Source organism: Mitsuokella sp. oral taxon 131 str. W9106 (assembly GCF_000469545.1).
Taxonomy (GTDB): domain Bacteria; phylum Bacillota; class Negativicutes; order Selenomonadales; family Selenomonadaceae; genus AWVT01.
Genome location: NZ_KI273058.1, coordinates 1 through 57,671 on the forward strand (window position 1 = coordinate 1; position 57,671 = coordinate 57,671).

The 57,671-nt window shown below is 59.9% G+C and carries 51 protein-coding genes and 1 riboswitch (1 of these 52 running past the window's edge); of the genes, 42 read left to right on the plus strand and 9 right to left on the minus strand.

Features of this window, described 5'->3' with window-relative positions; genetic code table 11:
- Window positions 1-274 precede the first annotated feature (274 nt).
- The 23 genes from HMPREF1985_RS04350 (at window position 275) to HMPREF1985_RS04450 (ending at window position 24,923) form a co-directional block, all read left to right on the plus strand.
- Window positions 275-1,630: a phosphomannomutase/phosphoglucomutase gene (locus tag HMPREF1985_RS04350; protein WP_021771267.1), complete on the plus strand. Its 1,356-nt coding sequence runs from the start codon at window positions 275-277 to the stop codon at window positions 1,628-1,630.
- Between the two features lie 248 nt (window positions 1,631-1,878).
- Entirely contained in the window at window positions 1,879-3,339 is a 1,461-nt protein-coding gene (locus HMPREF1985_RS04355) for a glucose-6-phosphate isomerase (RefSeq protein WP_021771269.1), read from the plus strand.
- Between the two features lie 104 nt (window positions 3,340-3,443).
- A complete protein-coding gene (locus HMPREF1985_RS04360) occupies window positions 3,444-4,001 on the plus strand; it encodes a hypothetical protein (protein WP_021771270.1) in 558 nt (185 codons plus the stop codon).
- The gene (locus tag HMPREF1985_RS04365; protein WP_081695803.1) at window positions 3,919-5,235 is read left to right on the plus strand and encodes a secretin N-terminal domain-containing protein; all 1,317 of its coding nucleotides are present in this window, start codon (window positions 3,919-3,921) and stop codon (window positions 5,233-5,235) included. The genes HMPREF1985_RS04360 and HMPREF1985_RS04365 overlap by 83 nt, the downstream gene beginning before the upstream one ends.
- A gap of 16 nt (window positions 5,236-5,251) precedes the next feature.
- Window positions 5,252-5,923 (plus strand): response regulator, encoded by a 672-nt coding sequence (locus HMPREF1985_RS04370; protein ID WP_021771272.1) that lies wholly within the window; start codon window positions 5,252-5,254, stop codon window positions 5,921-5,923.
- Window positions 5,924-6,161: 238 nt separating this feature from the next.
- Window positions 6,162-6,809: a precorrin-2 dehydrogenase/sirohydrochlorin ferrochelatase family protein gene (locus HMPREF1985_RS04375; RefSeq protein WP_021771274.1), complete on the plus strand. Its 648-nt coding sequence runs from the start codon at window positions 6,162-6,164 to the stop codon at window positions 6,807-6,809.
- Window positions 6,778-8,097 (plus strand): glutamyl-tRNA reductase, encoded by a 1,320-nt coding sequence (hemA, locus tag HMPREF1985_RS04380; RefSeq protein WP_040637085.1) that lies wholly within the window; start codon window positions 6,778-6,780, stop codon window positions 8,095-8,097. Before HMPREF1985_RS04375 ends, hemA begins: the two co-directional genes overlap by 32 nt.
- Window positions 8,057-8,998, plus strand: coding sequence for a hydroxymethylbilane synthase (hemC, locus tag HMPREF1985_RS04385; protein WP_021771276.1), 942 nt, complete (start codon window positions 8,057-8,059; stop codon window positions 8,996-8,998). The genes hemA and hemC overlap by 41 nt, the downstream gene beginning before the upstream one ends.
- 97 nt (window positions 8,999-9,095) lie before the next feature.
- Window positions 9,096-10,643, plus strand: coding sequence for a uroporphyrinogen-III C-methyltransferase (gene cobA, locus HMPREF1985_RS04390; RefSeq protein ID WP_021771277.1), 1,548 nt, complete (start codon window positions 9,096-9,098; stop codon window positions 10,641-10,643).
- Between the two features lie 77 nt (window positions 10,644-10,720).
- A complete protein-coding gene (gene hemB / locus HMPREF1985_RS04395) occupies window positions 10,721-11,695 on the plus strand; it encodes a porphobilinogen synthase (protein ID WP_040637087.1) in 975 nt (324 codons plus the stop codon).
- Between the two features lie 23 nt (window positions 11,696-11,718).
- A complete protein-coding gene (locus HMPREF1985_RS11300) occupies window positions 11,719-11,808 on the plus strand; it encodes a DNA cytosine methyltransferase (RefSeq protein WP_196805323.1) in 90 nt (29 codons plus the stop codon).
- Between the two features lie 122 nt (window positions 11,809-11,930).
- Window positions 11,931-13,256, plus strand: coding sequence for a glutamate-1-semialdehyde 2,1-aminomutase (gene hemL, locus HMPREF1985_RS04400; RefSeq protein ID WP_021771279.1), 1,326 nt, complete (start codon window positions 11,931-11,933; stop codon window positions 13,254-13,256).
- 137 nt (window positions 13,257-13,393) lie between these two features.
- A complete protein-coding gene (gene pyk, locus HMPREF1985_RS04405; RefSeq protein WP_021771280.1) occupies window positions 13,394-14,806 on the plus strand; it encodes a pyruvate kinase in 1,413 nt (470 codons plus the stop codon).
- A 248-nt stretch (window positions 14,807-15,054) separates the two neighbouring features.
- Entirely contained in the window at window positions 15,055-15,195 is a 141-nt protein-coding gene (gene scfA / locus HMPREF1985_RS10990; protein ID WP_071782669.1) for a six-cysteine ranthipeptide SCIFF, read from the plus strand.
- 83 nt (window positions 15,196-15,278) lie between these two features.
- Window positions 15,279-16,667 carry a thioether cross-link-forming SCIFF peptide maturase gene (gene scfB, locus HMPREF1985_RS04410; RefSeq protein ID WP_040637089.1) on the plus strand — a complete coding sequence of 463 codons (1,389 nt, stop codon included), beginning with the start codon at window positions 15,279-15,281 and terminating at the stop codon, window positions 16,665-16,667.
- Between the two features lie 195 nt (window positions 16,668-16,862).
- A complete protein-coding gene (gene gap, locus HMPREF1985_RS04415; protein ID WP_040637090.1) occupies window positions 16,863-17,876 on the plus strand; it encodes a type I glyceraldehyde-3-phosphate dehydrogenase in 1,014 nt (337 codons plus the stop codon).
- A gap of 85 nt (window positions 17,877-17,961) precedes the next feature.
- Window positions 17,962-19,179, plus strand: a complete 1,218-nt coding sequence (gene pgk / locus HMPREF1985_RS04420) for a phosphoglycerate kinase (protein WP_040637091.1) — start codon at window positions 17,962-17,964, stop codon at window positions 19,177-19,179.
- A gap of 107 nt (window positions 19,180-19,286) precedes the next feature.
- Window positions 19,287-20,036 (plus strand): triose-phosphate isomerase, encoded by a 750-nt coding sequence (gene tpiA / locus HMPREF1985_RS04425; RefSeq protein ID WP_021771285.1) that lies wholly within the window; start codon window positions 19,287-19,289, stop codon window positions 20,034-20,036.
- 12 nt (window positions 20,037-20,048) lie between these two features.
- Window positions 20,049-21,578 carry a 2,3-bisphosphoglycerate-independent phosphoglycerate mutase gene (gpmI, locus tag HMPREF1985_RS04430; protein ID WP_021771286.1) on the plus strand — a complete coding sequence of 510 codons (1,530 nt, stop codon included), beginning with the start codon at window positions 20,049-20,051 and terminating at the stop codon, window positions 21,576-21,578.
- Window positions 21,579-21,689: 111 nt separating this feature from the next.
- On the plus strand, window positions 21,690-22,382 hold the full coding sequence (locus HMPREF1985_RS04435) for an iron-sulfur cluster assembly scaffold protein (protein ID WP_040637240.1): 693 nt from the start codon (window positions 21,690-21,692) through the stop codon (window positions 22,380-22,382).
- 51 nt (window positions 22,383-22,433) lie between these two features.
- On the plus strand, window positions 22,434-23,435 hold the full coding sequence (locus tag HMPREF1985_RS04440; protein WP_040637241.1) for a GGGtGRT protein: 1,002 nt from the start codon (window positions 22,434-22,436) through the stop codon (window positions 23,433-23,435).
- 173 nt (window positions 23,436-23,608) lie between these two features.
- A complete protein-coding gene (locus tag HMPREF1985_RS04445; protein WP_040637242.1) occupies window positions 23,609-24,307 on the plus strand; it encodes a trimeric intracellular cation channel family protein in 699 nt (232 codons plus the stop codon).
- A gap of 37 nt (window positions 24,308-24,344) precedes the next feature.
- A complete protein-coding gene (locus HMPREF1985_RS04450) occupies window positions 24,345-24,923 on the plus strand; it encodes a DNA-3-methyladenine glycosylase I (RefSeq protein WP_021771290.1) in 579 nt (192 codons plus the stop codon).
- A 170-nt stretch (window positions 24,924-25,093) separates the two neighbouring features.
- Here the strand turns inward: HMPREF1985_RS04450 and HMPREF1985_RS04455 are convergent, their stop codons facing one another.
- On the minus strand, window positions 25,094-25,855 hold the full coding sequence (locus HMPREF1985_RS04455) for a DeoR/GlpR family DNA-binding transcription regulator (RefSeq protein ID WP_040637092.1): 762 nt from the start codon (window positions 25,853-25,855) through the stop codon (window positions 25,094-25,096).
- A gap of 247 nt (window positions 25,856-26,102) precedes the next feature.
- On the opposite strand from HMPREF1985_RS04455, the gene HMPREF1985_RS04460 reads away from it, so the two are divergent.
- The 10 genes from HMPREF1985_RS04460 (at window position 26,103) to HMPREF1985_RS04505 (ending at window position 39,724) form a co-directional block, all read left to right on the plus strand.
- Window positions 26,103-27,254 carry an iron-containing alcohol dehydrogenase gene (locus tag HMPREF1985_RS04460; RefSeq protein WP_040637093.1) on the plus strand — a complete coding sequence of 384 codons (1,152 nt, stop codon included), beginning with the start codon at window positions 26,103-26,105 and terminating at the stop codon, window positions 27,252-27,254.
- A gap of 27 nt (window positions 27,255-27,281) precedes the next feature.
- Window positions 27,282-28,124 (plus strand): ketose-bisphosphate aldolase, encoded by an 843-nt coding sequence (locus tag HMPREF1985_RS04465; protein ID WP_021771295.1) that lies wholly within the window; start codon window positions 27,282-27,284, stop codon window positions 28,122-28,124.
- A gap of 12 nt (window positions 28,125-28,136) precedes the next feature.
- Entirely contained in the window at window positions 28,137-29,171 is a 1,035-nt protein-coding gene (iolC, locus tag HMPREF1985_RS04470; protein ID WP_021771296.1) for a 5-dehydro-2-deoxygluconokinase, read from the plus strand.
- Complete coding sequence (locus HMPREF1985_RS04475) at window positions 29,168-29,965, plus strand: 5-deoxy-glucuronate isomerase (protein ID WP_040637094.1); 798 nt, start codon at window positions 29,168-29,170, stop codon at window positions 29,963-29,965. The genes iolC and HMPREF1985_RS04475 overlap by 4 nt, the downstream gene beginning before the upstream one ends.
- Before the next feature lie 36 nt (window positions 29,966-30,001).
- On the plus strand, window positions 30,002-31,954 hold the full coding sequence (gene iolD / locus HMPREF1985_RS04480; RefSeq protein ID WP_040637096.1) for a 3D-(3,5/4)-trihydroxycyclohexane-1,2-dione acylhydrolase (decyclizing): 1,953 nt from the start codon (window positions 30,002-30,004) through the stop codon (window positions 31,952-31,954).
- Window positions 31,955-31,988: 34 nt separating this feature from the next.
- A complete protein-coding gene (gene iolE, locus HMPREF1985_RS04485; RefSeq protein WP_040637097.1) occupies window positions 31,989-32,876 on the plus strand; it encodes a myo-inosose-2 dehydratase in 888 nt (295 codons plus the stop codon).
- 260 nt (window positions 32,877-33,136) lie between these two features.
- Window positions 33,137-34,489: an MFS transporter gene (locus HMPREF1985_RS04490; RefSeq protein ID WP_040637099.1), complete on the plus strand. Its 1,353-nt coding sequence runs from the start codon at window positions 33,137-33,139 to the stop codon at window positions 34,487-34,489.
- Window positions 34,486-37,410: a metallophosphoesterase family protein gene (locus HMPREF1985_RS04495; RefSeq protein WP_021771302.1), complete on the plus strand. Its 2,925-nt coding sequence runs from the start codon at window positions 34,486-34,488 to the stop codon at window positions 37,408-37,410. The genes HMPREF1985_RS04490 and HMPREF1985_RS04495 overlap by 4 nt, the downstream gene beginning before the upstream one ends.
- A 322-nt stretch (window positions 37,411-37,732) precedes the next feature.
- The gene (locus HMPREF1985_RS04500; RefSeq protein ID WP_021771304.1) at window positions 37,733-39,118 is read left to right on the plus strand and encodes an MFS transporter; all 1,386 of its coding nucleotides are present in this window, start codon (window positions 37,733-37,735) and stop codon (window positions 39,116-39,118) included.
- Between the two features lie 12 nt (window positions 39,119-39,130).
- Entirely contained in the window at window positions 39,131-39,724 is a 594-nt protein-coding gene (locus HMPREF1985_RS04505; protein ID WP_021771305.1) for a cytidylate kinase-like family protein, read from the plus strand.
- Window positions 39,725-39,791: 67 nt separating this feature from the next.
- On the opposite strand, the gene HMPREF1985_RS04510 is transcribed toward HMPREF1985_RS04505, so the two are convergent.
- Window positions 39,792-40,631 carry a helix-turn-helix transcriptional regulator gene (locus tag HMPREF1985_RS04510; protein WP_040637100.1) on the minus strand — a complete coding sequence of 280 codons (840 nt, stop codon included), beginning with the start codon at window positions 40,629-40,631 and terminating at the stop codon, window positions 39,792-39,794.
- A 25-nt stretch (window positions 40,632-40,656) separates the two neighbouring features.
- Window positions 40,657-41,520 carry a helix-turn-helix transcriptional regulator gene (locus HMPREF1985_RS10785; RefSeq protein ID WP_021771307.1) on the minus strand — a complete coding sequence of 288 codons (864 nt, stop codon included), beginning with the start codon at window positions 41,518-41,520 and terminating at the stop codon, window positions 40,657-40,659.
- Between the two features lie 250 nt (window positions 41,521-41,770).
- Between HMPREF1985_RS10785 and HMPREF1985_RS04520 the strand changes: the two genes are divergently transcribed.
- Genes HMPREF1985_RS04520 through HMPREF1985_RS04530 form a run of 3 tightly spaced genes read left to right on the plus strand, consistent with a single transcriptional unit; the run spans window position 41,771 to window position 46,956 of the window.
- On the plus strand, window positions 41,771-43,180 hold the full coding sequence (locus HMPREF1985_RS04520) for an MFS transporter (RefSeq protein WP_051349061.1): 1,410 nt from the start codon (window positions 41,771-41,773) through the stop codon (window positions 43,178-43,180).
- Complete coding sequence (locus tag HMPREF1985_RS04525; protein WP_040637245.1) at window positions 43,173-43,991, plus strand: hypothetical protein; 819 nt, start codon at window positions 43,173-43,175, stop codon at window positions 43,989-43,991. The genes HMPREF1985_RS04520 and HMPREF1985_RS04525 overlap by 8 nt, the downstream gene beginning before the upstream one ends.
- A gap of 49 nt (window positions 43,992-44,040) precedes the next feature.
- On the plus strand, window positions 44,041-46,956 hold the full coding sequence (locus tag HMPREF1985_RS04530) for a metallophosphoesterase (RefSeq protein ID WP_021771311.1): 2,916 nt from the start codon (window positions 44,041-44,043) through the stop codon (window positions 46,954-46,956).
- A gap of 74 nt (window positions 46,957-47,030) precedes the next feature.
- Here HMPREF1985_RS04530 and HMPREF1985_RS04535 read toward each other — a convergent pair whose 3' ends face one another.
- The 3 genes from HMPREF1985_RS04535 to ilvA form a co-directional block, all read right to left on the minus strand.
- Window positions 47,031-47,795 (minus strand): C40 family peptidase, encoded by a 765-nt coding sequence (locus HMPREF1985_RS04535; RefSeq protein WP_021771312.1) that lies wholly within the window; start codon window positions 47,793-47,795, stop codon window positions 47,031-47,033.
- 43 nt (window positions 47,796-47,838) lie between these two features.
- On the minus strand, window positions 47,839-48,150 hold the full coding sequence (locus HMPREF1985_RS04540; RefSeq protein WP_040637246.1) for an ArsR/SmtB family transcription factor: 312 nt from the start codon (window positions 48,148-48,150) through the stop codon (window positions 47,839-47,841).
- Between the two features lie 89 nt (window positions 48,151-48,239).
- Entirely contained in the window at window positions 48,240-49,478 is a 1,239-nt protein-coding gene (ilvA, locus tag HMPREF1985_RS04545; RefSeq protein WP_021771314.1) for a threonine ammonia-lyase, read from the minus strand.
- 219 nt (window positions 49,479-49,697) lie between these two features.
- Here ilvA and HMPREF1985_RS04550 point away from each other — a divergent pair, with 219 nt between their 5' ends.
- Window positions 49,698-50,156 (plus strand): universal stress protein, encoded by a 459-nt coding sequence (locus tag HMPREF1985_RS04550; protein WP_021771315.1) that lies wholly within the window; start codon window positions 49,698-49,700, stop codon window positions 50,154-50,156.
- Between the two features lie 25 nt (window positions 50,157-50,181).
- On the plus strand, window positions 50,182-50,598 hold the full coding sequence (locus tag HMPREF1985_RS04555; RefSeq protein WP_021771316.1) for a universal stress protein: 417 nt from the start codon (window positions 50,182-50,184) through the stop codon (window positions 50,596-50,598).
- Window positions 50,599-50,686: 88 nt separating this feature from the next.
- Here HMPREF1985_RS04555 and HMPREF1985_RS04560 read toward each other — a convergent pair whose 3' ends face one another.
- The 3 genes from HMPREF1985_RS04560 to HMPREF1985_RS04570 form a co-directional block, all read right to left on the minus strand.
- Complete coding sequence (locus tag HMPREF1985_RS04560) at window positions 50,687-51,481, minus strand: hypothetical protein (protein ID WP_021771317.1); 795 nt, start codon at window positions 51,479-51,481, stop codon at window positions 50,687-50,689.
- 263 nt (window positions 51,482-51,744) lie between these two features.
- Window positions 51,745-52,923: an MFS transporter gene (locus HMPREF1985_RS04565; RefSeq protein WP_021771319.1), complete on the minus strand. Its 1,179-nt coding sequence runs from the start codon at window positions 52,921-52,923 to the stop codon at window positions 51,745-51,747.
- Window positions 52,924-53,028: 105 nt separating this feature from the next.
- Entirely contained in the window at window positions 53,029-53,598 is a 570-nt protein-coding gene (locus HMPREF1985_RS04570) for a cob(I)yrinic acid a,c-diamide adenosyltransferase (protein ID WP_021771320.1), read from the minus strand.
- Window positions 53,599-53,868: 270 nt separating this feature from the next.
- On the opposite strand from HMPREF1985_RS04570, the gene HMPREF1985_RS04575 reads away from it, so the two are divergent.
- The 4 genes from HMPREF1985_RS04575 to moaA form a co-directional block, all read left to right on the plus strand.
- Entirely contained in the window at window positions 53,869-55,017 is a 1,149-nt protein-coding gene (locus HMPREF1985_RS04575) for a DNA polymerase IV (RefSeq protein WP_021771322.1), read from the plus strand.
- Between the two features lie 59 nt (window positions 55,018-55,076).
- Window positions 55,077-55,200, plus strand: a riboswitch (molybdenum cofactor riboswitch).
- Between the two features lie 75 nt (window positions 55,201-55,275).
- Complete coding sequence (locus tag HMPREF1985_RS04580) at window positions 55,276-56,307, plus strand: molybdopterin-binding protein (RefSeq protein WP_040637102.1); 1,032 nt, start codon at window positions 55,276-55,278, stop codon at window positions 56,305-56,307.
- Between the two features lie 33 nt (window positions 56,308-56,340).
- Window positions 56,341-57,549 (plus strand): molybdopterin molybdotransferase MoeA, encoded by a 1,209-nt coding sequence (gene glp, locus HMPREF1985_RS04585; RefSeq protein WP_040637247.1) that lies wholly within the window; start codon window positions 56,341-56,343, stop codon window positions 57,547-57,549.
- An 11-nt stretch (window positions 57,550-57,560) separates the two neighbouring features.
- Window positions 57,561-57,671, plus strand: the 5' portion of a protein-coding gene (gene moaA / locus HMPREF1985_RS04590; protein WP_021771326.1) for a GTP 3',8-cyclase MoaA. It continues 882 nt past the right edge of the window; the window shows 111 of its 993 coding nt (coding positions 1-111); its start codon is at window positions 57,561-57,563; the stop codon falls past the right edge of the window.

Below are 57,671 nucleotides of genomic sequence, written 5' to 3' on the forward strand. Positions count from 1 at the left end.
GCTTCGACCGAGGAGATCGCGGCAGCGAGCCATACGCTCGCCGACCTCGCGCAGGAGCTCCAGAACGGCGTCCACGAGTTCAAGCTCTGAGCGCAGGCGCACGGAATCCGACTTTCGAGACGGCCAGCAGGGATCCCTGCTGGCCGTCTTTTTTCGCACGCAGCGGCAAAGAATTTGCGAAGCGAAAGGAAAATTCGGCTTTTGACGCGAATATATAAAGTACGATATGAATCCATATAAATCCGAATCATAATGGAGAATAGGGGTGTTTGGCATGAAAATCAGCAACAAAGGATTTGGCGCGTATGACATTCGCGGCGTCTATCCGGAGGACGTCAATGAGGAGCTCGCCTACCGCATCGGCCGCTCGTTCCCCAAACTCTTCCGTGCAAAGAAAGTCGCTGTCGGGCACGACATCCGCCTCTCTGGGCCCTCGATCCGCGATGCGCTCGTGCGCGGTCTCACAGAAGCGGGCTGCGACGTCATGGACATCGGCCAGTGCGGCACGGAGATGATCTATTTCACGACGGCGCATTTTGGGCTTGACGGCGGCATCATGATCACGGCAAGCCACAATCCGAAGGAATACAACGGCATGAAGTTCGTCCAAAAGGAGTCGCGCCCGATCTCAAGCGACACGGGACTGAAGGACATCGAAAAAGCCGTCATGGAAGGCGACTTCAAGCCGGTGGGGAAAGCGACGGGCACCGTCGAGAAAAAAGACGTGCTCGACGAATACGTCGGACACATTCTTTCGTATGTCGATATCTCGAAGCTCAAGCCGTTCAAGGTCGTGGCGAATACGGGCAACGGCGCAGCGGGTCCCATCATCAATGCGCTGGCGAAGCACCTGCCGTTTGACCTCGTCAAAGTCTACAACGAGCCGGACGGGAATTTCCCGAACGGCGTGCCGAACCCGATCCTCAAGGAAAACCGCGAAGCGACGGCGAAGGTCGTGCGCGAGACGGGCGCAGACATCGGCGTGGCGTGGGACGGCGACTTCGACCGCTGCTTCCTCTTTGACGAGAAGGGCGGCTTCATCGAGGGCTACTACATGGTCGGCTTCCTCGCACAGGCGTTCCTCAAGAAGCACAAGGGAGCCAAGGTCATCTACGACCCGCGCCTCATCTGGAATACGATCGAGATCGCGGAGCAGCTTGGCGGCGAGCCCGTCATGTGCAAGAGCGGCCATGCGTTCATCAAGGACAAGATGCGCAAGGTCAACGCGATCTACGGCGGCGAGATGAGCGCGCACCATTATTTCCGCGACTTCTCCTACTGCGACAGCGGCATGATCCCGTGGCTGCTCGTCCTGGAGCTTCTTTCGCAGGCGGGCGGCAAGACGCTCTCCGACCTCATGCGTGAGCGCATGGAGCGCTATCCGATCTCGGGGGAGATCAACAGCAAGGTCAAGGACGCCGATGCCGTCTTCGAGAAGATCGAGGAGAAGTACGGAAAGGACGGCAAAGTCACGAAGGTGGACGGACTCTCGGTCGAGTTTGACAAGTGGCGCTTCAATGTCCGCAAGTCGAACACCGAGCCCGTCGTCCGCCTCAACGTCGAGACGCGCCAGGATCCGGCGCTCTGTGCGAAAAAGACGAAGGAGCTCCTCGCGATCATCCGCGCGTGAGGTTCTTTCAGCCGCATGGATGTCCTCGTCCATCTTCCGGTCTGCTCGGAAGATGGACGATTTTCCTGCTGCCGGCATCCATTTGATCCGATGCGGCAATGGGACGGGTCCTCTTTTGTTGTCCGTCAATGGAGATGGAGATGCGAAAGATTGTTAAAGATTGTTTATGAGGGAGGTCTATGGTATAATTAGAGATGTGGATATAGTTTCCCCAGTGGAACGTTTCGCTTGGAAAAGGAGTGCTGCATATGAGCTTGAAACTGAAATCCGGCTTTGAATTTGACTATGGCAATCTTTACGGTGAAGGCAAGGTGACGGACGCGGATCTGAAGTCCTACGAGACCGATCTGAAGAAAGCGCATGAGGCGATGAAGGTCATGCGCGAGAAGGGATTCATCCGCGGGCATCTTTCCAAAGACGGCGAGCCGGAGAAGGTGCTCTTCTCCCAGACCCCATACGTCGAGGAAGGGAATATCAACAGCCCGGCTTCCCTTGCCCGGCTAAAGAAGCTGCAGGATCATGTCAAGGCGGATGTCGACGTCGTCGTATCGCTCGGCATCGGCGGCTCGTATCTCGGCAACAAGGTGCTTTTCGACGTGCAGTGCGGCGCATTTTGGAACACGCTGCCAAAGGAAGAGCGCAAGGGATTCCCGCGCGTCTATTTTAGCGGCAACAACATCGACCCGCGCGCGACGGGCGACCTCATCCAGCACATCAAGGCACTGTCGAAGATCTCGTGCTCGCATGAGAAAAAGAAGCTCCGGGTGCTGCTGCTGCTCATCTCGAAGTCGGGCGGGACGCTCGATACGATGTCTGGCTTCATGGTCATCTACGATGCGCTGAAGAAGTTCGAGAACGTCGAGGTCGAAGTCGTCGCCGTGACGGATCCGGGCGAAGAGAAGCCGACGCTCCTCAAGAAGCTCGCGATGGAAAAGGGCTGGGAGCAGTTTGCCGTGCCCGACGGCGTCGGCGGACGGTTCACGGTTTTCACGGAGGTCGGGCTGACGCTTGCGGCGTGCATCGGATTTGACATCCAAGCGTTCCTCGATGGCGCAAAGGATATGGACAAGGCGTGCCAAAACGACGATATCTGGCAGAACCCCGCCATGCTCAATGCGGCATTGAAGTTTGCCGCGTCGGAGCGCCATGGCCGTGACATCGAGGTCATGATGCCGTACGGCGACTACTTGAAGTCGGTCTCCGAGTGGTACATCCAGCTTCTTGCGGAGTCGCTCGGCAAGCAGTTCAACAAAGAGGGCAAGGAGGTCTGCTACGGGCGTACGCCGTGCGTCGCCGTCGGGACGACGGACATGCACTCGCAGACGCAGGCGCACCAGCAGGGCAAGCTCAACAAGGTCGTTCAGTTCATCCGCATCAAGGACTGGGAGGACGATCTCGTGATCCCGAATGCATTCCCAGAGGCAAAGAAACTCGCGGATATCGCGGGCGTCACGATGAGCGAGGCGCTGGAGGTCGCACGCCAGTCGAATGCCGATGCGCTCGCCTCGAACAAACGCTACAATGCGTGCTTCACGCTGCCGACGCTCAATGCCTACCACCTCGGCGAACTCCTCTACATGCTCGCGATGAGCATTGCCTACGAGGGCGAGCTCGCGGACGTCGACGCATTCGACCAGCCGGGCGTCGAGTCGTACAAGCGCATCATGGGACCGAAGCTTCAGGCACTCAAGGAAGCCAAGGGCAAGTAAGGAAAAGTAAGGAAAAGTAAGGAACGTCTGCGGACGGGATAGAGGAAAGGCTCTGCCGCAATGCAGGGCCTTTTTGTCGTATGGGGAGTCTTTGAGGTGGTCGAATGAAGCGCGAGTTTATCCTTGGCGGAGCCATGCTTCTCGCAGTGCCCCTTACGTTTGCGGCGTTCGGGGTTCTTATGCAGCCAGACGGACAGGAAGAAGCGCGTCCTTCCGCAACGGCGAAGGCGCTTGCCCGGCAGGACGGCAGCCCCGCGCGCATCGCGGTCAAGGGCGGGGGCGAGGCGGTCGCGGCGAGCGCGCTTGGAAATCCCTTTTCCCTGCGCCATGAAAACCGCACGATGCAGGAAAAACCATCCCAGGAGACGGGCGAGCGGACGGATGCGCCTCCGATGCCGCCTCCCGCTCCTACGCCCATCCAGGCAGACGGGGGAAAGCCTTCTGCGGCGGCGCGCGGGGAAGCACCGCCCGCTGCTGTCCTGCTGAAGGGGGTCGCCTATACGGGCTCGCGCGGCATGGCGATCCTTTCGAATGGGCGCGATACGGAAACGCGCGCGGTGGGGGAGGTGTTTGCAGGCTATGAAGTGGAATCCATCGATCCCGCGGGCGTCACGCTGCGCGGGCAGGCAGGCTCGCTGCGGCTCAGCCTGCCGCCTGTCTAGGCGCGTCCTTTTCCTCCTTCTGCTGCTTACGGCATTCGCCTTTCCCTTGCTGCCGGACGCTTCGGCGGAGCCTGTGGCGATGCAGGTCGTGGACGGCGACGTGCGGCAGGTCATGCTGTCGCTCGCGCGCCTTGGCAATCTGAGCCTCGTCATGGACGCGGATGTTGCGGGCACGGTGACGGTCAACATGACGGCGGAGCCGGAGTCGATCCTTCGCCTCGTCGCTGCCTCGAAAGGCTTTGCGCTCGTGCAGACGGAGGGCGGGCTCCTCGTTACGACGGAAGAAAAAGCACGCCGCTTTCGCAGGGCTTATGTTTACCCCGTCCACTATGCCGATCCAAATGAACTTGCAAGGGCGGCAAAATTATCCCTTTTGGGGGAAGGAAATCAAGGGGAAGCGACGAATAGTAAAGCTAAGAGCGGAGCGAAGGAAGATGCCGGCAGCGTTGCCCGACCTGCTGCAGAGGACGAAGATCGCGTCCGCGTGGACACGGCGACAAACTCGATCCTTCTCTTTGGCACGCCGTCTGAGGCGCACGAGGTCGAGCGGATCGTCCGTGCGCTCGACGTGCCGGGAAAGCAGGTCTCGCTGGAGGCGAAAGTCGTCGCGCTCTCAAGGGACGCGCAGAAGAAGCTGGGCGTGGATTGGTCGTGGTACGGCAAGGATCGTGCGCCCGGCACCATCCGCTTCGGGCACGCACCGGAAGCGCGCCCGTTCAGCCTCTACTACGAGGCGGAGCTTCAGGCGCTCGTGACGGACGGCAAGGCATCGGTGCTCGCACGTCCGAACATCACGACGATGCAGGGGCACGAAGCCGTCATCAGCATTGGCGGCGAAGTTCCCGTTCCGATGCGCACGGTTGCCGATTCCGTCACGACGACGACGTATGCCTACAAGAAAGCGGGCATCATCCTGCGCTATCTGCCGCGCGTGGACGCGGACGGCACGATCACGGCGCGGGTCCATACCGAGGTCAGCTCGCCGTACTACGTCGAGGATATGAAGGCGTATCGGTTCCAGGAGCGCAGCGCCGACACGACGGTGCGTCTCGCGGACGGTGAGACGATGGTCATCGGCGGGCTTATCGGCAAGGAGGAAACGCGCGCTGCCAGCAAGATCCCGCTTCTCGGCGACATTCCGATACTCGGCGCGTTTTTCCGCAGCGTGCGCACGCAGAGGACTGCGTCTGAGGTCATGATCTTCCTGACTGCGCACGTCGTGGACATGGATTGAGGGAAGGGGAACGAATATGGCGATATCGATCGTGATTGCAGATGACCATGCGCTTCTGCGCCAGGGCATCAAGCGCGTGCTGAACTTCGAGGACGACCTGGAAGTCATCGGCGAGGCGGAAGACGGACAGGAAGCGCTCGCGCGGACGGTCATGCTGCAGCCGGACATTCTCCTCCTCGATATCAATATGCCGGGGCTCAGCGGCCTTGAAGTCACCTGCAAGCTGCAGGAAGCCGGCGCGAAGACGCGGATCATCGCGCTGACGATCCACGACAGCGACAATTACGTTTTGGAGCTTCTTCGGAACGGTGCGCTCGGCTATTTGCTGAAAGACGTCGAGCCGTCGGTCCTGATCCATGCGATCCACGTCGTCAACGAAGGCAACGCGTTCGTTTACCCGAAGCTCGCCGATCGCCTTTTTGGCGGGCTGTCGGAGTCGGACGACGTGCAGCACATGGCGGACCAGCAATGGCGCGAGGGGCGCAGCGAACGGCTCACGGCACGCGAGATGGATGTGCTGCAGTGCATTGCAAAGGGGTTCTCGAACCAGGACATCAGCAAAGCGCTTGGACTCTCGGAGAAAACGGTCAAGAACCATCTGACGAGCATCTTCCACAAGCTCAAGGTCAATGACCGCACGCAGGCGCTCGTCTACGTGCTCAAGAACCGAATCATCACGCTCGACTGAGCGGAATTGGCATTTGTGCCTATCGGAGCATAAACCGGATCCATTTTTTGGAGGGAGCATGATGCGCCCTCTTTTATTTTCCTTCGGCTTGGGTTATAATGAAACGAGCCAAAAGATGAATCGGATTCGTTTTTGAGAACGGTTCACAGTGTAGCTGCGGGCGAGGACGCATGCGGGACATGCGAATGCGAGGAAGAATGCGGGAAACGGGGAGAGACCGGAAAGGAAGCGAAATGGTTTGCGCTATCCCATCCATTTAGAGCTCGACGGAAAGCCTGTCGTCCTCGTGGGCGGCGGGACGGTCGCCGAACGAAAGGCGAAGGGGCTGCTCGCGGCAGGCGCGCGCATCACGGTCATTGCGCCGAAGGCCACGAAGACGCTCGCCGCGCTTGCGCAGGAGCAGCGCATTGCGTGGATCGAGGCGCCGTTCGCGCCGGGGATGATCGAGACGCGCCGTCCCGTGCTCGTCTTTTGCACGGCGCGCGATGCCGCGGCAAATGCGGCAGCGGAAGAGGAAGCGCACCGCGTGGGCGCACTCGTCAATGAGGCGGTGCACCCGGAGCAAACGGACTTTGCCGTGCCCGCGCATTTTCGGCGCGGCAGGCTTCTTTTCACCGTCTCGACGGACGGCGTGAGCCCCGCTCTCTCCCGCGCGCTGCGCGAGCGGCTGGAGGAGGCGTTTCCGCCTGTCTTCGGCGACTGGCTGGACCTTCTCGGGACCATCCGCCGGGAAATGAAGGAAAGACTGGATTCGGGCGAGGCGCGCCAGGCATTTTGGCGTGCGGCGCTCCGCCCTTGTGTATTGGACTTAGTGAAAGACGGCGATTTGCGCCGTGCGGAGGTCGAAGTAAGAAATGCAGTTAGTAGTCTTGGGGCTGAACCATAAGACGGCGCCGGTCGATGTGCGCGAACGCTTTTCCATCACCAAACAGGCGGTGCGAAACGGGCTCTCGCATCTCGACGCATACGAGGGGATCAGTGAGGCGGTCGTGCTCTCGACGTGCAACCGCACCGAGGTCTACGCGGTCGTCGATGATGCGGCGGAGGATACGGAGACGCTCAAGCAGTTCCTGTTCGACCTGACGGGCACGGAGGAAGACATCGACGAATACCTCTACGACTTCGTGGATACGGCGTGCATCCGCCACCTCTTCGAGGTCACGTCCAGCCTCGATTCGCTGATCCTCGGCGAGGGACAGATCTTGTCACAGGTCAAGGATGCCTACGCGATGGCGCGCACGGCAAGCGCGACGAGCACCGTCCTAAACACGCTCTTTCATCGTGCGATGAAGACGGGCAAGCGCGTGCGCACGGAGACGCGCATCGCATACAATTCCGTTTCGGTGAGCTATGCCGCCGTCGAGCTCGCACGCAAGGAGCTCGGCGATCTCTCCGCCTCGAATGCGCTCATCTTCGGGGCCGGCAAGATGGCGGAGCTCACGGCACAGCACCTCGTCTCGCGCGGCGTCCAGAAGATTTACGTCGCGAACCGCCATATCGAGAAGGCGGAAGAGCTCGCGGAGGAGTTCGGCGGGGAGGCCGTGCCATTTGAGGGAGCCTTGAAGCGCGCGCCCGATGTCGACGTCATCGTGACCTCGACGGGCGCGCCGCATTACGTCGTGAAGCCTTGGGAGACGCAGCAGCTCATGACGCGCCGCAGGGGACGGCCGCTCTTTTTCATCGATATCGCCGTGCCGCGCGACGTTGATCCCGAGGTCGGCGAGATCAAGGGCGTGACACTCTACAACATCGACGCGCTCGAAGCCGTCGTCGACGCGCACGTCGAAGCGCGCAGGCGCGAGGCGGTCGAGGCGCGCAGGATCGTCGAGGAAGAGCTCACGGCGATCGAAGCGCGCTTCCAGTACCTCTCGCTGCGCCCGCTCATGGCGCTCCTATCGGAGCGCTGCGAGCGTATCCGCGTGCGCGAGGTACGGCGCGCGCGCTCGAAACTCCCAGACCTCACGAAGCAGGAGCGGCGCCAGATCGAACACATGACGCGCATGATCGTCCGAAAGATTTTGCGCATGCCGATGATGAAGCTCAATGCGTCGGCAGGAACGGAGCAGGAAGCGTTCTACACCCATGCGATGCGGGCGCTCTTCAAGCTCGATACGATAGGGGAGACGGAAAGCAGTGAAGAACGACACCATCACTATCGGTACGCGGAGCAGTAAGCTCGCACTCTGGCAGGCGCAGTACGTCGCGAAGCGGCTGCGCGAGCAGCACGCGGGGCTTGCCGTTGCGATCCGCCGCATGACGACGAAGGGCGACAAGATCCTCGATGCGCCGCTCGCGAAGATCGGCGGCAAGGGGCTCTTCACCAAGGAACTGGAAGATGCCATGCTCGCGGGCGAGATCGATCTTGCCGTGCACAGCCTGAAAGACATGCCGACCGAAGTCCCGGCGGGACTCACGATCTGCGCGGTCACGGCGCGCGAAGACCCCGGCGACGCCGTCGTGAGCCCGCGGTACCGAACGCTTCGCAATCTGCCGCAGGGCGCAAAAGTCGGCACGTCGAGCCTGCGGCGCCGGGCGCAGCTCCTCCACGCGCGCCCCGATCTCGATATCCGCGACCTGCGCGGCAATGTCAATACGCGTCTCGCGAAGCTCGATTCGGAGCGCTTTGACGCGATCATCCTCGCCGTCGCGGGACTGAAGCGCCTCGGCTTTGCGGATCGCATCACGGAAATCCTGCCGAAGTCGACGATCCTGCCCGCCGTCGGACAGGGCGCGCTCGCGATTGAAGCGCGCGCGGACGATGCGGCGGCCGCAGGCTGGGTTGCGTTCCTGCACGACGCGCAGACGGCGGCGTGCGCACGTGCCGAGCGGGCATTCCTCGCGCGCGTCGAGGGCGGCTGCCAAGTGCCCGTCGGCGTCTACGCGACGCCGTGCGCGGCAGGGCTTCATGTCGAGGCGGTCATCGCGTCGCTCGACGGCGCACGTCTCTACCGCGCTGCGATGGAGGGCGCGGCAGAGACGGCGGAGGAGCTCGGACGCGGTCTCGCCGACCGGCTTTTGGACGATGGCGGGCTTGCCATCCTGCATGAAATCGGACTGCTTTTGGAACGCCGTTAAAGGACGCCGCTGAAGCATGCGGATAAAGATGGACGGCAATGTAAAGCGGACGCTTTGCGCAGCGCGATCCGCAGAAGGATAAAAGGGAGCGATTTTTATGGTATACCTCGTCGGAGCAGGTCCAGGCGACTGGCGTCTTGTCACGATGAAAGCGGTGGACTGCCTGCGCGCGGCGGACGTCGTCATCTACGACCGCCTCGCCGATGACCGCATCCTCGGCTTTGCGCCGCAGGACGCCGAGCGCGTCTACGTCGGCAAGGCATCCTCGCATCACACGATGAAGCAGGAGGATATCAGCCGGCTCATCGTCCTGAAGGCGAAGGAAGGGAAGACCGTCGTGCGCCTGAAAGGCGGCGATCCCTTCGTCTTTGGGCGCGGCGGCGAAGAGGGCATGCTGCTTGAGAAAAACGGCATCCCGTTTGAGATCGTGCCGGGCGTCACGTCGGCGATTTCCGTTCCCGCCTACGCGGGCATCCCCGTCACGCACCGCGCTGTCGCGACCTCGTTTGCTGTCGTCACGGGGCATGAGGATCCGACGAAGGCGGAGAGCGGCATGAACTGGAAGGGGCTTGCGACGGGCGTCGACACGCTCGTCTTTTTGATGGGCGTCGCGAACCTGCCGCACATCACGGCAAAGCTCATCGAGAACGGCCGTGCGGCAGATACGCCTGCCGCCGTCATTCGCTGGGGCACGAAGCCAGAGCAGCGCGTCCTCGTGACGACCGTCGGAAATGCGGCAGAAGACACACAGAGGAACGCCGTCAAGCCGCCTGCCATCTTCATCGTCGGCGAAGTCGTACGCCTGCGCGAAAAACTCCGGTGGTTTGACCGCCTCGCTCAGCGCCCGCTCTTCGGGAGGACCGTCCTCGTCACGCGTGCGCGTGACGAGGCCTCGCGCCTCACGCAGAAGCTCGAAGCACTCGGCGCAAGCTGCCTTGAAGTCCCTGCCATTCGCATCGAAAGTCCGACGGACGGCTTTTCGGCGGCGGACGCGGCAATCCGGGAAATCGGTCGCTATCATTGGCTCGTATTCACGAGCCCGAACGGCGTCCTCCGCTTCTTTTCGCGCCTCTTCGCTGCGGGCAGGGACGCGCGTGCGCTCGGCTACGCGAAAGTCGCCGCCATCGGCTCCTCGACGGCAGGAAAGCTAAGGGAATACGGCATCGAAGCAGACTGCGTGCCGAAGGAATTTCGCGCTGAGGGCGTCATCGAGGCCCTGCAGGGGAAACTTCCGCCGCACGCCAAGGTTCTCTTGCCGCGCGCCGAAGAAGCACGCGAGGTCCTGCCCGAAAAACTGCGCGAGCAGGGTGCGGACGTCGACGTCGTGGCACTCTATAAAACTGTTGCCGCCGATGCCGACGCCGATGCCCTTCGCGATAGGCTCACGTCGGGCGGGATCGATCTCGTGACCTTTACGAGCTCCTCGACTGTCCGAAACCTCTGCAAGATCCTCGGCGGGGCAGACGCCCTGAAGGGCATCCGCACCGCCTGCATCGGTCCCGTGACCGCAGCTGCGGCAAAAGAGCTCGGCATCGCGCCCGATATCGTCGCCGGGACGTACACGATCGACGGGCTCGTCGCGGCCATCCAAAACGCATGGAATCGTGCTGAGCCAATGGGCTTGACGGGATGCGATAAAGCCTAGGCAAGGCTCTGCTAGGACAGCATGCGAACCGTTCCGCTCTGACATAAGCTTGTCTTTTTCAATAGGAGATGTTCATTATGACCGAACAGAAACTTCGCCCCCGCCGCATGCGCATCAGCCCTGCGATGCGCGATATGGTGCGCGAGAACCAGCTCTCGCCGAAAGACTTCGTCTACCCGATCTTCGTCGTGCCCGGTGAGAACGTCTGCGCGGAAATACCAAGCATGCCGAACTGCTTCCACCTCTCCGTCGAAAATGCCGTCAAGCTCGCCAGGGAAATCCATGCGCTCGGCATTCCTGCCGTCGAAGTCTTCGGCCTTCCCGCCTACAAGGACGAGGACGGCAGCTCCGCATGGGATATGGCGAGCCCCGTCCAGCGCGCGATTGCCGCCATCCGTGAAGCCGTGCCGGAACTCGTGATCGTCGGCGACGTCTGCCTCTGCCAGTACACGACGCACGGGCACTGCGGGCATCTCACGGGTCACTACGTCGACAACGACAAGACACTCGCGCTCCTGCAGAAAGTCGCCGTGAGCCAGGCGAAGGCGGGCGCGGACATCGTCGCGCCGTCCGACATGATGGACGGGCGCGTCGCCGCGATCCGCGAGGCGCTCGATGCGAACCACTTTGAAACCGTCTCCATCATGAGCTACGCGGTCAAGTACGCCTCGGGCTACTACGGACCCTTCCGCGACGCGGCGGACAGCGCGCCCGCATTCGGCGACCGCCGCCAGTACCAGATGGATCCCGCCAACGCGCGGGAGGCGCTCAAGGAAGTCGACCTCGACATCGAAGAAGGCGCGGACATCATCATGGTCAAGCCCGCGCTTGCCTACCTCGACATCGTGCGCCGCGTCCGTGACCACATCCATCACCCCGTCGCCGTCTACAACGTCAGCGGCGAATACGCGATGGTCAAGGCGGCCGCCGCCAACGGCTGGATCGACGAAAAGCGCATCGTCCTCGAAACGCTCACGGGCATGAAGCGTGCCGGCGCCGACATCATCATCACCTACCATGCCATCGACGCGGCAAAGTGGCTCGCGGAGTAAGAAACAGGAGATCGGCATAGCAAATGGCAAGAAAGAGCATGGAACTCTTTGCAGGTGCGGGCGGGCTTGCGCTTGGATTGGAACGGGCAGGCTTTTCGCCTGTTGTTTGTTGACGATGAGAGGACAGCGCAGAGGTGTGAAAATGGGGATTGAATTCATCCGTGATTCCTTAGAGCAAAAGGATAAGATACGCAGAACCTTATGATGGAGGAAAAGAAATGGAGTGTGACCGTAGATGAATCTCGAAAAATCCCTTGCCGCCTTCCATGAGGCGAAGCGCATCATGCCGGGCGGCGTCAACAGTCCCGTGCGCTCGTATGCGAACGTCGACTGCAATCCGCCGTTCATCGCGCGCGCGGAGGGCGACCGGATCTATGACATCGACGGCAACGAGTATATCGATTACGTCGGTTCGTGGGGACCGATGGTCGTCGGGCACGCGCACCCGCAGGTCGTCCGCGCGCTGCAGGAAGCGGCGGCGCGCGGCACGAGCTACGGGGCGCCGACGCTTCTTGAGACGGAGCTCGCGAAGCTCGTGCAGACCGTCTATCCTTCGATGGAAGTCATGCGCATGGTCAGCTCCGGCACGGAGGCGACGATGAGTGCGATTCGCCTTGCGCGCGGCTTCACGGGGCGCGACAAGATCGTGAAGTTCGTCGGCTGCTATCACGGGCACAGCGACAGCCTGCTCGTCAACGCGGGCTCGGGGCTTGCGACGTTCGGCGTGCCGAGCTCGCCGGGCGTGCCGCGCGCCGTGGCGGCGGACACGATTGCCGTCCCGTACAACGATGTGGACGCCATCACGCGCGTCATGGAGGAGCAGGGCGATGCGATCGCCTGCATCATCGTCGAGCCGATCGCGGGCAACATGGGCTGCGTGCCGCCACGCCAGGGCTACCTTGAGGTACTGCGCCAGCTGACGGAAAAGCACGGCGCGCTCCTCATCTTCGACGAGGTCATGTGCGGCTTCCGCGCATCCCTTGGGGGCGCACAGGCGGCGTACGGCATCACGCCCGATCTCACGTGCCTCGGCAAGATCATCGGCGGCGGCATGCCGTGTGCGGCATACGGCGGCCGCCGCGATATCATGATGCACATCGCGCCTGTAGGACCCGTCTATCAGGCAGGCACGCTCTCTGGCAACCCGCTCGCGATGACGGCAGGATTGGAGACGCTCAGGATATTGACGGCAGAGCCGGAAGCGGGCGAGCCGGACAAGAGCCGCATCCTGACGCTGAAGACGAAGAAGCTCTTGCTCGGCTGGCAGGAGAAGGCAGGGGAAGCGGGCGTCGCGATATGCGCGCATCAAGCGGGCTCGATGTTCAGCATCTTCTTCAGCGAGAAGGAAGTATTCGATTACGAGGACGCCTGCGCCGCCGATCAAAAGGCATTCGCCGTATGGTTCAAGGCGATGCTCGAACAGGGCATCTACCTCGCGCCCTCGCAGTTCGAGACGCTCTTCCTGTCGCTCTCGCATACGGACGAGGATATTGCGCGCACGGTTGCGGCAGCAGGCAAGGCATTTGCTGCCGTTGCGCGGCAAAGAAGGGACCTTTTCTAAAAGTTTCTTGCAAAAGGGTTTCCTTATGCGCATAAAAATAGTAGAATAGAGCCATAGGGGACTGTTCCCTTGCATTGGAAGGCGGGAAGGCATACCTTTCGCGTCAATGGTTTTTAAGAACAGGTGGGGATTTGCAAATGCTAAAAAAGACGAAGATTATCTGCACGCAGGGTCCTTCTACGGATAAGCCGGGTGTCGTTGAGGCACTGATCGAAAACGGGATGAACCTCGCACGCTTCAACTTCTCGCATGGCACGCATCCGGAGCACCTCGAGCGCATCAAGCGCGTTCGCGAGGCGTCGAAGAAGACGGGGAAGGTCGTTTCGTACGTCCTCGATACGAAGGGACCGGAGATGCGCCTTGGCGAGTTCAAGGACGGCTCGGTCATGCTCGAAAAGGGAAAGCCGTTCACGCTGACGTATTCCGACGAGCCGGGCGATGTGACGCATGTCTCCGTCAACCATAAGAAACTCTACACGGAGGTCAAGCCCGGCGATACGCTGCTGCTCTCCGATGGCCTCGTCGCGCTGAAGGTCGATGAGATCAAGGGCAAGGATATCCTCACGACGATCCAGAACAGCGGCAAGATGAGCACGAGGAAGCGCGTTGCTGCACCGGGCGTCTCGCTCGGCCTGCCGCCGATCTCCGAGCAGGACGAGAAGGACATCATCTTCGGCTGCGAACAGGACATGGACTTTGTCGCGGCTTCGTTCATCCAGCGTCCGGAGGACGTCATCGCGATCCGCAAGCTCATCGAGTCGCACAATGGGCGCATGGAGATCCTGCCGAAGATCGAGAATCTCGAAGGCGTCAAGAACTTTGATGCGATCCTCGAAGTTTCCGACGGCATCATGGTCGCGCGCGGCGACCTCGGCGTCGAAGTCCCGGCAGAGGATGTCCCCATCATCCAGAAGGACATCATCCGCAAGTGCAATGAGGCGGGCAAGCCCGTCATCGTCGCGACGCAGATGCTCGAGTCGATGACGACGAATCCGCGCCCGACGCGCGCAGAGGTCTCCGATGTCGGCAACGCGATCTTCGACGGCACGGATGCGATCATGCTTTCGGGCGAGACGGCTTCCGGCGACTACCCGGTCGAGGCGGTTGCGACGATGAACCGCATCGCGCATCGCATCGAGGATTCGCTTGAATACAAGAACCTCTTCGTCGAGCGCGGCCTTCAGCACCTGAAGTCCCGCACGCGCGCCGTTGCGCATGCGACAGTCCAAATGGCGTACGAGCTCGATGCCGCAGCGATCATCACGCCGACCGAGAGCGGCTACACGACACGTGTCGTATCGAAGTACCGTCCGAAGGCGGCGATCATCGCCTACACGCCGTCTGAGAAGGTCGTCCGCCAGATGAACCTCCGCTGGGGTGTCCTGCCGATCCTCGGCAAGGAATGGTCCGACGTGCACGAGATGACGTCGAACGCAGCGGCGGCAGCCGTCAAGCAGGGCTATGTCGAGCGCGGCGACTGCACGATCATCACGAGCGGCATCAAGACGGGCGACGGCAATACGAACGCGATCCGCGTTTACACGATTTGATCCATCCCCGCGACCACTCCATAGGGAAGGGGCTGCGGCAAGATGCCTTTGCGTTTTGCCGCAGCCTCTTTTTCTGCCTGCTTTTTGCCGGCGATCCTTTTGGATCATGCCGAGCATGCCTCTTGCCTGTCGGTTTCATGGATGGCGAACCGACAGAAAGGCAATGAGGCACGGCAAAATAGTTCTTGCGCGAATCCCGGAAACCCGATACAATAGAACGAGAAGCAGTTTAGTTAGGAGGATGGACGATGAAGCACATCAGGACGGTCAACAAGCCTTCGATGCAGAGGACGGCAAAGACGGGCGGCTGCGGCGAGTGCCAGGCATCCTGCCAGTCCGCGTGCAAGACTTCCTGTACGGTCGGCAACCAGGTTTGCGAAAAAGCGTGATGGTTCGCAAAAAGAGCCTTCCCTTTTGGGGGGAGGCTCTTTTTGCATCGGAATCAAATAGCAGGGGGCATAGGGAAAGCAAGATGAAAGAGAGAATCCACAAGTTTGAGCAGGGCGGGTACTTTGTCCTCCTCGACGTGAACAGCGGCGCCGTTCACGTCGTCGACGAGATGGTTTACGCTATGATGGACATCTTCGACGGCGAAAATGACGAAGCGGTCATCGCCGCGCTGACGGGGCGCTACGATGCGGCAGAGCTTCGCGAGGCACTCGGCGAGCTGCACGAGCTCATAAAAGCGGGCGAGCTCTTTGCGCCCGATATCGACGTGCCGCCGACGTTCGCGCAGAAGGGACTCGTGAAGTCGCTCTGCCTCATGGTCGCGCAGGACTGCAACCTGCGCTGCAAGTACTGCTTCGGCGACGGCGGCGGCTACGGCATGGAGCGTGCCGTGATGCGCGAGGAGGTCGGCCGCCGCGCCGTCGATTTCCTCATCGAGGGATCGGGCCCCAGACGCCACTGCGAGATTGACTTCTTCGGTGGCGAGCCGCTCCTGAACATGAAGACCGTAAAGGCGGTGACCGCCTACGCGCGCGCGAGAGAGCGCGAGACGGGCAAGAAGTTCAAGCTCACGCTGACGACGAACGGCATGCTCCTAAACGACGCGAATATCGCGTGGCTCAACGAGAACGATTTCTCGCTCGTGCTCTCCCTCGATGGGCGCAAGGAGACGAACGACGCCGCGCGCCCGGATGTCGGCGGGCACGGCACGTATGACCGCGTCGTGCGCAATTTCCATCGCTGCGTCGCAAGCCGAAAGGGCGGGAACTTCGACTACCGCGGCGTCTACACGTACCTCAGAGGGACGTACACGCACAACAACATGGACTTCACGAAGGATGTGCTCGCGATGCACGATGCGGGATTCGATATCCTCTCCGTCGAGCCGGTCGTCATGAAGGACAGCCCGCTCGGCTTTACGGAAGCGGATCTTCCGCGTATTGCGGAGGAGTACGATCGCCTGACGGAGGCGTACCTCGCGCGCCGCCGCGAGGGGAGGGGGTTTTTCTTCTTTCATTTCAATATGGATCTCTCGAACGGGCCATGTGTCGCAAAACGCCTTTCGGGCTGCGGGGCGGGACACGAATACCTTGCCGTCGCCGAAAACGGCGATCTTTATCCGTGCCATCAATTCGTCGGCCGCGCGCGCTACAAGCTCGGCAATCTATACGACGGCGTGACGAATGAGGAGCTGCCGCAGTATTTCCGCGAGAGCCACGTCCTCAACAAGGAAACGTGCCGCAACTGTTGGGCGCGGTTTTTCTGCTCGGGCGGCTGCCACGCCAATGCGGATCTCTTCCACGGGGACATCCGTAAGCCGTATGAAGTCGGATGTGAAATCCAGAAGAAGCGGCTTGAGTGCGCGATACTCGTGCAGGCGTGCATCGCACTCGATAAAATGGACAGGAAATAGGCGGGAAACAGGCGCGGGATTTGCCTCTGAGATCGGTTTCGGATTGATTGCAGAGGATTCTGCAAAACAGTGCTTTGCTTAGGCTGGAGTTGCTATGACTTCAGCTAAAAAGATTGACATTTACACGGTATTTATTGTATGATTAGAACTGTAGAAAGGCTCATCTCTAATGTAGTTTTAGGGGGTATTTTCCAAATGGCAGTAAAAGTTGCTATCAATGGTTTTGGCCGTATCGGTCGTCTCGCTTTCCGCCAGATGTTCGACGCAGAAGGCTATGAAGTCGTCGCAATCAACGACCTCACGAGCCCGAAGATGCTCGCACATCTTCTGAAGTACGATTCCACGCAGGGAACGTACAAGTATGCGGACAAGGTGGAAGCTGGCGAGAACAGCATCAAGGTCAACGGCAAGGAGATCCGCATCTATGCGGAGAAGGACGCAAAGGACATCCCCTGGGGCAAGCACGACGTCGATGTCGTGCTCGAGTGCACGGGCTTCTATACGTCCAAGGAGAAGGCATCGGCTCATCTCGCTGCCGGCGCCAAGAAGGTCGTTATCTCCGCTCCTGCCGGAAGCGACCTCCCGACGATCGTCTACAACGTCAACCACAAGACGCTGACGAAGGCAGACAAGGTCATTTCGGCTGCATCCTGCACGACGAACTGCCTTGCTCCGATGGCGAAGGCGCTCAACGACCTCTCTCCGATCCAGAGCGGCATCATGGCCACGATCCATGCCTACACGGGCGATCAGATGACGCTCGACGGCCCGCAGCGCAAGGGCGACCTTCGCCGCAGCCGCGCCGCTGCCTGCAACATCGTCCCGAACTCTACAGGCGCGGCAAAGGCAATCGGCCTCGTCATCCCCGAGCTCAAGGGCAAGCTCATCGGCGCTGCACAGCGTGTCCCGACCCCGACGGGTTCCACGACGCTGCTGTTCGCGGTCATCAAGGGCGAGCACACGGTTGACGAGATCAATGCACAGATGAAGAAGGAGTCGACGGAGTCCTTCGGCTACAACACGGAAGAAATCGTTTCGAGCGACATCGTCGGCATGCGTTACGGCTCGCTGTTCGATGCGACGCAGACGATGGTCAGCCCGATTGGCGACGGCAACACGCTGGTACAGGTTGTCTCTTGGTACGATAACGAGAACAGCTACACGAGCCAGATGGTTCGCACGATTAAGTACTTCGCTGAGCTGAAGTAATTTCATACCCTAGCAGATCTCTTGAGGTCCGGCCGTTTGTTTGGGCCGGGCCTCATCTTTATGATGGACGATGGAGGGTTTTAGGATGAACAAAAAGACAATCAAAGACATCGACGTAAAGGGCAAGAAAGTATTCGTCCGCGTGGACTACAATGTGCCGTTTGATGCGGACATGCACATCACGAATGACACGCGCATGGTCCGCACGCTGCCGACGCTCAACTACCTCCTCGATGGCGGCGCGGCGCTCATCATCGCCTGCCACATCGGCCGCCCGACCGAGGCGCGTGAAGACAAGTTCAGCACGAAGCACCTCGTCAAGCACCTCTCCGAGCTCCTCGGCCGCGAGGTCAAGTGGGCGCCGGACTGCGTCGGCCCTGAGGCGGAGAAGCTCGCGAAGGCGCTCAAGCCCGGCGAAGTCCTCCTGCTGGAGAACCTTCGTTACCACAAGGAAGAGAAGAAGAACGATCCGGCGTTTGCAAAGCAGCTCGCTTCGCTCGCCGACGTTGCCGTCGACGACGCATTCGGCGTCTCGCACCGCGGCCATGCCTCGAATGCAGGCGTTCCGAAGTACATCGAGACGGTCGCAGGCTTCCTCATGGAGAAGGAAATCAACTACATCGGCAAGACGCTCGAAGCGCCGCAGCGTCCGTTTGTCGCAATCATCGGCGGCGCAAAGGTCTCCGACAAGATCGGCGTCATCAGCAACATGATCGACAAAGTCGACACGATCATCATCGGCGGCGGCATGGCGCATACATTTGATGCATCGAAGGGGCTGCCGATCGGCGACTCGCTCTGCGAGCCGGACAAGATGGATCTCGCAAGGGAGCTCCTCAAAAAGGCAGAGAAAAAGGGCGTCAAGGTCGTCCTGCCGCTCGATGTCGTGGTCGCAAACATGTTCCCGCTCGCGGACGAGGCGAAGTGGAAGGCGGAAGGCAAGATGAAGACGGTCGACGTCGACAAGGTCGAAGACGGCTGGCAGGCACTTGACAGCGGCGACAAGACGTCGAAGGCGTACGTCGAGGCATTGAAGGGTGCGAAGACGATCATTTGGAACGGACCGATGGGCGTCTTCGAATGCGATGAATTCGCAAAGGGAACGCTCGCGGTTGCCAAGGCTGTCGCGGATGCGACGGACGCAGGCGCGACGAGCATCGTCGGCGGCGGCGACTCGATCGCGGCGCTCAAGAAGACGGGGCTCACGGACAAGATCTCGCACGTTTCGACGGGCGGCGGCGCGACGCTCGAGTTCCTCGAAGGCAAGGAGATGCCGGGCATCGCAGCGATCGCAGACAAATAAGAATAAGAAAGGGGTCTGCTTGACGCAGACCCTAGGAGGTTGGCAGGAGGGGGAGAGCCTGCGGGTTTTCCCGCTCCTTTATCGAACTAGGCATAGGGGGCATCATCATGGCAAGGACTCCGATTATCGCAGGCAACTGGAAGATGAACAACACGATCGCGCAAGGCGTTTCGCTCGTGAAGGAACTCGCGCCGCTCGTGAAGGACGCGAAGGTCACGGTCGTCGTCTGCCCGACGGCGACGGCGCTCGCTTCGGTTGCCAGTGCGCTCAAGGGAACGAACATCCACGTCGGCGCGCAGAACGTGCATTGGGAAAAGAGCGGCGCCTATACGGGCGAGATCTCGACGGGCATGCTGAATGAGATCGGCGTGGATTACGTCATCCTCGGACACAGCGAGCGCCGCGACTACTTCGGCGAGACGGATGAGGGCGTCAACAAGCGCGCCCACGCGGCTTTCGCTGCCGGCATCACGCCGATCATCTGCTGCGGCGAGTCGCTTGCGGTCCGCGAGGCGGGCAAGTACATCGACCACGTCGTCCGCCAAATCCATGCGGCGCTTGAGGGCTTCAAGGCGGACGAAGCAGCGAAGCTCGTCCTCGCATACGAGCCGATTTGGGCGATCGGCACAGGCAAGACGGCTACGTTCGAGCAGGCAGAGGAGGTCTGCAGGGCGATCCGCGAGGCCGTCGCAAAGCAGTTCGGCCAGCAGGCGGCAGATGCGGTCCGCATCCAGTACGGCGGCAGCGTAAAGCCCGCTACGATCAAGGATCTCATGAAGCAGCCGAACGTCGACGGCGCGCTCGTCGGCGGCGCTTCGCTGAAGGCGAAGGATTTCAGCGAGATTGTGAATTACTAAGAAGGACGCAAAATGGCAAAACTCAAACATGCCCCGATCGCACTCATCATCATGGATGGATGCGGCCTCGGCGATAAGAATGACAAGAACAATGCGGTGCAGCAGGCGAAGACGCCCGTGCTCGACGGTCTTATGGAACGGTACGCATGGAGCCAGCTTCAGGCGTCTGGCGAGTACGTCGGACTGCCGGACGGGCAGATGGGCAACTCCGAGGTCGGCCATACGAACATCGGCGCGGGCCGCGTCATCTTCCAGCAGCTCACGCGCATCACGCGCGACATCCAGAACGGCGACTTCTTCCAGAACAAAGCGCTGCTCACCATCGTAAACGACGCGAAGGCAAAGGGCGGCGCGCTCCATCTCCTGGGACTCGTCTCCCCGGGCGGCGTCCACAGCCATCAGGGGCACCTCTACGCCCTCCTCGAGCTCGCGAAAAAGCAGGGACTCTCGGAAGTTTACGTCCACGCATTCCTCGACGGGCGCGACGTGCCGCCGCAGAGCGCAAAGCCGTTCCTCGAAGAGCTCGAAGAAAAGTGCAGGGAGATCGGCGTCGGCCGGATTGCGACGGTCAGCGGCCGCTACTACGCGATGGACCGCGACAAGCGCTGGGACCGCGAGCAGAAGGCGTACGAGGCGATCGCACACGCCGAAGGCGTCTATGCGGAGGATCCCGTCGCAGGGCTCAAGGCGAGCTACGAGGCGGGCGTCAACGACGAATTCGTCGTTCCGTTCGTCGTTGCGGGCTACGCGGGCATGAAGAACGGCGACGGCGCGATTTTCTTCAACTTCCGTCCCGACCGCGCGCGTCAGCTCACGCACGCATTCGTCGATGAACACTTCGACGGCTTTGCGCGCGACGAAAACCTTCATATCCCGTTCGCGACGTTCTCGCAGTACGAGGACGGCATGAACGCGCTCGTTGCGTTCCCGCCGGAGCACATCGAGTCGACGCTCGGCGAGATCCTTCAGGACAAGGGGCTCACGCAGCTTCGCATCGCCGAGACGGAGAAGTACGCGCACGTCACGTTCTTCTTCAACGGCGGCGTCGAAGAGCCGTACAAGGGCGAGGACCGCATCCTCGTGCCGAGCCCGAAGGTCGCGACGTATGACTTGAAGCCCGAAATGAGCGCGGTCGAGGTCACGGACAAGGTCGTCGCCGCGATCAAGAGCGGCAAGTACGACTTCATCATCCTGAACTATGCGAACTGCGACATGGTCGGCCATACGGGCATTTTCCCTGCCGTCGTCAAGGCGGTCGAGACGGTCGATACGTGCGTCGGGCGCTTTGTCGACGCGATCCGCGAGGTCGGCGGCGAGGCCTGCATCACAGCGGATCACGGCAACGCCGACAAGATGATGGACTACGAGAACAACCAGCCGTTCACAAAGCACACGACGAACCCCGTTCCCTTCATCGTGGTCTCCGACCGCGTGAAGAAGGTGAAGGACGGCGCGCTATGCGACATCGCGCCGACGCTGCTGACGCTCGCTGGGCTGGAGATCCCATCCCTCATGACGGGCAAGAGCCTCGTCGAGATTTAAGTCCTTTTATCTGCATGCCCTTTGCGGATCCTTCCGAGCAAAAGGGGAAGAAGGGCAGGGCGGATGGAGTTTTCTGTGTATGAATCAAAAAAGGAGAGGAAACAAATCATGATTGCTTATTCACAAAAAGTGGAAGACATGGTGTGCGTCGCACAGGAGGTGCACCACGGCGCTGCCCCCATCCCTGAGGAGGGCAAGTGGGTCAAGTCCAAAAATGTGCAGGACATCAGCGGCCTCACGCACGGCGTGGGCTGGTGCGCACCGCAGCAGGGCGCTTGCAAGCTGACGCTCAACGTCAAGGACGGCATCATCCAGGAAGCGCTCATCGAGACGATCGGCTGCTCCGGCATGACGCACAGTGCGGCGATGGCGGCGGAGATCCTCCCCGGTCTCACGGTCCTTGAGGCGCTCAATACGGATCTCGTCTGCGATGCCATCAACACGGCAATGCGCGAGCTCTTCCTCCAGATCGCGTACGGCCGAAGCCAGACGGCGTTCTCCGACGACGGGCTTCCCATCGGCGCAGGCCTCGATGATCTCGGCAAGGGGCTCCGCAGCCAGACGGGCACGCTCTACAGCACACTTAAGAAAGGTCCCCGCTATCTCGAACTCGCAGAAGGCTACGTCACGAAGCTCGGTCTCGACAAGGAAGGCCGCGTCATCGGGTACGAAGTCGTCCAGCTCGGCAAGGTCATGGAAGCGGTCCGCAAGGGCAAGGATGCAAACGAGGCGATCCAGGCGAACACGAGCACGAAAGGCCGTTTCGCGGATGCCGTCCAGTACATCGACCCGCGCGAAGCGTAAGATCGGATTGAGCTGCTACAATTTGAGAGAAAAGGAAGGATGAATCGCATCATGTCATTATTCGAAGGCTATGAGCGTCGCATTGACAAAATCAACAAGGTCTGCAAGGAATACGGGATCGCATCCATCGAGGACGCGAAGAAGATCTGTGACGGGAAAGGCGTAAAGGCAGGCGAGATCGTAAAGGATCTGCAGCCGATCGCATTTGACAACGCGGCTTGGGCGTACACGCTCGGCGCGGCGATCGCCATCAAGAAGGGCTGCACGAAGGCAGTGGACGCGGCAAAGGCAATCGGCGAGGGGCTGCAGGCATTCTGCGTGCCGGGGTCCGTCGCGGATCACCGCAAGGTCGGCCTCGGGCACGGCAACCTCGGCGCCATGCTCCTCTCGGAGGAAGCGGGCTGCTTCGCATTCCTCGCAGGCCATGAGTCCTTCGCGGCGGCAGAGGGCGCAATCGGCATCGCGCAGACGGCAAACAAGGTTCGAAAGAACCCGCTTCGTGTTATCCTGAACGGTCTCGGCAAGGATGCGGCGCAGATCATCAGCCGCATCAACGGCTTCACCTACGTCGTCACGGACTACGACTACAAGGCAAACAAGGTCAACGTCGTCAAGGAAATCGCGTACAGCGACGGCGTTCGCTCGAAGGTTCGCTGCTACGGCGCGGACTCCGTGCAGGAAGGCGTCGCCATCATGCACCTGGAGGACGTCGACATCTCCATCACGGGCAATTCGACGAACCCGACGCGCTTCCAGCACCCGGTTGCAGGCTGCTACAAGAAGGAATGCGTCGAAAAGGGGAAGAAGTACTTCTCGGTCGCTTCGGGCGGCGGAACGGGCCGTACGCTCCACCCGGACAACATGGCGGCAGGCCCTGCTTCCTACGGCATGACGGATACGATGGGGCGCATGCACAGCGACGCACAGTTCGCCGGCTCGTCCTCCGTTCCGGCACACGTCGACATGATGGGACTCATCGGCGCAGGCAACAACCCGATGGTCGGCATGACGGTCGCGGTCGCAGTCGCCGTGCAGGAAGCGATGGGCAAGTAACCTCGCGTTTCATTTGACCGGTCCCCGAGCGTTCGTCTTCGGAAACGAATGCTTGGGGGCTTTTTATCCTGCGCTTTCTTTCTCGTCGCATCTGTTGGAATTTGCACGCAGGACGGAGTATAATGGGATCCAACGATATGCTTTGTGGCAGTGGAAAGGAAAAACGAAAAACGATGCTCGTGGAGGGAATGGATCTTTGGCGGCTCTTTGACATCATTGGGACGATCGCTTTCGCCGTTTCGGGGGCACTGGTCGGGCTCTCGCGGCGCATGGACATCTTCGGCATATCCGTCCTCGCCCTTGCGACAGCAGTGGGCGGCGGCATGGTGCGCGACCTTCTCGTGGGGCTCACGCCGCCGATGGCGCTGCGCGATACGACGGACTTCCTGCTCGCCGTCGGTGTCGCCTTCGCAACGTCCGTTCTCTATCAGTGGAGCGGGCTTCGGCGGATGCGGCGCCGGCGGCTTCGGACGATCTTCAATGTCTCCGATGCCATCGGCCTGGCCGCTTTTACGATTACGGGGGCGCTCACAGGGCTTCGGTTCGGTGGGACGGGCAGCTATGTCCTGACCGTCCTCCTCGCGGTGACCACGGCAGTGGGCGGCGGCATGATCCGCGATGTACTCGCGAAGCGGATGCCGGTCGTCCTCTACGCCGAAGTCTACGCGGCGGCATCTCTCGCCGGCGCTTTCGTATTCTGTGTGATGGGCGGCGCGATTGGCGTCGAAGCCGTCTCGTGGCTCGCCTTCCTTCTCGTCCTCCTCATCCGTTTTGCCGCGATCCACTGGAACTGGAGCCTCTATCATCCGCATCCGCCGAAGTGCCATCGCGAGCATGAAGCGGAACGGGAATGGACGGATATGCGGCAGTAGCGCACGCGATATCCCGAGGATCGGTGGAGGGAATTGGATGGAATGGAACGATGGGAAAAAGCGCTGCGCATGGGCAGACCCGAAAGATGAAGCGTACATAAGATACCATGACGAGGAGTGGGGCGTTCCCGTCCATGACGATGGGAAACTTTTTGAAATGCTGCTTCTCGAAAGCTTTCAAGCGGGGCTGTCGTGGGCGTGCATCCTGCACAAGCGCGAGCATTTTCGCCGTGCTTTCGATGGCTTCGATGCAAAGGCGATTGCCGGCTACGACGATGCGAAATGCGAGGCGCTCGCGCGCGACGCGGGCATCGTCCGCAACCGGCTCAAGATTCGCGCTGCCGTGACGAATGCCCAAATCTTTGGCGCGATCCAAAGGGAATACGGCACATTTGATGCGTATTTATGGCGATGGACAAAGGGGAAGACGGTCGTTGAGCGGGGGGCGGCGACATCGCCGCTGTCCGATGCCATTTCCGAGGATCTCAGGAAGCGCGGCATGAAATTCGTCGGTTCCACCATCATCTATTCCTACTTGCAGGCGGTCGGCGTCCTTTTTTCCCATGAAGCGGAGTGCTGGCGCACGCCTGCCCCTTGCCCAAAAGCAGGGCTGTGATCCGCAGGGCGCGGCGGTACATGCCGTATCGTGGCGGGGGATGCGGCGGTTCCGCGTGATGCATCGCCGCCCGCCACGCAGCGCCGTCTTTTTTGGGGGCGAACGTGACAACGTGACAGGAAAAAGCCGCTTCGGCAATTTGCCGGAGCGGCTTTCCTGTTACGTTCCTGTCAATCGGGCGTAACGAGCTGGACGCCGTTCTCCTTGCAGTAGATGCGGTACTTTTCCGGCGGCATCTCGTCCGTTATGAGGCAATCGAGATCCTTTAGCGCGCAATAGCTCATCAGCGAGGCGACGCCGAACTTGGAGCTGTCGACGAGCAGGTAGTGCGGGCATGGCTTTTCGATGAGGCAGCGCTTGATTTCACACTCGAGCGGCGAGGCGTTCGTCGCGCCGTGTGCAAGGGAGATTCCCGTGCTGGCGAGGAAGATTTTCGAGATGTTGTACTGGCGCAGGCACTGTAGGACGGAAGGCCCGACGAACGCCTTTGACGGCATGAAGAGTGAGCCTCCCGTTGCGATGATATTGAGGTTGGCGAAAGAAGAGGCGATGTTGATGACATGCACGCTCGCCGTCACGATCGTGAGATGCTGCTTCTCCGTCAGGAAGGGGATCATGTGCATCGTCGTCGTGCCCGAGTCGATGTAGATGACGTCGCCGTCCTTGACGAAGCCCGCCGCGAGCCTTGCGATACGCTTCTTGGCGTCTGCGTTGCGCGTCTCGCGCAAGGAGAAAGGCTCGGGCTCCTGCTGGCGCTCGTTGAGCACGATGCCGCCGTACACTTTTCGGATGATGCCCTTTTCTTCGAGCTCGGCAATGTCACGACGAATGGTGTTTTTGGATACATTGAACGTATCGCATAAGTCGTTTATCGATATATTATGGACTTCTTTCAGCAATTCATGCATACGGTTGATGCGGTCAATTTTCATAAAAACACCTGCTTTATCGCATTTTATCCTATTTATGATAAGGGCCTAGACACATCTATGCATGTTATTATAAAACTTCTACGCCAAAGATACAAGAATATTTTCTATTTTTATTTGACCATATTATCAAAAAAATATATTGACAAAATGAAGCAAAAGTATTAAATTATATCCATAAGATAATCAAAATATTATCAAATATTTACTGGTCATGCTGTTAGGTCATGCTGTTAGGAGAGTGGTTGTCATGGGGTACACGTTCATGGTTCCGGCAAAGATCCTTTCGGGAACGAATGTCATAGATGAGCTTAGCGGGCACATCAAGGGCAAGGGCACGAAGGCGCTCATCGTGACGGATCCGTTCATGGTCAAGTTCGGCAATGCGGCGAAGGTCGAGGCGGCGCTGAAGAAGGGCAACATCCCTTATGCGATCTACGACGGCGCAAACGCCGAACCGACGGACAAGATTGTAGAGGGGGGGCTTGCAGCCTACCGCGCCGAGAAGTGCGACTTTCTCATTGCACTCGGCGGAGGCAGTCCGATGGACACGGCGAAGGCCATCGCGTTCCTGTCGGTATCGAAAGGCAAGCTCCGCGACTATATGCATGTGGACATCGACATGGAGGTCCCGTATCTCGTCGCGATTCCGACGACGGCAGGCACGGGTTCGGAAGTCACGAAGAATACGATCATCGCCGATACGGAGAACAACGTCAAGATGCTCCTCGGCGGGCCGTCCATCATCCCCGCGCTCGCGGTCGTTGACCCGACGTTCACGATGACGGCTCCGCCGAAGGTCACGGCAGCGACGGGCATCGATGCGCTCTGCCATGCGATCGAGGCGTACACGTCGCGCAAGGCGCAGCCGCTCACGGATACGTTCGCACTGTCCGCCATCAAGAAGATCCATAAGAACCTGCCGCTCTGCTATGCGGACGGCAAGAATGTCGAGGCACGCCTCGCGATGTCGATCGCCGCGACGGAGGCGGGCATCGCATTCAACAATGCTTCGGTCACCATCGTGCATGGCATGAGCCGCCCGATCGGCGCACTCTTCCATATCGCGCACGGCGTATCGAACGCGATCCTCCTGCCGGCGTGCATGAAGTTCGCCATCGAAGAGAACACGGAGCGCTTCGCGACGATCGCACGCGTCATGGGCGTTGCGGATGACTTGACGCCAGCGCACGATGCGGCAGAGGCGTTCGTGAAGGAAGTCGCACGTTTCTGCAAGGCGGTCGGCATTCCGACGATTGAGGAGCTCGGCGTCAAGAAGGACGACTTCTTTGCGCAGCTCAGCAAGATGGCGGATGACGCGCTCGAGAGCGGCAGCCCACAGAATACGATGCGCGTTCCGACAAAGGATCAGCTCATCGCAATCTACAAAGAACTGTACTGAGACGCAGCGCGCAAAGGAGGGCAATCTATGGCACTCGCAAAACTGTCCGACCTCATCCATAAGGCGGACGATACCTATGCAGTAGGCGCGTTCAATGTATCGGATATGGAAATGGCAATGGGCGCAATCCGCGCGGCGGAAGAGATGCGTGCGCCGCTCATCCTGCAGATTGCGGAAGGACGGCTGCGCTATTCGCCGCTCGATCTCCTCGGGCCTGTGATGCTCGCGGCGGCGAAGCGATGCAGGATGCCGACCGCCGTGCACCTCGACCACGGCGGCACGATGGAGACGATCCGGCTCGCGCTTGACCTCGGCTTCACGTCCGTCATGTTCGACGGCTCGAAGTACCCACTTGATGAGAACATCGCGCGCACGAAAGAGGTCGTGAAGCTCGCAAGGAGCTACGGTGCGGACGTCGAGGCGGAGATCGGCCGCGTCGGCGGCGCGGAAGGCGACTACAAGAGCGTCGATGTGCTCGTGACGAGCGTCGATGAGGCCGTCCGCTTCGCAGAAGAGACGGGCGTCGACGCACTCGCCGTCGCGATCGGCACGGCGCACGGCAACTACAGGGAGAAACCGAATCTTCGCATCGACCGCCTGAAGGAAATCCATGCCGCGACCAAGACGCGCCTCGTCCTGCACGGCGGCACAGGGCTCACGGAGCAGGATTTTCGGACGTGCCTCGCAAACGGCATCGACAAGATCAACATCGCGACGGCGTCCTACGACGCATCCGCTGCGAAAATCAAGGCCATGCACAGCGAGAAGCCGGAGGCGAACTACTTCGACTTCAGCAATGCCATCGTGGAGGCGACGTATGCGAATGTCAAGAAGCATATGCAGATTTTTGGGCTGAACGGCAAGGCATGAGGAGGAAAAAGAATGTCACTCATCACCTTTGATGCAAACAAGAAACGCGATGTCGTGCTCATCGGGCGCGTCACGCTGGACTTCAATCCGAATGAGCTCAACCGCACGCTCGACAAGGTCGAGACGTTTTCCATGTACCTCGGCGGCTCGCCCGGCAACATGGCAGTCGGCATCAACAAGCTCGGCAAGAAGGTCGGCTTCATCGGGTGCGTCTCGGATGACCAGTTTGGCGACTTCGTGCTCCACTACTTTGAGGCGCGCGGCATCGACACGAGCCAAATGACGCGCGCGCGGCACGGCGAGCGCATGGGGCTGACGTTCACGGAGATCAAGAGCCCGACGGAGAGCAGCATCCTCATGTACCGCGATGCCGTCGCCGACCTCCAGATCCGCCCCGAGGACGTCGACGAGCAGTACATCGCCGATTCCAAGATCCTCATCGTCTCGGGCACGGCGCTTTCGGCAAGCCCTTCGCGCGAGGCGTGCCTCATCGCGGCACAGTACGCGAAAAAGCACGGCACGCGCATCCTCTTCGACATTGACTACCGCCCGTATAGCTGGCGCACGAAGAAAGAGATACAGATTTACTACTCGCTGCTCGCGGGCATGGCGGACGTCATCATCGGCTCGCGCGACGAGGTCAATCTGACGGAAGGGCTCGACGAAGAGGCAGAGGATCCAAAGGATCACGTCATTGCCGAGCGGTACATCGCACACGGCGCGAAGATCGTCGTGATCAAGCATGGAAAGAAAGGCTCGATTGCCTACACGGCCGACAAGAAAGCGTACAAGGTCGAGTCGTATCGTATCAAGCTCCTGAAGTCGTTCGGCGGCGGCGACGCATACGGCAGCGCGTTCGTCTACGGCCTGCTCTCTGGATGGTCGGTTGCGGATTCCCTGCAGCACGGCACGGCACATGCGGCGATGGTCGTCGCGAGCCATAGCTGCTCCAACGCGATGCAGACGGTCGAGCAGATCGATGCGTTCATGAAGGAGCACAAGGACGAAAAAGTCATCACGGAACTTGCATGGGAGGCGGGATTATGAGATTCGGACGTTTGGGAGCAGAGCTTGCCCATGGCTACAACGCCATGACGACGCGCGAGAGCGACATGCTCATGGACATCGGCTATCAGGTCATGGAGGAAAACGAGGTCGTCGAATTCGAGGACGCCCTGCAGGAGACGGCATTCGTCATCCTGACGGGCGACGTCAAGATCGAGTGGGACGGCAAGCGCGAGGTCATGCACCGCGCGTCGCTTTTCGATGAGTGTCCTTATGCGCTCCATGTGCCGCATGGCAGGAAGGTCGTCCTAAAGGCGCTCAAGGCATCGCAGGTGCTCGTGCAGAAGACGCTGAACGACCGCGATTTCACGCCGGTATTCTACCATCCTGCCGACGTGCAGGCCGACATCTTTGGCGGCGGTATGTGGCAGGGCACGGCGGAGCGCACGGTGCGCACGATTTTCGACTACGACAATGCGCCGTACTCGAACATGGTCAACGGCGAGGTCGTCAACACGCCGGGCTGCTGGTCGGGCTATATCCCGCACAACCATCCGCAGCCGGAGGTCTACACGTACAAGTTCGACAAGCCGCAGGGCTTTGGCGCGGCGTTCATCGGCGACAATGCATTCAAGATCTCGCATAATAGCTGGTCGGAGATTTCGGGCGGCTATATGCATCCGCAGGTCACGGCGCCGGGCTACGCGATGTGGTATAGCTGGATGATCCGCCACCTGCCGGGCAACCCGTGGAAGAAGACGCGCACGGATCTCCCGGAGCACACGTGGCTCCTCGATCCCGCTGCCGAGATTTGGCAGCCGAAGCGCAAGAAGTGAGCAGCTCCTGTGCGGATGTGTTAGGAGGAAATGAACATGGCAAAGACGGTAAGACGGACGGTCGCGCAGGCGCTCGTCAAGTTCCTGAACAACCAGTACGTCGAGTTTGACGGCAAGGAAGTTCCGATGTTTGAAGGCATCTTCGGCATATTCGGTCATGGCAACGTCGTCGGCATCGGCCAGGCGCTCGAGGAAGATCCCGGCCACCTCATCATGCGCATGGGGCGCAACGAGCAAGGCATGGCGCATGCGGCCATCGGCTTCGCGAAGCAAAAGCGCCGCAAGCAGATGTATGCCTGCACCTCCTCGGTCGGCCCCGGTGCGGCGAACATGGTCACGGCAGCCGGCACGGCGACGGCAAACTGCATTCCCGTGCTCTTCCTGCCGGGCGACACGTACGCAGACCGCCAGCCCGATCCCGTCCTGCAGCAGATGGAGCAGCCGTCGAGCCTCACGGTCACGACGAACGATGCATTCCGCCCCGTCTGCAAGTATTGGGATCGCGTGACGCGCCCAGAGATCCTTATGACGGCGTGCATCAACGCGATGCGCGTCCTCACGGATCCCGCCGAGACGGGAGCGGTCTGCATTGCGCTTCCGCAGGATGTCGAGGGGGAGGCTTGGGATTACCCCGAATATTTCTTCAAGAAGCGCGTCCATCATATCGAGCGCACGAAGCCGTCGGACCGCGCCATCGAAGAGGCGGCAAAGCTCCTCGCAGGCAAGAAGCGCCCGCTCATGATTTTCGGCGGCGGCGTCAAGTACTCCGAGGCGGAGGAGACGTTCCGCAAGTTTGCCGAGAAGTACGGCATCCCGTTCGGCGAGACGCAGGCCGGCAAGGGCACGATTCCATGGGACCATCCGCTCAACATGGGCGGCCTCGGCGAGACGGGCGGCCTTGCGGCAAACACGCTCGCGAAGGAAGCTGACCTCGTCATCGGCGTCGGCACGCGTTATACGGACTTCACGACGTCCTCGAAGTGGATCTATCAGAACCCCGAGGTCGAATTCCTGAACATCAACATCTCGCGCTTCCATGCCTACAAGATGGACGGCCTGCAGGTCGTCGGCGATGCGGGCGCGGCGCTTTCCATGCTCGATGCGGCGCTCGGCAAGACGGGCTACCATGTCTCCGATGCGTATGCAGCCGACATCCAAAAGGCAAAGAGCGATTACGCGGCAGAGGTCGATCGCCTCTTCCATCTCGAGTATACGGGCGATGACTTCGTGCCGGAGGTCAACGATGACTTCGACTTCAAGAAGGCGGCGAAGGAGTTCCTCAAGGTCACGGGCGGCGCGATGCCGCAGACGCGCGTCCTCGGCGTGCTCGACGCGTGCATGGACGAGGATGCGATCGTCGTCGGCGCTTCGGGCTCGCTGCCGGGCGACCTGCAGCGCGCATGGTGCCCGAAGTCGAAGGGCAGCTACCACGTCGAGTACGGCTTTTCCTGCATGGGCTACGAAGTCAACGCGGCGCTCGGCGTCAAGATCGCGGAGCCGGAGCGCGAGGTCTACGCGCTCGTCGGGGATGCGGCGTACATGATGCTGCACTCGGAGCTTCCCGTTTCGATTGCCGAGCACAAGAAGATCAACGTCATTCTCTTCGACAACATGACGAACGGCTGCATCAACAACCTGCAGATCGGGCATGGGCAGGGCAGCTACGGGACGGAAATCCGTTTCCGCAATGAGAAGACGGGTCAGCTCGACGGCGGCTATGTCCCCGTCGACTTCGCGATGAATGCGGCGTCCTACGGCTGCAAGAGCTACACGGTCCACAATGCGGAAGAGCTCAAGGCGGCGATCGCAGATGCCAAGAAACAGAAGGTCTCGACGCTCATCGACTGCAAGGTGCTGCCGAAGACGATGGTGCACGGCTATGGCGACTGGTGGCGCGTCGGCGTCGCCGAGGTCTCAAAGAGCGAGAAGATCCAAAAAGTCTACAAGGATTTGATGAAGCCGAACTACGATGCGGCTCGAAAATATTGATGCGGTTGGTTCTGAATTTCTAGGAGGGCTTGAAATGGCGAATATCAAACTCGGCATTGCGCCGATCGCGTGGACGAATGACGATATGCCGGATCTCGGCAAGGAAAACACGTTCGAGCAGTGTGTCAGCGAAATGGCGCTCGCAGGCTTCACGGGCTGTGAAATTGGCAGCAAGTACCCGAAGGATGTCGATGTCCTCAAGAAGGCATTGAAGCTGCGCGGCCTCTCGATTGCAAGCGCGTGGTTCAGCTCCTTCCTTCTCTCGCAGCCGTATGAGCAGGTCGAGAAGGATTTCATCGCGCACTGCGAGTTCCTAAAGGCGATGGGCGCGAAGTTCTGCAACGTCGCAGAGCAGGGAACGAGCGTGCAGGGCAAGCTCGATGTCCCCGTATTTGCGGGCAAGCCGCACAATACGGAAGAACAGTGGAAGACGCTCGCCGAGGGGCTGGATCGGCTCGGCGCTGTCGCAAAGAAAATCGGCCTCACGATGACGTACCATCATCACATGGGCACGTGCGTGCAGACGACGGAGGAAATCGACCGCCTCATGGAGATGACGGATCCGGATCTCGTTTGGCTGCTCTACGATACGGGACATCTGGTCTGCTCGGGCGAGGACCCCGTCGCGATCCTCAAGAAGTATCTGCCGCGCATCCGCCATATCCACCTCAAGGATATCCGCATGGAGGTGCGCAACAGGGTCAAAGCGGAGAACATGAGCTTCCTCGACGGCGTCCGCGCCGGCATGTTCACGGTGCCGGGCGACGGCGATATTGACTTCGAGCCGATTTTCGATATCGTAGGGAAGAGCCGCTACGACGGCTGGTACATCGTCGAGGCGGAGCAGGATCCCGCCAAGGCGAACCCGCTTGCGTATGCGATCAAGGCGCGCAAGTACATCAAGGAAAAGGCGCATCTCTGAGCATCATGCAGGCCATACTTCCGCTGAAGCGCTTGCGGCAAGGGGGGCTGCCGTCCGATGGGACGGCAGCCCTTTCGCTATGCGCTTGCGATAGGAAACAAACCAAACCTGTTTTAAGCAATAAAGCACAGGTATTGAAGCAAAAGAAAACAAAATGTTGGAGATAAAGGAGTCAGAACTTTAGTAAAATGATCCTATAGCAGAAGGGTTTGCTTTTGGATGTCGAATGGACTATAGAAAGGAAGGACAGGTGCAGCAAGATGTTCAAATGGTTTCTGACTGGGGAAGACCAGCCCCGCATAAAGGATCCGGCGCGGATCAAAACCATGTATCGTTCCGCACGGTTCCAAGCCGTCACGGCCATGATCATTGGCTACGGCATGTACTACGTCATGCGCATGACGCTCGGCGTTGCCAAAAAGCCAATGATCGACGCGGGCTTCACGCCGACGCAGCTCGGTGCGATGGGCGCGGCGATGATGGTCGTCATTGCCATCGGAAAGTTCGCCAACGGATTTATCGCCGACCATTGCAATATCAAAAAGATCGTGCCGATCGGTCTTTTGGGCGCGGCCGTCGTCAATACGATTCTCGGATTCAGCGATGCGTACTGGGTGTTCCTCGTCCTTTGGGCGGTCAACGGCGTCTTCCAGAGCATGGGCTCGGCACCGTGCATCGTCTCGCTCTCGCAATGGTTCTCGAAGAGCCAGCTCGCGACGTACTACGGCGTGTTCAGCATCGCGCACTATGTCGGCGAGGGCGCGACATATCTCGGCACGGCGATGATCATTGTCGCGTTCGGCTGGCACGCCGCATTCTTCATGCCGGGCATCGCCTGCATCGTGCTCGCCTTCATCATGTACCGCTTCATGCGCGACCGGCCGGAGACCTACGGGCTTCCGTCCGCGAATGAATACGAGGGCGAGGTCGCACAGGAGAAGCAGGAACAGGAAGTCTCGACGAAGGAAGCGCAGCTCATGGTCGTGCGCAACCCGTACGTATGGCTTCTCGCGGCGGCGGCAATCTGCCTTGGCGTCTCGCGCTACTCCATCAGCAGCTGGGGCGTCGTGTTCCTGCAGGAAGCAAAGAACATGGATCTCGTGACGGCAGGCAGCATCATGTCGCTCTCGCCGATCTTAGGCGGCGTTGGGTCGTTCTTTTCGGGCATGATTTCGGACAAGGTATTCAAATCGCGCCATTCCGTCACGACGATTGTCTTCGGCATCGTGATGCTGCTCGGCATCATCGGGGTCTGCTTCGTGCCGGCAGGGCAGAAGATGCTCACGGCGGCATGCGTCGTGGTCTTCGGCTTTGGGCTCGGCGTCATCCTCTGCTTCGTCGGCGGGCTTCTCGCCGTCGACCTCTGCCCGCGCAAGGCGACGGGCGCGGCGATGGGCGTCATCGGTCTTCTCGCCTACGGCGGCGCAGCGCTTCAGGACATCGTCAACGGCATGCTGCTCGATTCGGCGAAAGTGGTCGTCGATGGCGTGACGACGTACCATTTTGAGACGATCATCGAATTTTGGATTGGAAGCGTCATCCTGATGACGCTCCTCATCGTGCCGACGCTTTGGGCAAAGAAGCATAAGGAACAAGAGGAAGGACAGCCATGAAACAAGAAGGAAGGGCACGGCTTTTGAATGGGCCGTACTTGCTGGCGCCGAAATGCGATGGCATGACCATTGCATGGGAAGCGGCGGAGGAGGCAGCGTTTCGCATTTCCTGCACGGCGCCGGATGGCAGCGTGATGGAGCAAGAAGCAGCGGGCGAAAAGGAGCGTCCGTCAGAGGCATCGCCGGGCGGCGCGTATGTCTACCATGCTGCGCTGCAGGGGCTTTCTCCTGCCACGCGGTACGATTATGCGGTTTGGTGCGGGGCGCAGTGCTGTGCGCGGGCGCAGTTTTCCACCTTGCAGGACGCGCCGAAGGCAATCCGCCTCATGACGGTATCCGACACGCATCTCTTTCACGCCGCCCCGTACGTGGAGCGCGCGCTGCGGCGTGAGAAACCGGCGTTTCTCCTGCACACGGGCGACATCTCCTTCGGAACGGGCTACCAGCACGACCAGTACCATGATAATTGGTTCGCAAAGATCCCAGCGCTCCTCGCCGAACTCCCCGTATTCTATACGCATGGCAACCACGATGACGGCCCGTTCTACGATTCGTTTTTTTCCTCCGTGCAGGGCGCGGCATTTTCGTCGCCCGATGGCGGGCATACCTACTCCTTTTCGTATGGACCGGCGCATTTCACCGTGGTCGACAGCAATCCGTGGGGACTCCTTGAAATGAATGCGGCCAATGCGGGACTTGCCATCAAGCGCGGGCTTCGCGAGCGGATCGATGCGCTGCTCGCATGGGCCGAGGCGGATCTGACGAGCGAGGCGGCAAGGCGGGCAGCGTGGCGCGTGCTCGTCATGCATCATCCGTACACCGATGCGCTGAACAACCAGTACATCGTGCCGATCGCCGAGCGGTGCGGCGTGAATCTCATGATCGGCGGGCATCTGCACTACTACATCAAGGCGGTTTCCGTGCAGCCTGGGATCGGAGCGCGTACGGTGTACGTCTGCCAAGGAAGTGCGCAGGATGCCGAAGCGAGGCGCGATGCGGTGCAGGAGGATGTGCGCCTTTTGGCCGAGTACCCGGAAGCCGTCGCCGTCGGGCGCAACAATTACGGCGTGCTCGACATCACGGAAGAGGCCATCGATTACCGGCTGTACGGATTCGAGGAGGACGGGAAAGACACGCTTGTCGATGCCATACACATGACAAAGGACGAGCCGCGGATTCGGTTTTCGGACGTTTCGATCTCTGCGTTGGGTGACAAAGGCCACGTTGAAGTGCATGCGATGGCGAAAAACGAAGGCACGGGCATCGCCGCCGCAGTCCTCCGCCTCGTGGACAACGGGCAGGCGCATTGGCTCAATCTCTTCGGGCATGGCACTGGGACGCAGCTTGCCGTGCTGGATCCCGGGGAAAGCCGCAGGCTTACGCTCTGCTATACGGCCGAAGAGGCAGGAGCACATGCCATTTCGGCAGAGGGTGCGGAGATCTCCCTGAAGGTGGCGGAACGCGCGCCTATCGGCTGCGCCCACGCGCATCTTGCGCTTGGGGAAGGGAAGGACGTGGACTGCCTCTTCGCGCGCGTGGAACTCACCAATCGGCGCGCGGCGAAGCAGACCGTGTCCTTGCCGCTGCGGATTGACGGCATGCTTGCCCAGACGAAGGAAGTACGCCTTCGCCCGCATGAAAAGCGCATTGTGACGTTCTGCCACCGCTTCACGCAAAGTGGAAGCCACGCGGTGTCGGTCGCGGGGCTTCCCGAAGAGAAGGTCGAGGTCGAGGGGGCAGTCCGCATCGTGCCGCGCATCGCGGACCAGTCGGGGAAAGGGCATGCCGTGCTCCTGCACGGCACGCCGCGTCTCATCCAAACGCCGGAGGGGACGGCGGTCGACCTGGAACACTACGGGGACTACATCGAGATCCTGCCCCGTGCTGACCTCGCGACGCCAAATGGGCTTACGGGCATGGTCTGGGCGAACATCAATCGCCTTGCGCATGCCGATGAGATGGGGCATAATCCGCTCATGGTGCGCGGCAAGTCCATCGGCTGGGGCGCAGGCTATGCGTTTCGCATCGCAGTCGAACGGAAGGGAACCATCAAATGGGGCATCTGCCATGACGGCGAAGAGTATTTTTGGCAGGGCGGCGATGCGTGCGTCGGCAAATGGCGGCAGTACGTGCTCTCTTTCGACAAGGAACGCGGCGGGCGCTCGTTCTGCGACGGCGTCTGCCGCGGCCGCATTGACGGGCTTGCACCTGAGGCAAAGCTGTGCCAAATGGCGGATCAGCCCATTTTCGTCGGCTTTTCCTTCATCGGGCATGTGATCCCTGAACTTGGGAAGCCGAAATACTTCACGCACCTTCCCGCAAGGATCCGACAAGTGCGATTCTACACCGAGGGGCTGACCGAAAAGGAAGTGGAAGCGGTCTATGCGCGTCCGAATAAGATCGGGCCGCGCGAGGACGCGCTTGCTGTATGGCTAGACTTTGCTTCCATAGAGACGCGGGGAGCACACTGCACGGAATGGCGCCATCCCGCCGTCTATGCGCCTGCCTTTCGGACGGAGCAGCAGCGCTGGCGGTTCGAGCGGCTTGCCGCGACGGTGCGGATCCCGAAAGGCGCATCCATCCATGCGCGCGTCGAGCTGTCGGATAATCAATCCGTCGTCAAGGAAAGCCGCTCGATGGAGCTGCACGACGGCATGAATGAAATTGCGCTTGACGGGATGCAGCCGGCCACATTCCTGCGCATTGCAGCGCAGATGGAAGCGCGCGTCGGCGAGGCAAAGGCGGCAATCCCCGAGCTCGTTTCCTATTCCGTTTCGGCACGGCGCGGTGCGGACTTCGCGGAGATGACCTGGTCGACGCGTGCCGATTGGGAGCGCGGCACGTTCTCCGGTGCGGCGGGATTCCCCCCGGTCGACCGCTTGCGCGACTACCCTGAGTACACGGACATCATCCACGGCTAGCACAGCTCAAAATCGAACGAAATTCTATCAAAGGCGCCTCTTTCGATTGGAAGACGCGTCTTTTTGAGTTTAAAAGCAAGATTTTATAGGTTTTGATTTATAGGTTTTGATTTATAGGTTTTGAATTGATGCTTTGTTTTTAGAACAGCAAGATATTATCGAATCATACTCAAAATATATCAAGTTAAAATCATAACATACTCGGAAAAGCAATAAAATATAGGAAAGATGGCTTGAAAACAATTACAATATAAACAGTAAAAGTGGATAGACGCGATTCTATCCCCATCGTTCTTATATTCTTTCTTTAGGAGGGGTTTGAATGGGGAATCCAGAAGCCAGTGCAGCTACGGCAAAACTGCCATGGCTGACACGCATTGCCTACGGCCTTGGCGATACGGCACAGAATGTCGTTTGGGGCGCAATGGGCATCCTGACGTTCTTCTATACGGACTATGCGGGCATCGATCCTGCCATGGTCGGTCTCGTCATGTTGATTTCGCGCTGTTTTGATGGTTTTTCCGACGTCATCATGGGCTTCATCGTCGAGAAGACGAATTCCAAGTGGGGCAAGTCGCGTCCTTGGATCCTGTGGATGAGTGTTCCGTTTGCCATATCGATCGTGCTGATCTACACCGTGCCGCAGGGGTCGAGCGCGATGCAGTTCGCCTATCTGTTCGTCACGTACAACCTCTGCACGACGGTCTGCTACACGGCACTGAACCTGCCGTACGGCTCGCTCTCCGCGATGATGACGCGCGCCTCGAAGGAGCGCGACATGCTTTCGATCACGCGTATGTGCCTCTCCCCTTGGGGGCGCATCCTTTCCGTCTCGGCGACGCTGCCGCTCGTCAAGATCTTCGGCGACAATCAGATGGCTTGGGTCGAGGTCATGACCGTTTGGGCAGTCGTCGGACTCCTTCTGCTCCTTTTCTGTTTCTCACGCTGCAAGGAGACGGTCGTCATCGAGGCGCGTGAAAAGGTCGCGAAGATTTCGGCCGGCAAGGCGCTCAAGGCGCTCGCCGTCAACAAGTACTTCTGGTGCGGCATGACGATTTGGATGATGCAGAACGTCATCTTTACGATTACAGGCACGATTCTTCCCTACTACTGCAAGTACATCTTTCAGGACGATTCGCTCTACAGCGGTCTGTACCTCATGGAGACGCTCATCACGATTGTCGTCATGGCGGTGTTCAGCCCGAAGCTCCTGCAGCGCTTCGGCAAGCGCAATATGTCGCTCGCAGGCGTTGCGATCTGCTTTATCGGTCATGTCATCTTCCTGCTGAATCCAACGGATTTTAACTGGGTCGTCTTCAGCTGCATCATCCGCGGCATCGGATTCGCTCCGATCCAGTCTGTCATTTTTGGCTTCCTTGGCGATGCCGTCGAGTATGGACAGTGGAAGACGCACCTTCGCCAGGAAGGACTCGTGTTCTCCGGCGGATCGGTCGGCACGAAGGTCGGATCCGGTCTCACGAGCGCGATCCTCACGGGCCTGCTCTCTTATGCGGGCTACGTCGCTTCCGCATCGGGCACGGTTGCGCAGTCGGCACAGACGATCCATATGATTGTCGACATCTATATGTTCGGACCGCTTTTCGTTTGGGTCGTCTTGCTGGCGATCCTCGCATTCTACCGTTTGGACAAGATTTATCCGCAGATCATGAGCGACCTCATTCAGCGCGAAGCGAAGGGCGAGCTCTAAGGAGGCAGCACCATGGAAAACAATACACTCGTTACGATTACCCGCCAGTACGGAAGCGGCGGGCGCGAAGTGGCGGATCGCGTCGCGAAGAAGATGGGCGTGCGCCGCTACGACCGCAAGGTCGTCGCGATGGCAGCCGAGAACCTCGGAAAAGAGGAAGATTTCGACGACCTCATGGAGCGTTCGTACAACGCGCCGGAGAATTGCCTTGGAAACCTCGGCGACTACGCGTTCGAGCGCGTGCCGCAGCACAATCAGATGTACATCGAGCAGGCGAAGGTCATCCTGAAGGTTGCGAAGGAAGGAAGCGCCGTATTCCTCGGCCGCTGCGCGGACTTCATCCTGAAAGACGAGCCGCATTCGTACGCCTTCTTCATCTATGCGGATGAAGCATTCCGCAGGGCGCGCGCGAAGGACCATTACGGCAACTGCACGCTGAAGGAGCTCGATGCGGAGGACAAGCACCGCGAGCGTTACTACGCGTACTACACGGGACGCACATGGGGCGACCCGCAGAACTACGATCTCATGATCAACACGAGCAAGATCGGCACCGAAAAGGCGGCGGAACTCATCCTTGCCTACATTGAGCTTCGCCAAAAGTAAGAGTTGTTTTTCCAGCAGCAAAAACCCCGCCGCAGCCAAGCTGTGACGGGGTTTTTGTCGGAAAAGATCAGACCGTCCATTTCAAACGGTATTCGCGCGGCGTCATGCCGAGCGCTCCCTTGAATACATTTTGGAAGTAATTGGAGTTGTTGTAACCAACTTGCGTTGCGATCTGCGTGATGGTTTTCTGCGTGTTGATGAGAAGGTTCTGCGCCTCGCCAATGCGGCGCAGGACGACGTAGCGCATCGGCGAGAGGCCGACTTCTTCCTTGAACTGGTGCGCGAAGTAATAGGGATTGGCGTTCACCGCTTTTGCGATGTCGCCCAAGCGGATAGGCTCTTTGTAGTTCTTGTCGATGAAAGAGAGCGCGCGCGTGGCGAGTGTCGGCACGCGCTCCATGCAGGGGACCCCGCTTTCTTTGAGGAGGGCGGCGACTTTGCAGATGAGCGCCATGGCAAGGTAGTGCGCGGTTTCGGCATGTGCTTTTGCCTCTGCCTCGATGAGGGAAAAGAGGTGCAGGAAGGAGGAAAACAGGTTGCCTGTTGGCTGGATTGGGGATAGGCTTTTGGGCACGATATGGTTCCTCGGAAGGGCGGGGATGGATAGTTCGCTGACAGCGACACAGTAGGAGGAGAGCTTCGTGCCCGAACCGCCGAACTCATCGTGCACGGTGTGGCTGTTGTAGAGGATGAGGTCGCCCTTTTGTGCCGTGTAGCGTTTTCCGTCGATCCGGTAGATGCCCGCGCCTTCGTAGAGAAACAGAATTTCCGCGAGCGTCTCATGCTCGTGCATGCTGCGCGGCATCCATGACGATTCCGGACCCACGTTGCAGACGTACTCGAGACGCGGTCTCGTGCCGCGGGAAAATGTGGCCGTGTAGCTCTTGCTGGGAAAGAATTGGAGCACGAAATCACCTCCTTGGGAATGTGCGTCATGGCGCGTCTTGCTTCCACGTCCTGCGGTATCTGCCAGGCGTCATTCCGACGATCCCTTTGAATACCGACTGAAAGTAATTGGAATTATGATAGCCGCACTCCATCGCGATGGCCGTGATGGTCATGTCCGTCGTCAGCAATAAGTTTTGCGCCTCGTCGATGCGGCGGCGGATGATGTACGCCATCGGCGATATGCCCGCGACGGACTTGAATGTATGCGAGAGGTAGTAGGGATTGATGTGGAGCGCGTCCGCAATAGCCGAAAGTTTCAGGTCTTCCAGATAGTGCGCGTCGATGTATTCCTTGATGCGGATTCCCATGCAAAAGGGCAGTGTGTCGGCTCCGTTGTCCCTCGTTTCGCGTACATGGGCTGCGAGCAGGACGATGAGCGCCTGTGCGAGGCTGGCGCCCACCTCGAGCCGGCAGGGATTTTCCGGGTGGATGGCGAGCAGCTTGATGCCCTGCAGCAAGGAAAAGACGAGCGTTCTGTCGCGAAGCGCATCGAGTGCGACGGTGATGGGGGCGTCCGTCTTCGCGGGCTTTGCGGAAGGAAGGCCGCGAAGGTGGACACCGCCGAAGCGAATGGCGAGTGCACCGAATCGGTCCGCCATCCTGCATGGATAGCGTCCGCCGCAAAGCAGCGCGAGCGTTCCTTTTTTGAGTATGAGCGGAGTGGCTTCGCTTGTGATCCGGCATGTCCCGCATTCGACGAACAGCAGTTCCAGAATGCCAAGTGGAACGCTGCGCGAATGCGATGGGCTGGAGGCATCCTCCGTCACGTTTTCCACGGAATCCAAAAAGGGCGCACGGTTTGGTTCAAATGAAGTGTCGTGCGGGATGCCGAATGGAAATACGGACATAGGGACAGCCTTTCTGAATCATAAAAATTTTGCTGAAAGCAAGACGAAAAAGCAAGAACGAAGAGGTTTTTTTTAAATCGAGCAAGAAAGCAAAGTATATGTCGTGCAATGTTTCGTATAATCATATTCAGAAAGGTTTGGGAATGATGATGTCGTAGAATATTTTGGATAAACCATTCAACACTATACCATTATACTATCAAAATACCATAAAATCTAGTTTTTTATTATGATGAGGGAGGGATTGATTGTGAGGCAGTTCTTAGCAAAGTATGGTTTTTCCGAAGCGACGTTTTTTCAATTGATCTTGATTACGATCAATGCACAGCTCATTTATGCGTTTTGGGACATACGCAATAGCGTGCCCGGCGGCTTCCCTGCCGCACTCGGCGTGACCGACCAGCAGGCGGGCTTTCTTTACTCCATGCAGGGGCTTGTCATCCTGCTCGGCACGATTGCGCTCGGCTGGGTTGGCGACCGTTTTTCCCTGCGCGGCATCATGCTCCTTTCGACGATTGGCGTTGGCGGCATATCGCTCTTTCTGACGCTCCATTCGCCGGGGCTAAGTATGCCTGTGTTGCTCGCGTGCTTCTTCTCGATGCTGTTCTTCAGCGAGGTGCTCTTCAAGCCGGCGAACTTCAAGGCGCTTCGGCTGTCTACGACAAAGGAGCATCAAGGCATGGCGTTCGGCCTTTTTGAGTTTGGTCGTGGCGTGCTCGCCTTCCTTGTTTCGATGCTTTGGACGGCGATGCTCTACTTCCACGCAGGGCCCAGAACCATGATGATGACGGCGTGCGCCGTCATCATCGTGGCAGGCGCGGCTGTGTTCTTCGCCGTGCCAAAGGGGGAAAAGGTCGGCGACGGCGATTCGCAGACGAAGACGAACAAGGAGGCGATCAAGGGGATCGTGCGCGTCGCACGTCTTCCCGTCGTCTGGGTTGCGGGCATCAACGTATTCTGTATTTACGGCGCATTCGTGGCGGCGGGCACGTACTTTGCACGCTTCCTGCAGGGCGGCTATGGCGCGAGCGCTGTCGCTGCTGCGGTGTTCGCGACGGTCGTAATCGGGCTTCGCATGCTGCCGCTCGTCTCGACGGTGCTCGTGGAGAAGGTGTTCGCGTCGACGGCACATTTCATGTGTGCGATGGAGTGCGTACTCACGGTCCTGCTCGTCGTCATCGGCTGCATTTTCTTTTTCAATCATCCCGATGTCTCGCTGTACGCTGCAGGCTATGCGCCGAATGAGGCGCCGGATGGGCTCATCGGGGAGGGCATGTTCTACTTGCTCCTCGTGCTCCTGCTTGCCGCATCGGCCTGCGTGTTCATGGTGCGCGGCGTCTACTATGCGCCGATCGGCGAGGCGGATGTACCGAAAAAGCATTCCTCGGCGGCGATGTCGTTTGCGATTACGCTCGGCTATCTTCCTGCGCTCATTGCGCCGATCGTGCTTGGCGGTCTCGTGCGCTCTCCGGAAAAGGATGCGGCAGGGCAAATCGTCCGCTCGTACCTGACGGACACGCATACGCTCGCGCTCGCATTCTTCGGGCTGGCCGTCCTCGCGCTCGTGGCGGTTCTCATGTCGCACCTCTTGATCCAGCTCAAGAAAAAACAGGAAGATGGCGGAGCGGAAGAAAGAGGAGGAGGGCAGCGTGATGCATGAGACAAATGCGGACTGGCTCGAAGGCTTCCCGCGGGATGACGCCATCACGGCGCTCCTCCTGCCCGGCACGCATGACACGATGACGGCTTCCTGCGGGGCGCGCTACTACCGTACGCAGACCCTGTCGCTTTCGGAGCAGCTTTCGGCGGGGGTGCGCTTCTTGGACATTCGCCTGCGGCGCGATATGCGGGCAGCGCATCGCGAGTGGGTCAGCACGATCGACGCCGATGCGATTTTCGGGACGTGCGCGTCGTTCCTGCAGGAGCATGGGACGGAGTTCCTCCTCATGCGCATCCAAAATGCGAATGAGAAGAAGGATGACTACGAGGCGTACGGCGCGGCTCTGCACGAAAAAATTGCAAATTGGAGCGATTTGTTTTACCATAGGGAGGAAGGTTCTTTCGCTTGGCCGACGCTCGGCGCATGCGCGGGAAAGGTCGTCGCGCTCGAATGTGCGCCTCCGAAGTATGGCTTTTCCCGCATGGCGGGGCGCACGTGGGCAGAGAACTGGCATGGCAATCCTCGGATTTCCCTGCAGGATCTTTGGGATGGCCCGACGGAAGCGGAAAAGCAGGATGCGATCCGTGCCCAAATGGAGCAATCGGCACGTCTCCCGCAGGATGTCCTGTCACTCAGCCACATCAGCGCGACGAATGGCGAGCTCGGCTTTCCCGATGCCTTCGCAAGGCGCATGAATCCATACAGCCTCGCGCTGTTGAAGGAGATGCCGGCGGCGCGTGGTGCGCTCATCTACGATTTCATCACGCCCGCCATCTGCGAGGCGGTCATCGCGCGGAACGGGAAACGATGAAAAAAGCATAAAAAGAGGTAAAATCAGACCCTAGAAAGGTGCACCGTACATGAAACGAGGGAATCATCTGCTCAATGGCCCATATCTGCTCAGCCCCGGCGCGCACGGCATGACGATTGCGTGGGAGATGGAGGCAGACGCTGCCGCCACGGTCTCCTATGGGGAAGCCGGCTCGATGCTGGAAGCGGCGGCGAAGAAGCAGCGCGTGCCCGCCTGCAGGGCATATCCAGAGGGATGCTGGCTCTATACGGTGCGCCTTTCGCACCTCAAAGAAGATACGCAGTATCAATACGCCGTCCATGTGGACGGCGTATTATGCCGTTCGGCTTCGTTTCGCACGCTTTGCGACAGTCCCGCCAGGCTCCACCTCATGACGATTTCCGACACGCAGCTTTTTTCGTTGAGCGACGCATTTTCCGCTGTGGTGCGTGAGGAGAAGCCGTCGTTCATCTTGCACATCGGGGACATTTCGTTTGGGACGGGCTATCAGCATGAGCAGTATACGAATAACTGGTTCCAACGCATTCCGAAGGTGCTGGGCGAGACGCCGGTATTCTACATCACGGGCAATCATGATGACGGCCCGTTTTTCACGAAGCTTTTCGCAGAGCCGCAGGCCAGGCACCTGGAAACGGCGCCGGACTGTCGCTCCTTCTCGGTGGATTACGGCACGGTGCATCTCGTCATGGTGGACAGCACGCCATGGGGGCTTTTCGAGATGAACGCGGAGAACTCCGGCGTTTCGCTCGATGCAGCAAACCAGCGGCGCATCAAGGAGACGCTAGACTGGCTGGAAGCGGATCTTACGGGCATGGCAGCGAAAACGGCGCAGTGGCGCATCCTCGTGACGCATCATCCGTATACGGACGTATTCAACAATCGGCATATCGTGCCCATCGCGGAAAAGTGCGGCGTCCATCTCGTGCTCGGCGGGCATCTGCACTCCTATGTCAAAGCCGTATCGGTGAATCCCGCCGTCGGCGCGCGGACGGTCTACGTCATGCAGGGCAACCTGCAGGAAGCGGGAGCAAGCTGCGCGCATGGCACGATGGGGCGCAGGCTTTTGGAAGAGTTCCCCGAAGTCGTCGCGATGGGAAAGAACAACTACGGCATTCTCGACATCACGGAAGATGCGATTGACTGCAGGATGTATGGGTTCCTGCCCGATGGAAGCCGCAAGCTCGTGGATACCGTCCACTTGGAGCATGGCGAGCCGGCGCTTTCCTGGTCGGATATCCGCCTGCGCCGTCTCGACAACGACGGGCATATCGAAGTGGAAGCGGACGTGCAGAATGTCGGCACTGTCCTGGCTGAGGCCGTCCTGCGCCTTGTGGACAACGGCGAGGCGAAGATGCTGAACCGGTTCGGCGAGCGGCGCCATGACGGCATGATCCTTTTGAAGCCCGGTGAAAAGCAGAGCGTGTCCGCTATCTATCATGCACGCACGCCGGGGATGCACACGATTGAAGTCGGTGACGAAAAAGAAGAATTCTCCGTGTTCGAGCCGCAGGAACTTTCCTTTTCGCACCTGCATATCCGCGTGGGAGAGGGGGACAAGGCGAACTGCATCTTTGCGGATATCGAGGCGGTCAACAACCTGGACCACGAGGTGTTCACGACCATTCCGCTCTACGTGGACCAGCGCGTCGCCGAGACGCAAAGTGCCTTCTTCCGCGCACGGGAAAGGCGGCGGCTGACCTTTGCGTACGCCCTGAGCCACGGCGGGGCTTATTCGGTCAGCGTCGCCGACCAGCTCCCCGAAGAGGCCCGTATCGAAGGCAGCATCCGCGTGATTCCGCGCGTGCTCGATCGATCGGGCTGCGGCCATTATGCGCTGCTGCAAGGCGCGCCGAAAGTCGTGGAACGCGCGGGCAGGCGGGAGGTCATTTTAGCGCATGACGGCGACTACATCGAGATCCCGCCCGCTGCCGATCTTTCCGTGCCGCAGGGCTTTACGGGCATGGTTTGGGCGCAGGTCGACCGTCTCGCGCGCCCCGACGAGATGGGGCATAATCCGCTCATGATGCGCGGCAAGTCCGTCGGCTGGGGCGCGGCGTACTGCCTGCGCATGGTCGTGGATCGGACGGGAAGCCTCAAGTGGGGGACCTGCTACGACGTGACGGAGTATCCGTGGCAAGGCGGACAGGCGAAGGTCGGCGCATGGGGGCATTACACGTCGGCTTTCGACAAGAAGAGCGGCGGCAGCTCCTACATCGACGGCAATCTCGTCGCGCACGTCCCGGGCGTACCCGCGCGCAGCGAAATCTGCCAGTGGGCGGATATGCCGCTCTTTATCGGTTATTCCTACATCGGGCATGTCATACCCGCCATCAATCGGCCGAAATATTATACGCATCTTGCAGGGCGCATCGCACAGGTGCGCTTTTATCGAAGAAGCCTCACGGAGGAAGAGAACCGTACGGTGTATGAGTCGCCGGAGGAAGCAGGGCCGGGGCAGAGGAAGCTCGCCGTATGGCTCGACTTCCGCCATATCCTGACGGTGGGGGCGCATACGACGGAGTGGCGCCATCCCGCAGTCCTCGACCCCGCATTCAAGACGGAAAGACGGTATTGGCGGTTTTGCCAGCTCCGTGCGAAAACGCGCCTTCCGATACAGGCGGGGCTGAAGGCGACGGTCGAGGTCTCGGACGACAAGACCTTCATCAAGGCAAGCAAGAAAATTGTCCTGAAGGACGGCACGAGCTATGTGGATCTTTCGGAGCTTCCCGCATCGCAGTACCTGCGCATCGTGACGGACTTCTCCGCCCAAGTGGGCGCGAGCGGCACGTTCGTGCCGGAACTCTTTGAATACGAAGTCACGGCAAAGAATGAACTGGATTTCACGGAAATGCTTTGGGCTACGCGCCCCGACTGGGAACGCGGGCAGTTTTCCGGCGCGATCGGATTCCCGCCCGTCGACCGCCTGCGCGATTACCCCAAGTATACGGATGTCATCCATGGATGAGCAGAATGGTTTGAAAAATGGCGGTGAAACGGCACCCGTATCCCGTCCGCAGCGGAATGAAACGGATGCCCGACCTACATCACGATATGCTTGCCGCCTAGGTAACGCGGCTTCCAGTAGCTGCTTTCAAGCTTGTCGATGCGGACGCCGCGGCTGGAGCTCGCGTGGATGAACTCGCCGCCGCCCAGATAGATGCCGCAGTGCGAGGGACCCGGCTCGTATGTCTCGAAGAAGACGAGGTCGCCGGGGACGAGCTGGGCGAGGCTGCTCGTGCGCGCGCCGAGCTTGTACTGCTCGTCTGCCGTGCGCGGGATCGAAAGGCCGTTTTGGGCAAAGACGTACTGCAGGTATCCAGAGCAGTCGAATGCCTTCGGCGTCGCGCCGCCAAACTTATACGGCGTGCCGATGTAGGTCTTTGCCGTCTGGAGAATGGCGGGGACTTTTCCTTGCGCGAGGATTGGCTTTCCCATGGGCGCGGGCGCGCCGCTCTTTTGCGGCGCAGGCAGGTCGATGGCATCCGCGGGCGGCACGATGTCTGAACCCCATTTGCGCACCTTGGCATCCCTGAGGGCGCGCCACGTCGCGTTGTTGACGACACCCGTGACGCGAATCTTTTGGTCGCGCTGGAATTGTGCGACGGCACGTTCGGTCTCGCCGCCGAATACGCCGTCAACGGTGTGTATCGTATAGCCGATGTCCTTGAGCTTCTGTTGGAGCAGGAAGACTTCGTGGCCGTGCGAGCCGGAGGAGAGCGTCGGGGAGGCAAGCGCTGCGCCGCTCATCAGGAACAGTGCGAGACCTATCGTAATGCCGTGCCGCAGGATGTGAGACTGTTTCATACCATCGATCCTTTCCTTGCGATTTTTTCGTTGCGCTTTTTGCTTATGCTTCGCGTACGTGCTCGAGTCCTTGCCGCATGAGGAGGACGACGTGGTCGTCGTCCAGCGAATACCACGCTTCCTTTCCCTCCTTGCGGAATTTCACGAGACGGGCGGCGCGCAGCACGCGGAGCTGATGGGAAATGGCAGACTGCCCCATCGCGAGCGCTTCGGCGATGTCGCAGACGCACATCTCTTCTTCTGCGACGAGCAGGGAAAGGAGCTTGATGCGCGTGCGGTCGCTGAGCATTTTGAAGAGGTCGGCGAGCTGCAGGCTCGTATCGTCATCGAGCGTGTGCAGGAGCGCGTCTTCCACTTTTTCGGGGTGCGTATGGTAAACCTCGCAAAGATCCTCTGTTTCGTTCAATGTCTGGCCTCCCTTTTCCTATGCTATCCCCTATTATATCAGTAAACCTGCGTGATGTCATAGCCATTTTTCTCGAGTGCGGCGATGATCCGCTCGATGTGTTTGTGGTTGTGCGTCTCGACGGTGACGGTGAGCACGACTTTCTTGAAGCTGTCCGTCACCTTCGTCTGATCGTGGTCGAGCCGGATGACGTTCGCGTTTTCCTCGGCAAGGATGCGCGATACGTTGAGGAGCTGGCCGGGCTTGTCGGGGAGCTGCACGGCGAACGCAAAGACGCGTCCGCGCGCGATGAGCGCCTTGTCGATGAGCGCGGAGATGGTGGAAATGTCGATGTTGCCGCCCGAGAGGATCGCGACGACTTTCTTGCCCTTGAACGGGAGCTTCGTGAGCGCAGCGAGGGAGAGGACGCCGGCGCCTTCTGCAACGAGCTTGTGTTTCTCGATGAGGGAGAGCAGGGCGTTCATGATCTCGATTTCCGAGACGGTGATGATGCCGTCGAGGTACGCGCGGCAGAAGGCATAGGTGAGATCGCCCGCTGTCTTGACGGCGCAGCCGTCGGCAACGGTGTCGGCGCTTGCGAGCGTCGTCGTATGCCCTGCCGCGAGCGCTGCTTTCATGCAGGCGGCGTTTTCCGGCTCGACACCGATGACCTTGACCTGCGGGCTTATGCGTTTCGTCGCGAGCGCGACGCCGGAGGCAAATCCGCCGCCGCCGATGGGGCAGAGGATCGCGTCGACGTCCTTGAGCGCCTCGATGATTTCGAGCGCTGCCGTGCCCTGCCCGAGAAGCACCTGCAGATCGTTGAACGGATGGATGTAGACGTAGCCGTGCTCCTTTTGCAGTTCGAGGCTGTGTGCGTAGGCGTCGTCGAATCCGTCGCCGAAGAGCACGACTTCTGCGCCCCTTGCCTTCGTCGCTTCGACTTTTAGGATCGGCGTCGTCGCCGGCATGCAGATGACGGCGCGGACGCCGAGGCGCTGCGCGGCGTAGGCGACGCCCTGCGCGTGATTGCCGGCAGACGCGGTGATGACGCCGCGCTTTTTCTCTTCTTCCGTGAGCTGGCTGATCTTATTGTAGGCGCCGCGCAGTTTGAATGCACCCGTGAGCTGAAGGTTTTCAGGCTTTAGGTAGACTTGGTTTTCCGATAGCTCGGAGAAGAACGCGCTCTCGATGAGCCGTGTCTTGACGATGACGCCTTCCAGGCGCTTGGCAGCGCAGTAGACGTCGGCAATTGTCGTATGGGCGAGTATGTCCTTATCCTTTGATTTGGATTCCATTCTGTTTGGTGCTGGCTTTGCCATAAGGCCTCCTGTTTGTTTCCTAGGATATGAGCGGGGTTTCGATTAGTCTATCATGTTCCGCAGAGGGGGTCAATTCCTTTCCCGCGTGTCCCGCGTGCGCATTTTTGCGATACGAAGTTTTTTGAAAATCGAGAGGAATTCAGCGGAGTTGCGCGAATAATAAAGGTGAAAGGAAACGCTGCGGGGGGTGTTCGCATGGCGGAGACGGAAAAGGAAGTGTTCCGTATTTTGGTTCCTGTCGATGGCTCGGCTTCATCCGATGCCGCCGTGCGCTTTGCTGCACAGACGGCACGATCCATGCGTGCGCAGATCGACGTGCTGTACGTTTCGTACTTCGATCATGCGACGGACGCGGAGGTGTCTTCGTGGCTCCCCGAAAGCGTCGCGGGCGCGGTCGGGCACCGTGAGGAGGCGACACTTGCACATGCACGGGGGATCGCGGACGGCATCGCCCATTGTGCGGTACACTGCCGTACGGGCATTCCTGCGAAAGAGATTCTCGCCTTTGCCGAAGAGCGAGGGACGGATCTCATCGTCATGGGCAGCCGCCGCATGGATGCGGTCCATGCGGCATTGATCGGAAGTGTCAGTACGGCGGTGCTGCATGGCGCACAGTGCCCCGTGGCCATCGTCAAAGCAGCGAATCCATCATGAGGTTTCGATTTAAGGGGGGATTACCATGGTCAAAAACATTCTTGTGCCGGTGGACGGGTCGGAAGGCTCGGATCGCGCTATTGCGCAGGCGATTATGCTTGCTTCTTCGTGCGGGGCAAAGATCCATTTTCTCTATGTGGCAAACATCAATCAGCTTGCGATCAACGCATGTCTTTCCGATGCGATCCTGGAGGCGGTGACGAAAGCGGGCAATGTCATTTTGGATCGCGCACTCGAGATGGTGCCGTCGGGCGTTGAGAAGGAAGCCTTCTCGGAGACGGGATCGCCTGCCGTCGTCATCCTCGATTTCGCGGCGAGCAACGACATGGATCTCATCGTCATGGGCAGCCGCGGGCTCGGCGTCGTCAAGGGTGTTTTGCTCGGCAGCGTGAGCCAGTACATCGTCGAGCAGTCGAAGTGCCCGGTGCTCATCGTGAAGTGAGCCAGTTGGTTCGGCATTTGCGGGGATACGAAAAGACCTCCTGTCACCATTGGTGATGGGAGGTCTTTCGATTCTTTCGATGGATGGCTCAAAGCGCCGCGTCGAACATCCTGCCGACGAGGCCGAACTGGGGCGCCTTTGCGAAAGTCCCTTGATCCGTGTAGGCTTCCGCCTGCGTGAGTTTTTTGCCAAAGATGGCATAAAACGTGCGGAACAAGTCGTCTGCGGCATGCGCTTTGCCCGCTGCATGCATGGCAGATCCGTCCGCGTCGTCATCCGCCGGCCTTCCCGCTGAATCGGCGGCATGTCCTGCGGCAGCATCCGAATCCATGCGATCATCCGTGCCCGAAACGGCATCGGCGTGCGCATCCACACGCTGCTTCGAAGGGTCTTGGGCACACTGGGAATCGATCGACGCATTGTACTTTGCAACGAGCTCCTTGATGATCTGAAGCGTCTCTTTCATGCCGTCGCTGTAGACGGTTATGCCGCCATCCCTTGGAAGCAAGTTGCTCGCAGCGAATCCGAACTGCGTCGCGGCGACTTCACGCGACGTCATGCGAAGATCCTGCATCGCCGCACCGTACTGCGTGGTGAAGAAGTTCGTCGGCTTTTCGTAGGCAGCTGCAGGTGAGACGAAACCGCCTGTGATGCCGCGCAGTGCATGGAGCTGCCTTGCTGCCGCCGTATGCGCTTGGACGTCCTGCGCATCAAAAGGATCCGATGCGATCTTCTGGCCTTCTGCGTCCAAGCCGGCAATCGCATCTTTTGGTGCAGCGCCCGCAGCGGGCGCTTCGGGGAAAACGGCATTCCCTGCTGCCGTGCCCATGGTCGTCTTGTACAGCCCGTACGCATTGCTGGAAGCAGGCATAACGGTGAGCATGAGATGCACCTCCTTGGTGACTTCCTGGAATCCATTCGGATCATATCATTCTGCTGGACCATCTGCGCCCACACGCTCTCGCATGAAACCTTAAAATCCGTCCGCGATAATCGATCCATGCGAACGCATCCGTGCCGGTCGGCTTGACCGTTGAAGCCTGCAGTAAAATCCATGGCACTGCATAAGCGCCTATCCTCATTGTATTTATTCGTGAAAAGGCGTGCGGTTCCTCCCGTTTGAAAGATTAAAAGTGTGTAACATTGTTATGACTGGATTAAATAATGGTTTCGCACGATGAGACTGAGCGTCAGGAGCAGCACGCCCGCGAAGCCGAAGACGTAGGGCATGCCGAGGTATGTCGCGATGACACCGCCGAGAATCGGCCCTGCCATCGAGCCGCATTGCTGTGCGGCAAAGAGGAATCCGAAGATGCGCCCCTTGTAGTCCGGCGGCGTATTCGAGGCGAGTACGGCGTTGATCGCAGGCTGGATCGCGCAGAAGAAGAGCCCGCCCGTGAACTGCATGATGGCGAAGAGGCAGAGGCTGTGCGGTATGCCCTGCAGGATCATGCAGATGCCGGCGCCCGCGAGACCTGCGCACATCGTGCGGAAGAAGCCCTTCTTTTGTCCGAGCGATCCCCAGATGGGTGCCGCCATCGCGCCCGCGATGCCGCCGAGGGAGAAGACGAAGCCCGCGACGAAGACAATGTTGTCCATCGGCCCCGCGAGATCGGCGATGTACGTCGTGATGACGGGCTGGAGGATGAGGATGACCATTTGGACGAGCGTGCCGCAGATCATCATGCTGCGAATGAGCGGGATCTTCCAAAGGCTCGTTTTTTTCTCGCCTGCAGCAGAGGCTTTTTCCTGTTTGGGGGCGGGCGGTTCCTTGATGACGAAGGTGAAGATGAGGAAATTCAAGAAGAGCGCGCAGCCTGCGACGAAGAATGAAGTACGCATGCCGAAGGCTTCGGCAAGCACGCCGCCGAGCAGCGGCCCCACGACGCCGCCTGCCGTGAGCACGCCCTGCATGAGGCCGAGGCAGAAGCCGAGCCGCGCTGGCGGCGCGTAGAGTGTCATGATCGCGAGATCCATCGGCCAAAGGCCGGCGGCGAATCCCTGGAAGAGGCGCATGAGGGTGAGCTGTTCGGGACTCTGCACGATCCCGCCCAAAAAGTAGCTCACGGAGAGCAGGAAGCTCGCGCGCATCGCCATGGCACGCTTGCCCTTCGTGTCCGCCATGCGCCCCCAGATCGGCGCCATGATGGCGGACACGAGGAAGGTCGATGAAAAGACGATGCCCGACCAAAGATGCACCGCGTCTGCGCTGACGCCGAGGTCGCGCGTCAGGTACATCGGCAGGAATGGGATGAGCATGGTGTAGCTCGACGACATGAACAGAATGTTCATGGTGAGTATGGCGAGGACGATCTTCCAATTCATAAAATGACTTCCTTCTGTTTCATCGCGGTTTCGCCCGCAGCATGGTACTGCTCCCTATCGTACTGTTATTGTATCACGTGGGCGGACGGTTCGCAAAGAGAAGGGTCAGTTTTCGATGCCCTTTCGCGCGGGGATTCCTTTCGTATAATAGTGGCGAATCTCCTGCATCTCCGTCACGAGGTCGGCGCGCGCTATGAGCCAGTCGGGCGCGTTTCGTCCCGTGCAGACGAGTTCCGTCTTTGCGGGGAGCGCCGCGAGGAAGGATTCGAGCGCATCGCGGCGGATGAGCCCGAAGAAGAGCGCGACGTTCACCTCGTCGAGGATGACGAGGTCGTAGGCGGCGGATTCGGCGGCGCGCTTTGCCTTTTCGAGCCCCGCTTCGAGGAGGTCGCAGTAATCCTTGGGCGGCTCGCCCTTCGGGAATACGACGATGTCCTCGCCCCAGGCGGCGCGCTGCTCTTTGGTCAGCATGCCTTCCTCGGCGATGAAGAAGGGCTTGCCCGTCGTACGGAGCGTGAGGGCGGGAAAGCCCGCGAGAATCTTCTGCTCGCTGTAGGCGAGGCTCTTCATGAACTGCATGAGGTAGACGCGGTGTCCTGCGCCGAGCGCACGGATCGCAAGCCCGATGGCTGCCGTCGTCTTTCCCTTGCCGTTTCCGGTGTAGACTTGAAGCATGAAAAACTCCTTTCGGGGCAGGGCGGAATCTCCTTTATTTTATTTATATATACTACTATATCATACTACGCTACGGATGGAATGTTATGACACGATGGATGGAATGCGGCAGGAAAGGGAAATGGGCGCGATCGGATTTCTGGACGAAACGATGAAATTGTGCTAGAGTAAAGGCGGGACGACGTGTACATGCTTCATGGTACACGCACAAAGGGCCACGAGATCGTCTCTCGTGGCTCTTTGTGCTCCGAGCAGATAGGAAGGTGTTTTATGGCGGTCATGCACGTGGATATGGATGCGTTTTTTGCCGCGATCGAGCAGCGCGACCACGCAGCGTATCGCGGGCGACCCGTCATCGTCGGCGGGCTTTCGGGGCGCGGGGTCGTCTCGACGTGCTCGTACGAGGCGCGCCGCTATGGCGTGCATTCCGCGATGGCGATGGAGCGCGCGCGGACGCTCTGTCCGCATGCCGTATTCCTCGAAGGGAATTACGCGCACTACCGCGAAGTCTCGCGGGCGATTTTTGCCATTTTCGCACGCTACTCGCCCGTCGTCGAGCCGCTTTCGGTCGACGAGGCATTCCTCGACCTTGCGGGGCTTGCGCGCATCATGCGAACGCCGCGCGGCTACGCGGAAAAGCTCAAGGCGGACATTTGGCATGAGGTGGGGCTGGTCGCCTCCTGCGGCATTGCGCCGAACAAGTTCCTCGCCAAGATTGCGTCCGACCTCGAAAAGCCCGACGGGCTCGTCGTCATCGAGGAGGAGGACGTTCTATCCGTGCTCGCGCCGCTCGCCGTCGCGCGGATCTGGGGCGTTGGGAAAAAGACGGAAGAAGCGCTCCGAGCCCTTCGCATCAAGACGATCGGCGAACTGCGCGAAACGTCGCCCGCGCGCCTTTCCTGCGCGGTCGGTGCGCGCATGGCGCACCACCTCCTCGCGCTGGCAAACGGCGTAGATACCCGCCCCGTGGTGGCCGCGCGCGAGCGGAAATCCATCGGCAGGGAGCACACCTTCCCCAAAGATATTTCGGCAGGGGAGGAGGCGGAGGCGGCGCTCCTCGCGCTCGCGGGCGAGGTTGGGCGTCGCCTGCGGCGCGCGGGCATCCGCGCGCGGACGATCCAGATCAAGGTGCGCCTCGGCTCCTTTCAGACCATCACGCGAAGCCGCACGCTTCCCGATGCGACGTGCTACGATGCGGAAATTTACAAGACGGCGTATGAGCTCTTTTGCGCCCTGCGCCTTCGCGAGGGGATCCGTCTCCTTGGCATCACGGCTGCGGGACTCACGGCAGGAGAGCTGTCCCTCTTTCGCGACGAGGCGAAGAAGGACAGCCTCTATGCCGCCATTGACGCCATCAACGAAAAACTCGGCACGGCAGGCATTACGAAGGCGAAGCTCCTGCGGCGCGCACACGAATGAAATTAAATTTGTGAAAAAAGTTATAGCCAAGAGTCATAACTTACGTTAAAATAGAATAAGTTTGAATGTAACTCCGAGCGCGTATGGCTAAGGCAATGCTATGCCGTGCGCGTCGGGGCCTCGGGGGAAACGCCGAGACCTTCCGCCGCAAGGGCATTGAAAAGGAGCAGAACCGATCGGTACGGACGATCCTTTTGCTGCGCATTTGCGGCGAGGATGGTCTTTTTTCTTTGGATTACGATTAGGAGCGAGCAAGGCATGAAGGAAATCCGAACCGTCGATGCGGTGGGGCAGCGGCTCTGCCACGACATCACGCAGATCGTGCGCGGCGTGACGAAGGACGCACGCTTTCGCAAGGGACACGTCATCTGTGAGGCGGATGTTCCCGTCCTCTTGTCGCTTGGCAAGGATCACATTTATATTTGGGACGCAGACGGCAGCCAGCTCCATGAGGATGAAGCGGCGGACGTGCTGCGCGCGCTTTGCCAAAATGCGCACATGCATGCGACTGCACCGAAAGAGGGCAAGATCGAGCTCGTCGCCGATTGCGACGGGGTCTTTCAGGTCGACGCAGATCGGCTCAATGCCGTAAACGAAATCGAGGACATGACGATCGCGACATTGCCGCAGAACATGCCCGTCCAAAAGGGACGCCACCTCGCGGGCATGCGCGTGACGCCGCTCTTCATCGGCAAGGAGCGCATGGAAGAGGTCAAAAAAGTTGCGGGCAGCGAGCCGCTGCTGCGCATTCGCCCCTATCGGAAGAATCTTAGGGTCGGCGTCGTGACGACGGGCACGGAAGTGTTTTTAGGCCGTATCGAGGACACGTTCACGCCCGTGCTCGCGGCAAAGCTCAAGGCGTTCGGCCTCGCCATCGCGGCGCATCGCCTCACCGACGATGTGACGGAGCACACGCAGGCGGCGATTGAAGAGCTCCTCGCCTGCGGCATGGACATCATCCTCTGCACGGGCGGCATGAGCGTCGATCCCGATGACCGCACGCCGGCGGCGATTCGCGCGGCGGGCGTGGACATCGTGACCTACGGCGCGCCCGTCCTGCCGGGCGCGATGTTCCTTCTCGGATACGCTGAGCGGGAGGGACGGCAGGTGACGGTCATGGGGCTGCCGGGCTGCGTGATGTTCGACAAGGCGACGATTTTCGATAGGATCCTGCCGCGCGCGATTGCAGGGGATGCCATCACGCGCCGCGAGATCCGGCACTTCGGCGTCGGCGGGCTCTGTATGCGCTGTGAGACGTGCCACTATCCCGTCTGCGGGTTCGCGCACTGATCGCAAGGCATGGAGAGGAGGAAGGATATGAGCGTGCAGGATATATCCGTGGAGCAGGCAGTCGATATGCTGCTCGGCCGCACGAAGGAAATCGAGGACGTGGAGCGCGTGCCGCTTGACCATGCGCTCGGGCGCGTGCTCGCTGAAGACATGCGTGCGCCGTTTCCGAATCCGCCGTTTGACCGTTCGCCGCTCGACGGCTACACGTTCGCCGCAGAGGCGACAAAGGGGGCGACGGAGCGAGACCCCGTGCGCCTCGCGGTCGTCGGCGAGGAGTGCGCGGGCGCGTTTTACGCGAAGCGCGTCGTTTTGGGCACGGCCGTCCGCATCATGACGGGCGGCGCGATCCCCGCAGGATGCGACTGCGTCGTGCGGCAGGAGGACGTCCTATTTGAGGCGGGCGGCATCACCGTGCCGTACGAGCTGCACCATCATGAAAACTACTGCTTCGCAGGCGAGGATGTCGCGGAGGGCGCACTGCTCGCAAGGCAGGGCGAGGAGCTTTCGGCGGCGCATATCGGCGTGCTCGCGAGCCTCGGCTTTGCGGAGCTCCCCGTCTACCGCCGCCTGCGCGTCGCGATTGCGAGCACGGGGGACGAGCTTATGCTGCCCGGCACGCCGCTCGCACCGGGCAAGATATACAACAGCAACCTGTACCTTTTGTCGTCGCGCCTCAGGGAAATGGGATTCGATCCGATGGTGCTCGGCATCCTGCCCGACGATGCGGAGAGAGCGGCGGCGCTTATCGCGCGCTATCGTGAAAAGGCGGATCTTTTTTTGACGACGGGTGGGGTCTCGGTCGGCAAGAAGGACATCATGCACGGCGTCGTGAAGACGATCGGCGAGCGGCTCTTCTGGCGCGTCTGCATGAAGCCGGGCGCGCCTGCCATCGGCTATACGTCGGGCACCATGCTCGGCATCGCGCTGTCTGGCAACCCGTTTGCTTCCTACGCGACGTTCGAGCTCCTCGTGCGGCCTGTGCTCGCGAAATTCGCGCGGCGCGCGTCCGTGCTCGTGCATCATGCGCGCGGCGTGCTCGCGGACGCGTTCCCGAAGAAGAGCCTCGGCAGGCGCTTCATCCGCGCGCATTTCGACGCCGGGACGGGACGCGTCACGCTGCCGGAGCAGCACGCTTCAGGCACGCTTTCGGGGCTTGCGCGCTGCAATGCCTTTGTCGAGATTCCTGCCGGGACTTCCGCACTCAAGGCGGGCGCGGAAGTCGATGTTGTGTTATTGAAGTGAGATGGGATACTATGTACGATCGTTTCAATCGGAAAATCGAGTACGTCCGCATTTCGCTGACGGATCGCTGCAATCTGCGCTGCCGCTACTGCATGCCGGAAGAAGGCGTACCGAAGCTCGCG

Coding starts and splice junctions, on each gene's coding strand:
- HMPREF1985_RS04560 (WP_021771317.1), bottom strand. CDS start 51,481: ATGCTCACCGTTATGCCTGCTTCCAGCAATGCGTACGGGCTGTACAAG.
- scfB (WP_040637089.1), top strand. CDS start 15,279: ATGAAAGAGAGAATCCACAAGTTTGAGCAGGGCGGGTACTTTGTCCTC.
- HMPREF1985_RS04365 (WP_081695803.1), top strand. CDS start 3,919: ATGAAGTGGAATCCATCGATCCCGCGGGCGTCACGCTGCGCGGGCAGG.
- cobA (WP_021771277.1), top strand. CDS start 9,096: ATGGTATACCTCGTCGGAGCAGGTCCAGGCGACTGGCGTCTTGTCACG.
- HMPREF1985_RS04350 (WP_021771267.1), top strand. CDS start 275: ATGAAAATCAGCAACAAAGGATTTGGCGCGTATGACATTCGCGGCGTC.
- HMPREF1985_RS04490 (WP_040637099.1), top strand. CDS start 33,137: ATGTTCAAATGGTTTCTGACTGGGGAAGACCAGCCCCGCATAAAGGAT.
- HMPREF1985_RS04450 (WP_021771290.1), top strand. CDS start 24,345: ATGGAATGGAACGATGGGAAAAAGCGCTGCGCATGGGCAGACCCGAAA.
- HMPREF1985_RS04505 (WP_021771305.1), top strand. CDS start 39,131: ATGGAAAACAATACACTCGTTACGATTACCCGCCAGTACGGAAGCGGC.
- HMPREF1985_RS04455 (WP_040637092.1), bottom strand. CDS start 25,855: ATGAAAATTGACCGCATCAACCGTATGCATGAATTGCTGAAAGAAGTC.
- iolD (WP_040637096.1), top strand. CDS start 30,002: ATGGCAAAGACGGTAAGACGGACGGTCGCGCAGGCGCTCGTCAAGTTC.
- iolE (WP_040637097.1), top strand. CDS start 31,989: ATGGCGAATATCAAACTCGGCATTGCGCCGATCGCGTGGACGAATGAC.
- HMPREF1985_RS04495 (WP_021771302.1), top strand. CDS start 34,486: ATGAAACAAGAAGGAAGGGCACGGCTTTTGAATGGGCCGTACTTGCTG.
- HMPREF1985_RS11300 (WP_196805323.1), top strand. CDS start 11,719: ATGGCAAGAAAGAGCATGGAACTCTTTGCAGGTGCGGGCGGGCTTGCG.
- HMPREF1985_RS04500 (WP_021771304.1), top strand. CDS start 37,733: ATGGGGAATCCAGAAGCCAGTGCAGCTACGGCAAAACTGCCATGGCTG.
- HMPREF1985_RS04570 (WP_021771320.1), bottom strand. CDS start 53,598: ATGCTTCAAGTCTACACCGGAAACGGCAAGGGAAAGACGACGGCAGCC.
- gpmI (WP_021771286.1), top strand. CDS start 20,049: ATGGCAAAACTCAAACATGCCCCGATCGCACTCATCATCATGGATGGA.
- hemB (WP_040637087.1), top strand. CDS start 10,721: ATGACCGAACAGAAACTTCGCCCCCGCCGCATGCGCATCAGCCCTGCG.
- hemL (WP_021771279.1), top strand. CDS start 11,931: ATGAATCTCGAAAAATCCCTTGCCGCCTTCCATGAGGCGAAGCGCATC.
- HMPREF1985_RS04550 (WP_021771315.1), top strand. CDS start 49,698: ATGGCGGAGACGGAAAAGGAAGTGTTCCGTATTTTGGTTCCTGTCGAT.
- ilvA (WP_021771314.1), bottom strand. CDS start 49,478: ATGGAATCCAAATCAAAGGATAAGGACATACTCGCCCATACGACAATT.
- tpiA (WP_021771285.1), top strand. CDS start 19,287: ATGGCAAGGACTCCGATTATCGCAGGCAACTGGAAGATGAACAACACG.
- HMPREF1985_RS04530 (WP_021771311.1), top strand. CDS start 44,041: ATGAAACGAGGGAATCATCTGCTCAATGGCCCATATCTGCTCAGCCCC.
- HMPREF1985_RS04475 (WP_040637094.1), top strand. CDS start 29,168: ATGAGATTCGGACGTTTGGGAGCAGAGCTTGCCCATGGCTACAACGCC.
- HMPREF1985_RS04535 (WP_021771312.1), bottom strand. CDS start 47,795: ATGAAACAGTCTCACATCCTGCGGCACGGCATTACGATAGGTCTCGCA.
- HMPREF1985_RS04555 (WP_021771316.1), top strand. CDS start 50,182: ATGGTCAAAAACATTCTTGTGCCGGTGGACGGGTCGGAAGGCTCGGAT.
- pyk (WP_021771280.1), top strand. CDS start 13,394: ATGCTAAAAAAGACGAAGATTATCTGCACGCAGGGTCCTTCTACGGAT.
- HMPREF1985_RS04575 (WP_021771322.1), top strand. CDS start 53,869: ATGGCGGTCATGCACGTGGATATGGATGCGTTTTTTGCCGCGATCGAG.
- pgk (WP_040637091.1), top strand. CDS start 17,962: ATGAACAAAAAGACAATCAAAGACATCGACGTAAAGGGCAAGAAAGTA.
- HMPREF1985_RS04525 (WP_040637245.1), top strand. CDS start 43,173: ATGCATGAGACAAATGCGGACTGGCTCGAAGGCTTCCCGCGGGATGAC.
- gap (WP_040637090.1), top strand. CDS start 16,863: ATGGCAGTAAAAGTTGCTATCAATGGTTTTGGCCGTATCGGTCGTCTC.
- HMPREF1985_RS04355 (WP_021771269.1), top strand. CDS start 1,879: ATGAGCTTGAAACTGAAATCCGGCTTTGAATTTGACTATGGCAATCTT.
- HMPREF1985_RS04465 (WP_021771295.1), top strand. CDS start 27,282: ATGGCACTCGCAAAACTGTCCGACCTCATCCATAAGGCGGACGATACC.
- HMPREF1985_RS04460 (WP_040637093.1), top strand. CDS start 26,103: ATGGGGTACACGTTCATGGTTCCGGCAAAGATCCTTTCGGGAACGAAT.
- scfA (WP_071782669.1), top strand. CDS start 15,055: ATGAAGCACATCAGGACGGTCAACAAGCCTTCGATGCAGAGGACGGCA.
- iolC (WP_021771296.1), top strand. CDS start 28,137: ATGTCACTCATCACCTTTGATGCAAACAAGAAACGCGATGTCGTGCTC.
- HMPREF1985_RS04360 (WP_021771270.1), top strand. CDS start 3,444: ATGAAGCGCGAGTTTATCCTTGGCGGAGCCATGCTTCTCGCAGTGCCC.
- HMPREF1985_RS04580 (WP_040637102.1), top strand. CDS start 55,276: ATGAAGGAAATCCGAACCGTCGATGCGGTGGGGCAGCGGCTCTGCCAC.
- hemA (WP_040637085.1), top strand. CDS start 6,778: ATGCAGTTAGTAGTCTTGGGGCTGAACCATAAGACGGCGCCGGTCGAT.
- HMPREF1985_RS10785 (WP_021771307.1), bottom strand. CDS start 41,520: ATGTCCGTATTTCCATTCGGCATCCCGCACGACACTTCATTTGAACCA.
- HMPREF1985_RS04370 (WP_021771272.1), top strand. CDS start 5,252: ATGGCGATATCGATCGTGATTGCAGATGACCATGCGCTTCTGCGCCAG.
- HMPREF1985_RS04445 (WP_040637242.1), top strand. CDS start 23,609: ATGCTCGTGGAGGGAATGGATCTTTGGCGGCTCTTTGACATCATTGGG.
- HMPREF1985_RS04565 (WP_021771319.1), bottom strand. CDS start 52,923: ATGAATTGGAAGATCGTCCTCGCCATACTCACCATGAACATTCTGTTC.
- HMPREF1985_RS04440 (WP_040637241.1), top strand. CDS start 22,434: ATGTCATTATTCGAAGGCTATGAGCGTCGCATTGACAAAATCAACAAG.